Raw genomic sequence first — 57,671 nt, 5'->3', positions numbered from 1 at the left:
TTGTTACAGTTGGATACGGTTTTGTAACAAAAAGAAAAATGCGCAAATCACAATAACGCTAAAAAGTAAGAAGCTTATACACAGCCTCTTACTTTTTTTGTTGCTCTCATATAAACGATAACACTTCTTCATACACTCCTGGTTTTGCAACTAACACACTGCTCTTCTCTATGATAGAAAGTGGCGCTCCAGAGAATGTCGTCACCTTACCTCCAACTTCTTCTACAATTATCTGCCCTCCGCCAAAATCCCATGGTGATAATCTCGGCGTTACATATGCATCTATTCTTCCTGTTGCAACGTATACCATCTCTAATGCTGCACAGCCATATGACCTTGTGCCCCTTGCTTTCTTAACAAGTGCCATCATACTTTCCATATTAAGCAATGGATTATCTGTAAGCCATATCGCATTTAAAGCTACAATACCTTGCTCTACAGTTCCTTTTTCCAATGGAGGAATTGATATATCATTACAAAAAGCTCCAGATCCCTTGACTGCATGATATAGTTCATCATGCACTGGATCATATATAAGTCCAATCTTTCCGATACCGTTCTCATAAATCCCAATTGAAATCGCAAAATTTCTTTTTTGATGAACAAAGTTCATCGTGCCGTCAATTGGATCAATTAACCAAACAACCCCGTCAGAAGACGTTATCTCGTCTCCATAACCCTCTTCTCCTAAAATATTATGATTCGGGAATGTTTCTTTAATTTTCCCAATTAAAAACTGTTCTATCTCTCGGTCCATATTTGTAACTAAGTCAGCTGCATTTGATTTTGTTTCTATAATAAGTGCTTTTTTCATTGATGCCATTAAATGCTCTCCTGCATCCCGAATCCACCGTTTGGCGTGTGCATCGATGTCTTTCCATACTTCTTGCATGTTTAAACACTCCGATCTATACTGTTCACAGAAAAAACGAACCCTTTATAAGGTTCGCACCAACTAATTTTTTATACATATACTATTATTACGCTTCTAAACGAATCATTTCAAGTCTTAACACTTCTAACTTTTGTACACACTCTTCTTTTTTCTGGTTATCATCTTCCATCATCGCATCATATAAAGTTGCTAATTCATAATCTAGCTCCAAACGTAGCACCGGTATTCTCTTTTCAGCATCTGTTCTCTTTAACGCATTAATCACCTGTCTCATATTATTTGCCTCCTCCCAATATTCGTCTGCCCTCGGACTAGAATTAATTCAATTTTCTGATTTTTTGTTTTATACTATACTATGTTGGATAAATCATCTATGCAACAAAATTATATTTTTTTATTTAAATTTTTTTGTGCTGTTTTTTTTATGAATAGTACAAGCTATGCTAAAATAAAAGCAAAATAGGAGTTGGAGGAACAATCATGACAATACAAACATTCAAATCAACTGATTTTGATGTCTTTACAGTTGATGGTCTCGAAGAACGAATGAGTGCAATTAAAACGAACATTCATCCTAAGCTAGAAGCTTTAGGGGAACAATTTGCAGAATACTTATCCAAACAAACTGATGAGAACTTTTTTTATCATGTTGCAAAACACGCACGCCGCAAAGTCAATCCACCAAACGATACTTGGGTTGCTTTTTCAACAAATAAACGAGGATATAAAATGCTACCGCATTTCCAAATCGGCTTATGGGGTACTCATGCCTTCATATACTTTGGTTTAATCTATGAGTGTCCACAAAAAGTTGAGACGGCTCATGCCTTCTTAGAACATTTAAATGATTTAAAAACAAATATTCCAAATGACTTCGTTTGGTCCATTGACCATACTAAACCAAGTGTGAAATTACATAAAACACTTGAAACCGAAGACTTACAAAAGATGATTGAACGATTAGCTACTGTAAAAAAAGCAGAATTATTAGTTGGTATTCATATATCACCAGAGGAGTTTTCAGCAATGACCAACGAACAATTCCTTGCTAAGATTGAATCTACGATGCAATCACTCCTTCCTTTATATGCACTTTGTAATCGATAGTAGAAAACGGACAATTTATATTGTCCGTTTTTAGTTGTTATCACATTATATCACTTCAGTTTTTATTTTTCAAAATATTTTTTACATTTTTACAAGCTTTTGTTCTTCGACTTCTTTTGCCCTTTGAATAGCACGATATATAGAGTATCCACTTACCTCTTGAAATTCTTTATCAATTTTCTTTTCTTCTGCTTTCGATGGAACAATCTCTTTAAAACGACGATATAAACCCATTAACTCTTCTCTTATAATTCCTTTTTCATAAGCTTTCTCAATCGCTTCATAAAACTTCACCATTGTAACCATTTCCTCATTTGACCAATCATAATCTAACGGATATTGATATTCCATTTTGCACCTCATTTATCATTTCTTCTTGTTTCATTATGCTATCTTAAAGAGAATATTTTATTCTTCATTATAGCCACTCTGCATTATACACTATTTATTCATTTTAATGGAATTGTCTTCCTCTATTCATTAGTTGAGGCTAACTATTAAACATACTCACCTTAAAAAGATTTTTTTCTATACATCTATAATTATTGGTGATATAATGCTTTTGTTTTATAGAAAATAAAGTGAAGCTACCATCTCAAAAACGATTTTTTGAATGGCAGAAAAACAAGCCTTATTCTAAAAAGGGCTACACTTTTTTAGAGCAGGATTATATAAAACAAATTACACTAAATATTATGAAGAAGAAGGGGTGTATAGATTGTCCCAATACGAAACACCATTGTTTACCGCTTTAGTTGAGCACAGTAAGCGAAATCCAATTCAATTCCATATTCCTGGTCATAAAAAAGGACAGGGCATGGATCCTACATTTCGCGAATTTATTGGGCATAATGCATTAGCAATTGATTTAATTAATATTGCGCCACTCGATGATTTACATCATCCAAAAGGTATGATTAAAGAAGCACAAGATTTAGCAGCAGCCGCATTCGGTGCAGATCATACTTTCTTTTCTATTCAAGGTACAAGTGGCGCTATTATGACAATGGTGATGAGCGTTTGCGGTCCTGGTGACAAAATCCTAGTACCACGAAACGTGCATAAATCAGTAATGTCAGCTATTATTTTCTCAGGGGCAAAACCGATTTTCATGCATCCTGAAATCGATCCGAAGCTCGGTATTTCTCATGGAATCACAATTCAATCTGTCAAAAAAGCACTTGAAGAGCACTCAGATGCAAAGGGCTTACTTGTTATTAACCCAACGTACTTTGGATTTGCTGCAGACTTAGAACAGATTGTACAATTAGCACATTCTTATGACATCCCTGTACTAGTCGACGAAGCTCATGGTGTTCATATTCATTTTCACGATGAATTACCTATGTCAGCGATGCAAGCTGGTGCGGATATGGCAGCAACAAGTGTTCACAAATTAGGAGGCTCTTTAACTCAAAGTTCTATTCTTAATGTGAAAGAAGGCTTAGTGAATGTAAAGCATGTCCAATCTATTATTAGCATGCTTACAACCACATCAACTTCTTACATCTTGTTAGCATCCCTTGATGTTGCGAGAAAACGTCTTGCTACAGAAGGAACAGCACTCATAGAACAAACAATACAATTAGCTGAGCATGTTCGTGATGCTATAAATTCTATTGAGCATCTTTACTGTCCTGGAAAAGAAATGTTAGGTACAGATGCTACCTTTAACTATGATCCTACAAAGATAATTGTATCTGTAAAAGATTTAGGTATTACCGGCCACCAAGCTGAAGTATGGCTTAGAGAGCAATATAACATTGAAGTAGAACTCTCAGATCTATACAACATACTATGTCTTATCACTTTGGGAGATACAGAAAGTGATACAAATACACTTATTGCAGCATTACAAGATTTAGCAGCAACATTTAGAAATAGGGCAGATAAAGGTGTTCAAGTACAAGTAGAGATTCCAGAAATTCCAGTGCTAGCACTTTCTCCTCGAGATGCTTTTTATTCGGAAACAGAAGTCATTCCATTTGAAAATGCAGCGGGTCGTATTATAGCTGATTTTGTTATGGTTTATCCGCCAGGGATTCCAATCTTTACTCCGGGGGAAATTATTACACAAGAAAACTTAGAGTATATTCGTAAAAACTTAGAAGCAGGTTTACCTGTACAAGGTCCTGAAGATATGACATTACAAACATTACGTGTTATTAAAGAGTACAAGCCTATCAGTTGATAGGCTTTTTTTTCACCTTTTTTCCTTTTCTTCATACGATACTTAAGAATGTAACGTATAGGTGGGGATACTATTATGATTGTAATAGGCCGTTCTATTGTACATCCTTATATTACAAATGAATACGAGCCATTTGCAGCAGAGAAACAACAAATTTTATCAATAATGGCAGGAAATCAAGAAGTTTATTCCTTCCGAACAGCTGATGAACTCAGCTTTGATCTCAATTTACGAGTTAATATTATTATCTCTGCACTAGAGCTTTTTCAAAGTGGATTTCAGTTTCGTACATTTCAGCAATCCTTTTGCAACCCCCAGTATTGGAAAAGAACGTCTCTTGGAGGATTCGAGCTTCTTCCAAACATACCACCTTCTATTGCCATACAGGATATTTTCAAAAACGGAAAACTATATGGAACTGAATGCGCAACCGCTATGATCATTATTTTTTATAAAGCTTTACTATCATTGTATGAGGAAGAAACTTTCAATCGTCTATTTGCAAACCTTTTACTTTATACATGGGACTACGACCAAGATCTAAGGCTCATAACAAAAAACGGTGGCGATCTTGTTCCAGGTGACCTCGTTTACTTTAAAAACCCACAAGTAAATCCAGCTACGATTGAATGGCAAGGAGAAAATACAATCTATTTAGGAAATTTCTTTTTTTACGGGCATGGCGTAGGTGTAAAAACAAAAGAAGAAATTATTTATTCATTAAATGAACGACGAGTCCCTTACGCTTTTATTTCAGCTTTCTTGACCGATACTATTACCCGTATCGATAGTCGTATAATGAGCCAATACGCTTCTTCTAGTACACCACAGACCTCCATAAGCTTTATTCCGATTAGGGATGATGCAATCGTTGCAACAGTTGGTCATACAACTACAATTTATTAAAAAAGCGCCTACACATGTAGGCGCTTTTTCTTATTATTAAGCTTTTGTATGTTCTTTATGGTCACATTCGCAATGAGATCCACATTTCCCGTATAGTACTGTTGATTTTTCATCTTCAAAATGTCCAATTGTTCCTTCACACACTTGGCATACGATTGTTCCCATTTTCATTTCCCCCTGAGTTTCAATAGTAATCTATTTATTTATCATTAAGCTTTCGCATTATCTTTTCTAGCACAGTCACAATTTGTTCCGCATTTTCCGTAAAGTACCGTCGTTTTCTCATCTTCAAAATGTCCGATTGTTCCTTCACATACTTGGCATACGATTGTTCCCATTTTTCATTTCCCCCTAAGTTTATGGTCCTAAAAACTTTTAGCTGTCCATTTCCTATCAATTATTGGGCTTTTGTATGCTCTGTGTGATCACATCCGCAAGATCCACATTTCCCGTAAAGTACCGTTACTTTCTCATCTTCGAAGTGTGCAATTGTACCTTCACAATCTTGACATACGATTGTTCCCATTTTTCATTTCCCCCTAAGTTTATAATCCCAAAAACTTTTTTGTAACCGCTTAACTTTCTGTCTTTATTTTAATATGTTATACTTTTTACGTCAATAGGTTTTTAGTATAACACATTAAATATTTTCAATTTAAATTAGTATGCGATATTCAAATAAAAAACAGCCATATTTATAAGTACGACTGTTTCACATTAATTATTCTTCATATTCCGCATGTAAAGAAGTTGACGGAACTAGAAATTTGAAAAACTGAGCTAACTCCTTTGCTTCCTCTTCTGATCCTAATTTAAAAATCTCCTGTATATATTGAACATTCTCTACATCATCTCGTCCGAGTAAAGTAGACCTTCCTGTTTGCATACAAACAATGAGCGGCTTTCCAAAAAACATATTTGTATAAATAACACCAAAATCATAACGTGTATCATGTGTCATAAACCCTAAAAATCGTACCTTCACACTTTCATGCTCATCATACAATTTTTCAAACATTGGTTTCCACCTTTCTACATCACGTTTCATTAATAGTATATTAAACAAAACATGTAATACTCCTTTTAATTGTCAAAAAATTCAGTAGGATGTAGAATGATAGTATTCTACTAAGTTAGGGGGAACTTATATGCAACACGCCTTTATTACGCTTGTACCGAAATCCAACCAACAATCAGTTTCAATAGATGATATAAAACAACTTTTTCATTATTATAAAGCAGTTACTTCTAAAACTGGTGCCCAAATTAATTACACGTATACAAATACCGCTTTTCCTTATGAAATTTTAGATACATCTACAACAACATTAAAACTTCAATCCAATCACGACCGGTATGACTCAATTTATATTGGTGTTGGTATAGAAAATGAACAATCTTTCATCCAAGTTTCTTTACCACCTAATGCAACATTTGGTGACAAAGGGAAAGCAAATGAATTTTGCCGTTTTTTAGCGAAGAAATTAGAGGGAGAGTTACAATTATTTAATGGAAGAACAATGTATTTTTATAAACGCTAATTTAAAAAATAGATAATATGATTAAAAATAATATACAATTCGAACATGTAAGAAATAAAGCTTGCTTTCTTACGTGCAATACAAAATATGCTATTACATAGGCTAAATATAGAAATACGAAAAAAAGAATAACTTTATAATGAAACTTATCACCATTCGATAATGTTAATACAGTGGAAAAGCCACTCCATAGTAGTAAATGATAAAATATAACATGTAATATTTTCATGGAACCTTCTCCTTTGACATGCTCTATTTTATTAATATATGGGGGTACGTTTGAATCAATTACATATTATAGGATGATATATATTACCTTTGAAGTAAGTTAAGCCGGAATCATTTGTTAAAGTATTATATATTCATTCGACAAGTACATTTAAAGACCTTGCAAGTCATTTGATGAAAATAAAAATAGCCCCTCTCTTACAATAAGAGAAGGGCTATTTACATTACTTAAATTATTTTACAATGTGAATTGGCATTCCAAGAGCAACTTCAGCTGCTTCCATTGTGATTTCACCTAATGTTGGGTGAGCATGGATTGTTTGAGCGATATCTTCAGCTGTCATTCCAGCTTCGATAGCTAAACCAATCTCAGAGATAATATCAGAAGCACCTGCACCTGCAACTTGAGCACCTACAAGAAGACCATCTTCTTTACGTGTTACAAGTTGTAAGAAACCGTCAGTGCTGTTTAATGATAATGCACGACCGTTAGCAGCGAATGGGAACTTAGATACAGTTACAGTCATTCCAGCTTCTTCAGCTTGTTTTTTAGTGTAACCAACAGATGCTAATTCTGGATCAGTGAAGCATACTGCAGGAATTCCGATGTAATCGATAGCTGATGCATGGCCACTAATTGCTTCTACAGCTACTTTACCTTCGTAAGAAGCTTTGTGAGCTAATGGTGGTCCAGGAACGATATCACCGATTGCATAGATGTTTGGTACATTTGTACGACATTGCTCATCGATTTCGATGATGCCGCGGTCAGTCATTTTAACTCCAACCTGCTCAAGACCGATTTCTTGAGTGTTTGGACGACGACCTACAGTTACTAATACGTAATCTGCTTCTACAGTTTGGATTTCACCTTTAACTTCAAAGCTAACTTTTACGCCAGTTTCTGTTTCTTCAACGCCTTTAGCCATAGCTTTTGTATGGATATTTACGTTACCTTTTTTCTGTAGAGCACGTTTAACAACAGAGCTCATAGCTTTTTCGAAACCAGCTAAGATTTCGTCGCCAGCTTCTACTACAGTAACTTCTGTACCGAAGTTAGCATATGCAGTACCTAATTCCATACCGATGTAACCGCCGCCGATTACAACAAGTTTTTTAGGAATTTCAGGTAAGCTTAAAGCACCTGTAGAGTTGATAACACGTTTAGAGTATTTGAATCCTGGAATTTCGATTGGTGTAGAACCAGTTGCAAGAACAGCATTTTTAAACGTATAAGTTTGAGCTGCATCTTCAGTCATAACGCGTAATGTATTAGCATCTACGAAGTAAGCTTCACCGCGAATGATTTCAACTTTGTTACCTTTAAGAAGGCCTTCAACACCGCCAGTTAATTTCTTAACTACGCCGTTTTTCCATTCTTGAACTTTTGTAAAGTCAACTTTTACGTTTTCTGCAGTAATACCCATGTCATCAGAATGCATTGCATTCTCATAACGATGACCTGCATTGATTAACGCTTTTGAAGGAATACATCCAACGTTTAAGCATACGCCACCAAGGTTAGCTTTTTCAATGATTGCTACCTTTTGACCTAATTGTGCTGCACGAATTGCCGCAACGTATCCACCAGGACCTGCACCAACAACGACTGTATCTAATTCAATTGGGAAATCTCCTACTACCATTGTTATTACGCCTCCATTACTAATAATTGTGGGTCATTCAATAGACGTTTAATTTGGTTTAACGCTTTTTGAGCAGTTGCACCGTCAATTAAACGATGGTCAAAGCTTAGAGATAATGCTAATACTGGAGCTGCAACGATCTCACCGTTTTTCACAACTGGTTTTTCAGCGATACGGCCGATACCAAGGATTGCTACTTCTGGGTGGTTGATAACTGGAGTGAACCATTGTCCACCTGCAGAACCAATGTTTGTAATTGTGCAAGAAGCACCTTTCATTTCAGCTGGAGCTAGACGACCTTCACGTGCTTTACCAGCAAGATCATTGATCTCGTTAGAGATTGTGAAGATAGACTTACGATCTGTATCTTTAACAACTGGTACTAATAGACCTTTGTCTGTATCAGCTGCGATACCGATATTGAAGTAATGTTTATGAACTACTTCTTGAGATGCATCGTCTAAAGAAGTGTTTAACATTGGGTATTCACGTAATGCAGATGTTAAAGCTTTAACAACGTACGGAAGGTAAGTTAATTTAATACCTTTGTCAGCTGCTACTGCTTTGAACTTCTTACGGTGAGCAACAAGTTCTGTTACATCTACTTCGTCCATTAATGTTACGTGAGGAGCTGTGTGTTTAGAGTTAACCATTGCTTTCGCAATCGCTTTACGGATACCACTCATTTTCTCACGAGTTTCTGGATATTCACCAGCTGGGATTGGTTGTGCTTTTGGTGCTTCTTCTTTCGCTGCTGCTGGAGTAGCTTCTACTGCTGCTGGAGCCTCAGTTGCTGCTACAGTTTGTCCACCATTTGCAAATGCATCGATGTCAGCTTTTACGATACGGCCATTCTTACCAGTACCAGCTACTTTATGAATGTCTACACCTTTTTCACGAGCGTATTTACGAACAGATGGCATAGCGATTACGCGCTCATTTACTACTTCTGCAGTTGCTGCTGGAGTAGCTTCCGCTGCTGGAGCTTCTACTGCTGCTTCTTCAGCTTTTGGAGCTTCATCATGATCGTCACCTTTAAATTTAAGGTTTTCGTATCCAGGAGCATCAAATTTAATTAATGTATCTCCTACGATTGCAACTGTTCCTTCTTCTACAAGTACTTCAAGTACTTTACCTTTAACAGGAGAAGGGATTTCTACTACTGCTTTATCATTTTGTACTTCAAGAAGTACATCGTCTTCGTTTACTTCATCGCCTGGTTTAATAAACCATTTTACGATTTCACCTTCGTGGATACCTTCACCGATATCTGGTAGTTTAAATTCAAATGCCACGGAATTCAGCCCCCTGATTCATTTCATTATTATGGAATATGTACAAAAGAAACCAGCATGTGCTGATTTCTTTTGCACATGAAAAGCTAAAAATTAGAAGTTCATTACTTTGTTTACAGCTTCAACAATATCTTTGTGGTTTGGTAACCATACGCTCTCTGCTTGAGAGAATGGGAATACTGTATCAGCAGCTGCAACACGTACAACTGGAGCTTCTAAGTTTAAGATTGCACGGTCGTTAATTTCCGCTACAACGTTAGCTGCAATACCAGCTTGTTTTTGAGCTTCTTGAACTACAACTACGCGACCTGTTTTTTCAACAGAAGCGATGATTGTTTCGATATCTAATGGTTGAACTGTACGTAAGTCAACAACCTCTAAAGAGATACCTTCTTTTTCAAGTTCTTCAGCAGCTTTTAATGCAGCGTGAACCATAGCACCGTAAGCGATAACAGATACATCTGTACCTTCACGTTTGATATCAGCTTTACCTAAATCAATTGTGTAATCACCTTCTGGTACCTCTTGACGGAATGAACGGTACAATTTCATATGCTCTAAGTAGATAACTGGATCGTTGTCACGAATCGCAGAGATTAAAAGACCTTTAGCATCGTATGGAGTAGATGGAATAACAACTTTTAGACCAGGTTGTTGAGCCACTAATCCTTCTAAGCTATCAGCATGAAGTTCAGGAGTATGAACACCACCACCGAATGGAGAACGAACTGTTACTGGAGCAGTCCAACGTCCACCAGAACGGTAACGCATACGAGCTAATTGACCAGAAATTGAATCCATTACTTCATAAACGAAACCGAAGAATTGGATTTCTGGAACTGGACGGAATCCTTCAAGTGCAAGACCAACTGCAAGTCCACCAATACCAGACTCTGCAAGTGGAGTATCCATTACACGATCTTCACCAAATTCAGCTTGTAAACCTTCAGTAGCACGGAATACACCGCCGTTTACACCAACGTCTTCACCAAATACAAGTACGTTAGGGTCATTTTTCATTTCAACGCGTAAAGCATCAGTGATTGCTTGAATCATTGTCATTTGAGCCATGGCTTACTTCGACTCCTTTTCTTTGTAGATTTCATATTGTTCAGCTAAGTTGTAAGGCATTTTTTCGTACATGATTTCCATTAAATCAGTTACTTTTTGTTTTGGAGCTTGGTCAGCCTTAGCAATTGCTTGTTTGATATCTTCTTTTGCTTCTTCGATTACTGTCTCTTCAACTTCTTGAGACCATAGGCCTTTAGCTTCTAAGAACTTACGGAAGCGTACGATTGGGTCTTTTTGTTCCCATTCGTTTTCGATATCTTTTGTACGGTAACGAGTTGGGTCATCACCAGCCATTGTATGTGGACCGTAACGGAATGTTAAAGTCTCGATTAAAGTAGGGCCTTCGCCATTTACTGCGCGCTCACGAGCGAAAGCAGTTGCTGCGTATACAGCTAATGGATCCATACCGTCTACTTGAATTCCGTAAATACCTGCTGCTACTGCTTTTTGTGCTACAGTTTTAGCTGCTGATTGCTTTTCTACTGGAGTAGAGATTGCATAACGGTTGTTTTGAACAACGAAGATTGCTGGAGCTTTGAATGCACCTGCAAAGTTCATACCTTCGTAGAAGTCACCTTGTGAAGCACCACCGTCACCAGTGTAAGTAATTGCAACAGATTTTTTACCACGTAGTTTCATACCTAACGCAACACCAGCAGTTTGGATGATTTGCGCACCGATAATGATTTGTGGAGCTAATGCATTTACATTCTCAGGCATTTGGTTACCCATGAAGTGTCCACGAGAGAATAAGAATGCTTGGTATAATGGTAATCCGTGCCATACTAATTGTGGTACATCACGGTATCCTGGTAAGATGAAGTCTTCTGCTTCAAGTGCGAAATGACTTGCTAATTGAGAAGCTTCTTGTCCAGCTGTAGGTGCGTAGAAACCTAAACGTCCTTGACGGTTTAAAGAAATAGAACGTTGATCTAATACGCGAGTATACACCATACGACGCATTAATTCTTTTAATTGATCATCAGATAATTCAGGCATAGCTGCTTCATTCACAACTTCACCGTTTTCATTTAAAATTTGTAATGTTTCAAATTGAGCTGCGATAGCTTTCATTTGCTCATCAACATTAAATAGGGTCTTTTTTGTTTTAGTACCCATTCCGTTCACCTCTTCCTCTCTTGAACCATATTCTGAAACGCTTTCACTGGCTATTTTCCAGTTTAAAAAGCGCAACGATGTAAACCAACATGTTTGTATGTCGGTTGAGAATAATTTTGTGTACCTAACAATCTGTACTAATGTTTTTTCAGAAACATATTAATACAATCTTGATCACGTTTTTTAGTTTACAACTATTCTAATTACGATGTCAATTACTTTGAATACGTTTTTTTATAAATAATATGCAGGTTTCTACTACACAAACGTGTTTTTATTTTTTACATCTGTATTAGTAAGCATTGACCTACTGTTATATTATTCCCTTTTTCACTTATTTTTTCTCTTAGAATAATATGTAAACGATTTAATTCTCTTTAGTTTTTCTCTCTTCGTAACAAAAATATACAAACTACTCTTCCTTTTTTAGGTAAATACCTATACATTTCTACCCTCTCTTCCATACATTATAGTAACCGCAGTATTAGCGGGAAATGATAAAGGAGGTCATCTCATGTACGGATACTCATATTGCTATCCAACTTGTTCATATCCTTCCTACGGTTATGGCGGTTCTTGTGGCGGGTCTGGACGCGGCTTCGCCTTAATCGTTGTGTTGTTTATTCTTTTAATTATCGTTGGTGCTGCTTGCATTCGCTAATTGTAAAACGAAACAACTATGGAAAGAAAAAGACGGCTTTGCCGTCTTTTTCTGTTTACCACATACATAACTACTCTATAATAGAACGATTTCCAAAATGCCTTCCCTTTCTTGCCGATGACTTTTTCCATCTCCTTTGGTAGACTAAAGAGGAAAGGAGAGATTACATATGCTTACAATGAAAGATGTTATTCGCGAAGGAGATCCTATTTTGCGCAACGTTGCAGAAGAGGTGTCCTTACCAGCAAGCGAAGAAGATACAACTACCTTAAAAGAAATGATTGAATTCGTAATAAATAGCCAAGATCCTGAAATGGCTGAAAAATATAGTTTACGCCCTGGAATCGGATTAGCGGCTCCGCAAATCGGTGTTTCAAAAAAAATGATTGCAGTTCATGTAACCGATGCGGATGGTACATTATATAGCCATGCATTATTCAATCCAAAAATCATTAGCCATTCTGTTGAACGTACATATTTACAGGGTGGTGAAGGCTGTCTATCTGTAGACCGCGAAGTACCTGGTTATGTTCCTCGTTATACAAGAATTACAGTAAAAGCAACTTCTATTAACGGAGAAGAAGTAAAATTACGTTTAAAAGGTTTACCAGCAATCGTATTTCAGCACGAGATTGACCATTTAAATGGCGTTATGTTCTATGACCATATCAATAAAGAAAATCCTTTTGCCGCTCCTGATGATTCCAAACCTCTAGAGCGATAATAATAAAAAGGCGGAAGTTAATCTTCCGCCTTTTTATTATGAAATGGGTTCCATATTCACTTATAGCAATCCAGCCCACTTTAGTCCATGATATATACCGTCTTCATTAACATCCTTTGTCACATGATTTGCAAGTTTTTTCAAGTCTTCATGGCCATTTCCCATCACAATACCTGTGCCAACGGCTTCGATCATTTCTAAATCATTTAAGCCATCTCCAAATGCATACACTTGATCACGATTAAAACCTAACTTTTCAATGTATTTCTCAATTCCTTTTGCCTTAGAACCACCATTCGGAATGATATCCATTGAATATGCATGCCAACGAATAAAATGAAAATCTGGATAATGATTAATAAACTTTTCCTCTTCATTTACTTCACAAAAAAGTAGTGTTTGATAAATATTACGTTCCTCATAAAAATTAGGCTCATATGCTGGATGCTCAAAGTTTAAGCTTCCAAAGCCTTCTTTCACATAATCATGATATTCCACTGATGCTCTCATATCTTGATGGTCAAGATATACAAGTGGATATCCTTCTTGTTTTGCAAACTGAGTAAACTTATGTAAAGCATCTGGATGTAACGGATTATTAAATATTACCTCATCTTCAAAGACAACATATTGTCCATTAAAACTAACATAATTATGTATATCAAGTTCCTTACGAATATCTTCGAACATAAATGGCGCGCGCCCTGTCGCAATTGCTACATGTACACCTTTTTCTTGTAACTGTTTTACTGCATCTCGTGTAGATTGCGGAATTTTTTTATCATGATCTAATAATGTTCCATCAATATCAAAAAAGACAATTTTATCATTCATTTGTCAAAATCCTTTCTGGCACTCTATATTCCTATTTTGAATATCACTTTTCAAATTCTAAAAAAAAGTATAACATATTAAACATCTGTGAAGAAAGCGTTCCCTTTCTGACCTTATTTGTAAACTTTGCATATATATATATTAGTAAAACATGTGGATACTTGTTCGTATGAATTTTCTTTTCCATTCTTCCTCATACTATACCTATAACTAACGGCTACTAATCGTTACTATAGAATAACTTTCACTGTATGGGAAAGGACAAGATTCACCATTCACTTTTGTCCTATCTCTTATATCAGAGATAGAGTTTTCACTAGTAATAGGCATGTTTAAAATAAGGAAAGGAAGGAGTAATCATGCTGAAGAAGCTGAAGAAAAAGCTCAAGCGTTATTTAAATGGTCTAGTCCGTAAAAAGACAGTCGCTTAAATTGTGCCCATTTCGGGCTTTTTCTTCATTCTCATTCGAAAAAACATGAAAATCGTGACTGTTTGCTTTATAATAAGTAACAGATAATGCAAAACATAGACAAGGAGAGGTTTTCCAAATGATTTTTAAAGTATTTTATCAAGAAAAATTAACTGAGGTTCCAGTACGTGAAAATACAAAAGTTTTATATTTAGAGGCTACGTCTGAAAAGGATGTTCGTACAAAATTAAATAAGTTCGCATATAATATCGAGTTTGTTCAGTCTGTTACTGGCGCTCATCTTGAATATGAAAAAGAAAACGCTGATTTAACATTAGCGGAAATCGTATAGCGATATGAAATTTCTAAAAAACGACCAAGTTGCTGTATTTGCTCTCGGTGGGCTTGGTGAAATCGGTAAAAATACATACGCTGTTCAATTTCAAGATGAAATTATTATAATTGATGCTGGAATTAAATTTCCAGAGGACGAACTTCTCGGAATCGATTATGTAATACCAGACTACACTTATTTTGTGCGAAACGAAGATAAAATTAAAGGGTTATTCATTACACATGGTCACGAAGATCATATCGGCGGAATCCCTTACCTATTACGTCAAGTGAACATTCCAATTTACGGCGGAAAATTAGCAATTGCACTCATCAAAAACAAACTAGAAGAACACGGCTTACTTCGTAAAGCAAAACTTTACGAGATTCAAGAAGATGACGTTATTAAATTCAAAAAAACGTCTGTATCCTTCTTCCGTACAACTCACAGTATTCCAGATTCGTACGGCGTTGTTGTGAAAACACCTCAAGGTCAAGTCGTTCATACAGGTGACTTCAAATTTGACTTCACACCAGTTGGTGAACCAGCTGATTTAACAAAAATGGCTGAAATCGGTAAAGATGGCGTACTATGTCTATTATCTGATAGTACGAACAGTGAAGTTCCAAACTTTACTATGTCTGAGCGTCGCGTTGGTGATAGCATTCAAGACATTTTCCGTAAAGTAGAAGGACGGATTATATTCGCAACCTTTGCATCAAATATTCACCGCTTACAACAAGTTGTTGAAGCTGCTGTTGAAAACAACCGTAAAGTAGCTGTGTTTGGTCGAAGTATGGAAGCAGCGATTGAAATTGGACAAAACCTTGGTTATATTCGTTGCCCGAAAGATACATTCATAGATGCATCTCAACTAAACCGCTTACCAGCTAATAAAGTTGTTATTTTATGTACAGGTAGTCAAGGTGAACCGATGGCAGCACTTTCACGTATTGCAAACGGTACACACCGCCAAATTCAAATTATTCCTGGAGATACAGTTGTTTTCTCTTCTTCACCAATTCCAGGAAATACAATTAGCGTAAGTCGTACAATTAACATGTTGTACCGCGCTGGCGCTGATGTAATTCATGGGAAACTTTCAAATATCCATACAAGTGGACACGGTGGACAAGAAGAACAAAAGTTAATGTTACGTCTAATTAAACCGAAGTACTTCATGCCAATTCATGGTGAATATCGTATGCAGCGTATGCACATGAACATAGCAAATGATTGTGGCATCCCTGAAGAAAATTGCTTCATTATGGATAATGGCGATGTTCTTGCTTTACGTTCGGATGAAGCTAGCGTAGCTGGAAAAATCCCATCTGGTTCGGTCTACATTGATGGAAACGGTATTGGAGATATTGGCAATATCGTATTACGCGATCGTCGTATCCTTTCTGAAGAAGGACTTGTAATTGTAGTTGTAAGCATTGATATGAAAGAATTTAAAGTTGCAGCAGGACCTGATATCATCTCACGCGGTTTCGTTTACATGCGTGAAAGTAGCGATTTAATCAATGATGCACAAACATTAATTACAACTCATTTAGAAAAAGTAATGGAGCGTAAAACAACACAATGGTCTGAAATTAAAAATGAAATTACAGACACATTAGCTCCATTCCTATATGAGAAAACGAAACGCCGTCCAATGATTTTACCAATCATTATGGAAATATAAGAAAAGGACAATGCCATGAAGGCATTGTCCTTTTCTTTTCTCTTATCTTAAAAAGTGTTTAAATCGATCCACTTCATCGTCATGACCAATGACAATTAATATATCTCCTGCTTGAATATTCTCCGTAGCTCGAGGGGATACGATAACTTCTTTGCCTCGTTTAATTGCTACAATATTCAATCCAAACTTCGCACGAATATCTAATTCAATTAAAGAGTGCCCATCAATTTTTTTATTCGCAATAATCTCTACAATACTATGCTCATCTGAAAGCTCAAGGTAGTCTAGCACATTGCTTGATGCAATATTATTAGCAATCCTTTTCCCCATATCACGTTCTGGATGCACAATATGATCTGCACCTATTTTACTTAACACTTTTTCATGATAATCATTTTGAGCTTTTACAGTAATATTTTTTACACCCAACTCTTTCAAAATCAAAGTCGTTAAAATACTTGAATTTAAATTATCTCCAATAGCAACGACTACGTGATCAAAATTTCGAATACCAAGGCTTTTTAATACCATCTCATCTGTTGAATCTGCAATTACAGCATGCGAAGCTATATTTGCAAATTCATTAATTTTATCCTCATCTGAATCGATTGCCATTACTTCCATTCCTAATTGAGCTAGTTCTCGGCAAATACTTCCACCAAAGCGACCAAGTCCAATGACAGCAAATTCTTTTTCTTTCTCACCCACGGGAATTCCTCCAATAACTTCAAGTACTATTTATTTTCAGTGTAACACACTTTATATGCGTCACAAAAACTGTAATTAGCTCTTATTTTTGTTTTTGTATATAAAAATATTGTTGCAAGTAAAAAGCGATACCAACAAGTAGCATAGCAAATACAAATATATTTCCAAAAGAACTAAATGTTTCAAAAACGAATAATAATGTTTCTTGACCAAAAAAGGCAAATAGAAGCTGTGTGAATGCAAATAACAACGCCCATATGTAATGATGTTGATGGAATAAATAATGCGTTGCACCTAAAAAAGCAATAAACGAAAAGATAAAGATCCACCAATTTTCTAAAAATAGTTGCCAATTAGAAAATTGATATCCATTTACTAATATCGCAATAAGCGCGATAACTACCATCGTCGGCACACTCCAAAATAATGCCCGTCCTCTAAAGAAACGAGTGCCTTTAACATCTCCTTTTTCATGTGCAATATATGTTAGTACTACTGTGCTTATATACAAAACAGAAAGAATTGTTAAAACGATAATAAGCCAAAAATGTAATTGATAATATTCATGCTCTATATTTGTCACGATTGCAGCTAACATGCACGGAATTAACATTCCCGTCCAACCATCTACTTTTCTTTCATTCCAAAAGACCGTATTACCAATCCTTATTCCTAACAACATAAAAATAATGATACCCAATACAAATAACGTAGTTTTATTCCCTACTAAACTCGTTGAAAAAGCAATTAATCCAATAAATAAAAAGAGCACAAACCCATTCATAATTTCTAGTACAGGTGATAAATATCTCTTCACCCATTTGTATGTTTCGTCATATTCATTATTATCTACTAGACGATAGGCATAAAAACTTATCCCAAAATAAACCGCCGCAATAATAACGTACGCATATAAGACGAAACATAAAATCGCACTGCTAATTTGCACGTAATTCCCCACCCTTTTTTCTATGTTTCACATTGATTTTACACACTTTTCATACTAAAAGTAAACATATATAAGTTAGTCAAATAATTAATAATGAGCAGTGGCTAACCCCCCTGCTCATTATTAAAACAGTACAATTAACTTTAATTCTTCCATTTGTATGTCAATGTCTAAAATCAATCTATACGAGCGTTACTTACACCTCAGAACAAAAAGTTTTTTGGAACCTTCAAGAAAGTGGAAGTTTTATTTTCTATTCCCTTTCCACTTTACATATTGGCTTAAAAATGTAATTGCCTTTTCAATCACTTCTTCGTCTGGTTTTAATTTTGCATGATGTAAACCATATTCTGAATTTACTCCAAGCCAAAACATAAATCCAGGGATTTCTCGAAGCATATAACCAAAATCTTCACCCGTCATTGCCTCAGTACATGTAATAACATTCATATCAGTTTGTTTATGTACAAATTCCATAAACTCTCTCGTTAACTCTTCATGGTTATATACTTGATGATACATTGCTCCGTAATCTATAATCGCCTCACACTGGAAAGAAGCTTCGATACCTGCAACAATTGACTCAATTCTGCTTTTCACACGCTTCATTGATTCCACTGATAATGTTCGAATCGTTCCTTCTAAACGAGATTTTTCTGCAATAATATTTTGAACCGTACCACCAGTAATTTTCCCGATTGTAATTACTGCACTATCAAGAGGATTTACATTGCGACTAATAACGGATTGAAGCTGTGTAACAAGATGACTCGCTGCAACAATCATGTCATTTGCAGTATGTGGATAGGCAGCATGGCCACCTTTCCCTTTTAAATCAATATATAATTCTGAAGTATTGGCAAATAACAGTCCTTCTTTCGTTGCAATTGTCCCCACAGCGTATTCTGGTGCAATATGAAGACCAAGAATTATATTTGGTTTCCATTCTTTTAACTCTTCACTTTCTAACATAGGAAGAGCACCGCCTGGTCCTTCTTCTGCTGGCTGGAATAGAAATACAAGGTCATCATCTATTCTTTCGCTCACAGCTTTCGTTAGAAGGCCTAAACCGATTGTTGTATGTACATCATGGCCACATGCATGCATCATTCCTTCATGAATAGAAGCAAACTCGTATCCAGTTTCCTCTGTAATTGGTAAACCGTCTATATCTGCACGATAACCTATTATTTTTTCGGGATTTTTTCCATTTACTTTAACGATTACACCCGTTTTCCATGTCTTCACTTCCACAAATTCATGAGAAAGTGTTCCTATATAATCTAAAATATACTGTTGTGTTTTCCATTCCTTAAATCCGATTTCTGGAATTCTATGTAGATCTCTACGAATTTGGACAAATTTGCTTACTGTCATTTTTGCACCTCTATCTATAAAAAGCGTAAGAGCCCATTTACGCTCTTACGCTTTTTTTACTTTTTATTTCTCTGGGTTTAATTGACGAAGCTCTTGTTTAATTTCTGTTTTTGCTTTTGTCTTCTCATCAATTTCTTTAATTACACGTGCTGGAGTACCTGCAACAACTGTGTATGGAGGCACATCTTCTGTTACAACAGCTCCCGCTGCTACAACTGCACCTTTACCTACTGTAACACCCTCTAAAACAACTACATTTGCACCGATTACTACATCATCTTCAACGATAACTGGTTTTGCAGAAGGTGGCTCAATAACACCTGCAAGTACAGCACCTGCACCTACGTGACAGTTTTTACCGACTGTTGCACGTCCACCAAGTACTGCGTTCATGTCGATCATAGAACCTTCACCAATTACAGCACCAATGTTAATTGTTGCATTCATCATAATTACAGCGTTGTCACCAATTTCAACATGGTCACGAATAATAGCACCTGGCTCGATGCGAGCTTTAATACCTTTTAAATCAAGCATTGGGATTGCAGAATTACGACGATCGTTTTCTACAACGTAGTCAACGATGTGCTTATTATTCTCATCAAGAATTGTCTTAATTTCAGACCATTCTCCGAATAATACACCTGATTTTTTATTCACAAATGCTTGTACTGTTTCAGGGAATGTTACTTCTTTTAAATCCCCTTTTATGTATACCTTTACAGGAGTTTTCTTTTCACTTTTTTGAATAAACGAAATAATTTCGTTAGCGTCCATCATTTTCATTCTTGTTGCCTCCTAAATCCATTTATAATGTTACTCTACCAAACGAAAGAGCGAGTAGCAAGATAATAATCTTATTTTCCCCTTTGAATTTCTTCTATAATTTCTAAAAATGCTTGTACTTGCTTCAACTGCCTTGCCGAGTCACTTGTTAACAACCATGTTTCTCTCGTCAGTTGAACAGGTGTTTTATACATATTTTCCTGTACTTCCTTTAAAACAGTAGAAGGTAAAAGGGCATAACCTATACCATTTAAAACAAGTTGTTTACATGTTTCAATTTGGTCAACTACAATCGTTCGCTTAGGCGGATTAGAAAATAAACCATACCACCAATTTTGTATTTGTCCATAATAAGTCGAGTCACTTTTAAATTGAATGAACGGCCTATTTGTTTCTTTTAACATCGAAATATCTTTTATTTCTTTATCAACTAAATACAGTTCATCTTCAAATAATTGTTGCTTCTGACCTTTATATTCTTGTGTTCCCCTCAGTATAGCAACATGCACGTCTCCTTCATAAAACTGCTTTTGCACTTCACTACTCCATCCAGTAAACAGCGATATCTTTACAGAAGGATATTTATGCACAAACTTTTTCAAAACAGGAGGGAGCCAATATTGACCAATAACTGATGCAACAGCTATTTTTAACGTTCCATGAGTTTCCGTTCTGAAAACAGCCAGCTCACTTTTTATATCTTCTTCCCTTTGCAACATTTCTTTGGCATAATTTGCAACTTTTTCCCCTTCAGGTGTAATTGTCAATCCTTTTTGTGAGCGAATAAAAAATTTCATTCCCCATTGTTTCTCCATAGATTGTAATCGTTGACTCAGCGCAGGTTGGGAAACAAATAAACGTTCCGCCGCTTTTCTCATATTTGATTCCTGAGCTAACACAACCATCATTTGAAAATCATCAATTTGCAACTTTCTCCCTCTTTCCTTAGCTTCCATACACCTTATTTCAATAAGCTTTTCATCCTTAATTTACCCGAATGCTTTCATTCAGAAAATACAATTGTCCAGCACAAACTTTCCTTATGTTTTATGTCTTTTTAAATATAATACATACACAAGTGATATGCACGAAAAAAAAGTGACTTCTTCGTTTCTATGAAGTCACTTTTTTCACTTTATCGATTATGTTGCCTTACTTTCTTATTCAACAATTTTAAAATAGCCCGACGTGTTAAAATCCCCTCAAAATAGCCTTCTTCATTAACAGCGCAAATAAAAGGATGATCAATTGTCATTTCTAAAGCTTTTGCAAATGAATCGTCTAATTTAAGAACAGGTATATCTTCTTTCATCACCTGCTCTACTTTCATATCATCGAGCCTTTCAAACTCAATACGTTCTAATCCTAACATACCATCTAATATCATGGCAGTACTAATCAAACCATGTAGTTTATACATTGGATCTAAGACAGGTATCGCTGAATATCCAGATTTTACAAGAACGAGTAAAGCATGTTCTAAACTATTTCCAATTTGGACATGAGCTACTTTTTCCGATGAAATCATTAAATCCTTCACAAGAATTTGTTGAAATTCGTCTTTCGGAATACTAATCATATTACATCCCCCATTTTCCCTTTTTCCTGCTTATGTTCACAACTCTATTCACATTTTATGACAGCGTTTTCATATTATTATTTTGTCCTAAATTTATTTCAATAAAAATACAATCACACAGCTATTTTAGCATACCGCACAAAAAAAAGACTACCATTCCGGTAGCGCTTAATACCCTTTATTTTTTAATCTGTAAAATAACCTTGTGATTTTTTTATATTGCATCACATCTGTCTGTTTCAAACCATTCTCAATATCTGTAAGTTCCACAGCTAAAATTTCACTTGCGTAATTTTGCTGAAATAAAATATCTAGTAGTAAACTTTCTTCTTCCTTCGTTAAAACAACTTCCCTTTGCATATACCCCTCTCCTTACACTCGCATCGTTACTCTTATTATATAAAAAATTCAACCTATTTAATAGATGTAATATTCAGTTTTCATTTAAAGATATGTAACAATCGTACACATACAAAAAAATCATTTCGTATATCGATTTGCATAGCTAAACGCCGCATAAGCATCCGGCTTAATTTTTGCAGTTAATCCCATCGCTCGAATTTTTTCTGTCATATCTAAAATAAATTCTTTTGTTAAGCCATCATTCCCAATGTCTAAATGAATTTCCATTATGAATCCAGCCCCATCTTGAGCATAAGGATGCAATAACTCCCATATTGTTTGTATATGAGTAGGCGTAAATAGACATGCGATTTCTTGACTAAACTGCGTTTCTAAATATATTTTCTCACGTAAGGTCGCTGGCTTATCTTTTACTGATTTATGGTGTAAACAACCCCAGGCACCTTTTCCAACACGATGAATATGGATTGCTGTAATAAACCTCGTATCCTTTTGATGCGCTTGCGAGTCTGTCCCAATGGATAATCGATACAAATTTCGCGGATCCTTTTCAATGAAACTACAAATACGGTTAAAGACCATATCAAAATTTAAATGTCTCTCTGAAACATTGTAAAATTTATGTGCACCGTCCACAGAGTCACGTCCTTTCAATTAGACAGACTTTTCGTATTCTCATTGTATGGGACAAAAACTAAAATTATAACTTCCTATCCTTTATTCGTTTCAATATTTCGAATTACAAAGTGACAAACTTGGCACGTATAAATTACATTTTGATTAGATTGAGCCGTTAATACATGAATAATCTCAGCAGAACTTTGACAATTAGGACAAATCACAACTGGTAAACGTTCCATACGATAACCTCCTAGTTATATTTCTCCCGCTATTTGCAAAACCCAGCGATAGTGAGAAGTTTAGCTTCACATATTCATCCGGTTGACGGGACTAATTATCCACATGGATAAGCAAACTTGCACGGATTAAATTTTCATTTTAATACCATTGTAGGAAAAATAAAAAACTTCTATACATTACGCTGGAAAGTAATAGAACTAAAAAAGGTACTGCCATGTGGCAGTACCTTTTTTATATGTATCAAGAAATGATATCGTAAATCTCAATTGCAACCATGTCGATATTATCGAATTGATATACTTGAGGTTTTTCACCTTGTTGATACACTTCTAACTCATACATTTCACTTTTATCGAAAAATTTCACGCTACATTTGCGCTCACCGTTCACTTCAAAATAGCGTTGTGCTACTTCACCGCTTTCAGCTTGTTCTTGTAGACTAACAAGTCGAGTTAAAATTCCTTGGAGTAGAGACATGAAATCTCTCCTTTCTCTGATCTTCCTACCAATAGGTTTTACAGCTATACTCATTCTATCCGTCATAACAGAAAAAATGTTCCACACTCTAGGATAAAGGTTATTGGCCAGAAACTCAACTAAAAATTTGTCGAAATGCGAAGGAAAAAACAGAAAGAACATATTTCTCCTTCATTATTGCGGTTTTTATACTAGAAGAATATAATAAAAAACAGAAAAAAGGAGGAATTACAATGAAAAAAATTGAGGTTTATACACAACCCGATTGTCCGCCATGTGTTATTGTAAAAGAATTTTTGAAGCATAATAACGTTGCATATGAAGAATTTGACGTAAAAAAAGACGCTGCTGCTCGCAATCGTCTTTTAAACGACTATGATTCCTATTCAACTCCAACAGTCGTAATTGATGGCGAAGTAGTTGCAGGTTTTCAAATTGAAAAGTTACAACAACTACTCAATATAGAATAGGAATAGGTAAATACCTATTCCTATTCTTATCCCGCTGTTTGTAGGTAGTAAAACTCCCACTAATTAAAAGTTTCACTTTATAATTGTTGCAACCTTTTTATTTCAGTTAAAAGTTCCTGACTTTCATGATATCCTGCTAACTTCCATTTATCTTGATCCCTTTTCAATGTTACAATTTGATATTGTCCACTTTTTGTCCGCTCGTATACATATAAATTTTTATGTTCTTCATCATACGACATTTTCGTTTCTGAATTAAAAGAAAACGGTGCTTCTTTTGCCGGAAGTAAATATTCACCACTTTGTTTATCACTTCTGCTATTTTCATCTGTAAATACTTGAAGGAAATTATCTGTAAAATACGGTGATAACGTCTCTATCATCTTATTCATCGGCAAATGCTTCCCACGAATTGAAAACTGGGTTTCATAGCCTTTTTGTATCGTTGTAAATACTTCTTTCCGATCGACTTCCACTTCCTCTTTTCCTAAAACAGTCGTAACACTATAACCAACTAGAAAGGCAACACATACAAATAGAACAAGCCATATTCCATATTTCCTCATTTTTTCACCTTCCTTTTAAAAGAACTTGTCTTTGTAGTATTCATTGTAACAATGATTATGCAAAGAAAGGACAGATTTCGTTCGTAAAATCTTTACAACGATAGACAGCATTTTCATCACCATTTTCACTATTACCAATTTATGATAAAAACAAACAAAAAATGCACGAATCTCTTCGTGCATTAAAATAAAACATCTTCTTCATATAAATATTCATAAGATAAATCTATAAATAAAAAGTTGTCATCATCAATCGGGAAAGAAAATGTTCGTACCATTTCTCCCGTTTCAATATCTGCATATAAATCTGAAAGCCTCGCCTTATTCTCAAAACGCATTTTCATTATATTCTCGAGAAAATACGGGCGCCAGCTCCAGTTCTTCATATAATAATCCGGCATCACAATCCATTCTCCATCTTTTTTCATAACATTTCCTGATTGTTGGAAACCATCTTCATTACAAATAAATATACGAAAACTACACTGTGATACACTTTGACTAAATTGTAATAACCAATCATTTATATCTTCATTCTTTTTTTGTTTTGATAAAACATCGCCAATGCGATCGCGTAACATCTCTGTTAAATTATAAATTTTTTGTAACTTCTTCTTTTCATGCTGAATAAACTGATGACATTCATTACCTAGTCGCTCTTTCAAAACATTCGTTTCAATAAAATCAGGTAAACATTCTTTTAAATAATTACCTTGATAATATCTTCCGCCGTTCTTCCAAGCATATTGCAGTTGATAAAAAGCATCTATTTCTTCATATAATAAAGTTGCACCAATTCTTCTAGCAAGTAATGATAAAGAATATAAAATATCTTGATAAGATTGTAAAAGTGCTGTTTGCCTTAAGTTCGTTAAATCTACTTTTAAAATATCAGGTGCTAACACGCTAATACGCTCTAAATTACTTGTACCCGTTCCGACTTTATTAATCGAAATTTGAATACCATATGTACGATAATACATAAGCAAATGATTAAATTGCTCTATATCTTCTTTACATTCATGCTCTGTAATCTCTAAAACAATTTGTTTTAAATTTAAACCTTGTTCTTCATACCTCAATAAAAGTTGAAGCAAGCTTTCATCATCATCATTCATTAATACATTAGCATTCCGATGTATAAATAATAATAATTTTTGATCGCTTTCTAAATAACGATTTAAAGCTTTTTCTACTATAATATTATCCGCTTCCAGTTGAAATTCACTTGGAATCGAATCATCGTGAAAGAAAGAAGCTAAACTTTGTATGCCCTCTTCTGTTTGAATACGTCCTACTACTTCATATCCAATTACAGTATGCTCATCAGCACTAAAAATAGCTTGATAATAAGGAAGGACTTTATCCAAGTTACTCATTACATCTAATGCATCTATCAACGTGCTTCCCTCCCTTTACTTTTCAAAAATTATAACATGATATTTACGGAAAAATAATAAAAAATCCCTTCAGTTTTCCTGAAGGGATTAGAGGGGTAAAATGCTAAGGGGAATTAGCAATTCTACTATGAAGAAAAAAGAGGTCTTAAATATAACGTATATATGACCTCTTGTAAACACTTTTCTTTCATATGTCACAATTCCGTCACATTTAACCGTAAAAAAATGAATCAAACATTCATTTTTTTATCCCTTTTAAAATGGATATTGATGTAAATGTTGTCCTCCATCCATTGTCATGCAAGTTCCATTTATGTACGCAGCTTCATCTGAGCATAAATAATAAGCTAGACCAGCGATTTCTTCTGGCGTACCCAGCCTTCCAAGCGGAACACTTTGTATCGTACGCTTAGCCATTTCTTCTGAAATCCATAATTTATCAGCACCGCCCGTACGTTCAATTGGTCCTGGAGCGATAGCGTTAACTCGTATTCCATATTTACGTCCCCACTCAACAGCGAGCGTCTTCGTCATCGCTAATACTCCTGCCTTCGCTGCAGCCGAATGAATAACTCCTGGACCTGCATCCCATGCATATGTTGCTACCATATTAATGATATTCCCTTTTATACCTTTTTCAATCCAATATTTTCCGACAGCATGGCTACAGTAAAATGTACCGTTTAATACAATATTAATGACCGAATTCCAGCCATTCACGGATAAATCTTCTGCTGGACAAATAAAGTTTCCAGCTGCATTATTTATTAAAACATCAATTCGACCAAACTTCTCATCAATCTGTTCAATCATTTTCTGAATGTCATCCGTATTTCTTACATCCATTTGTACAGGTAATACTTGCCCTGGAAATTGTTCAATTTCCAACTTTGTTTCCTCTAGTTTTTCTTTTGTACGTCCTGTAATAACAACTCGTGCCCCTTCTTTTGCAAAGCGAGTCGCCATTCCTTTTCCCATTCCACTCGATCCACCTGTTATAATAACTACCTTTTCTTTCACATACATCCCCTCCAAAAAAATGAATACACATTCATTTTATCACTTTATTTAATAGAAATCTTTATATTTTTAAACTTTTCTGATATTTTAATGTAAAGAACTTTCTTTTTATTCATTTTTTTCGTAATCTATACTAATTTTTTATTATGTAAAGTATATTTTTAAATAAACTGAAAGGAGATTTGAGTAGCCTGTAAATGGAATAAAAACATTGAGGTATACTCATATTTTTATGACGCACATTACAAGAAGAAATTTTTTAAAATTTGGTATGCGTACTTGTCTCTATTCATTTATAACCAGTGGCATCGGATACTACTATGCTAAATATATAGAACCCCATTTCATTTCTTTTACACAGCACACATTAAAATCACAACTCATCCCAAAAAGTTTTCATGGTATGAAAATTCTTCAATTCAGCGATTTACATCTCGGATACTATTTCTCGCTTCAACATTTATCTCAAGTTGTTTCTAAAATTAATGCTGTAAATCCAGATATTGTCCTTTTTACCGGAGATCTCATTGATAATTATCAAACGTATACTGACACTCCTTTTGTCGCGTCCATTTTAAAAAATATACAAGCCCCCTTCGGTAAATTCGCTATTTATGGTAACCATGATCACGGTGGATATGGAACTGAATACTATGAGCACATCATGCGTGAATCAGGATTTGAACTATTGCTAAATAGTAAAAAAAGAATTCGTCTAATGGATAATAGTGAAATTTCTATTTTCGGTCTCGATGATATACTACTAGGCAAACCAAAAATAGAGAAAACATTACAACATGCACGGCAAAATACTTATAACATCGTTCTTGTTCACGAGCCAGATATCGCGCCGCAAATTTCCAAATATCCAATCAACTTGCAACTTTCTGGTCATAGCCATGGCGGACAAGTACAAATTCCTTTTTTAGGGGCTATTATTACACCATCACTCGCCAAAGACTATATTGAAGGCTTCTATACGATGCAGGATTTAACTCTCTATGTCAATCGAGGCCTCGGAAGAACACGTGTCCCATTTCGTTTCATGTCAAAACCTGAAATCACAATTTTCACACTCCAACATTCGTAATAATTCGCCTATTTTCTTACATATCCTTTCTTGTACGCGCTCATCCATGTTTCGTTTACCATATGATAAAAGTGAGTCCAATAAAGGAGGTATGTTCATGTATCCATATTATCAACCAATTCCAGTCCGTTCAGCACCTATTGGTCCAGTAGGCGACTCACGCTTCTTCCCGTTTTTTGGCGTTCCCTTTCTAGCTGGAATTGCTGGTGGATTGCTCGGCGGAGCATTAGCTTTCGGCCCTCGACCATTTTATCCACCTTATCCACCACCTTTCCCGCCGCCAGCACCTTATCCTTGTTACGGTGGACCATGTCAGCAACCCTACTATTACTAGGTTAAAGTAACGATTCTTTCAAATATTATTCTCTCAACGAGCCATCTCATTACACGCTTATAATAAAACTATTGTTTCTACTCATCCTTCCATTTTTGGAGCATATGAGTAGAAAAAAGTAAAAACCTCTTATGGACATAAGAGGTTTTTACTTTTTTTCATTATTCAGCGTCTGTATTTTGATACGCCATCTTAAACAACTTCACTTGGCTATCAATTTCTTCTGTACTACCATTAATAACATAATAGTAATCACCATCTTTATTTTGTTCACGTGTTTTCACATTATCAGCTAATGTAAGCTGTAAAATCGCCTTAATTCGTGCCTTCATTTCAATATCTAATATCGGGAAAGATATTTCCACTCGCTTCTCCATATTTCGCGTCATCAAATCAGCTGAAGATAAATATATTTTCTCCTCCCCATTATGATGGAAATAATAAATACGGCTATGTTCTAAATATCTTCCAACAACACTAACTACACGAATATTTTCACTTACATTTGGAATACCAGGTCGTAGGCAACATGTTCCTCGAACAATGAGCTCTACCTTTACTCCAGCTTGTGATGCTTCGTACATTTTTTTTATTAATGGTTTATCTGTTAATGAATTCATCTTAGCGATAATATATCCATTTCCATATTGCCTATGATAACGGATTTCTTCATCTATTAAATCCATAAATTGCTCTCTTATATCAAATGGAGCAACCGATAAATGATGAAAATGTGGCTTTGTTGTATAACCACTTAAATAATTAAAGAAATTGGTTGCATCGACCCCAAAATCTTTTCTTGATGTAATATATCCAAAATCAGTATATAACTTCGCTGTTGCATCATTATAGTTCCCAGTTCCGAGATGTACGAACCTTTCGATTTTTCCGTTTTTTCTCCTTACAACTAGCGTAATTTTACTATGTGTTTTCAAGTGACTGACACCGTAAATAACATGACAGCCTGCCTGTTCCAATTCTTTAGCCCAGTGAACATTGTTTTCTTCATCAAACCTTGCCTTTAATTCAACTAATACCGTCACTTGTTTTCCCTTTTCAGCCGCTATCTTTAACGCCTGAATAATCGGTGAATCACCACTTACACGATATAACGTTTGTTTAATCGCAAGTACATTCGGATCGTCTGCCGCATCACGGACAAAATCAACTACCGGCTGAAATGATTCAAAAGGATGATGTAATAAAATATCATGCTCAATTGCTTTTTCAAATACATCTTCTTCATCACCTAAATCTTGAGGCGGTTGCGGAATAAGAGCTGGATATACAAGATGTTCATATAAAGGAGCTAGTTTTTTATATAAAGAAAACAAACATGTTAAATCTAATGGGCCATCCATTATATATACATCTTCATCTTTTACTTCCAGAACCTCATATAATAACGCTAATACTCTTTCATCAATGTGTTCTTTCCCAACTTCTAAACGTACAGCAGCCCCCCACTTACGCTTTTTTAATTCTTTTTCAATTACCTTTAATAAATCTCTCGCACCTTCTTCATGAATCGTTAAATCTGCATTGCGTGTAATACGGAAACGAGTAACAGATGATACTGTATATCCCGTAAATAATTTATGAGTAAAGCTACTAATTACGTCTTCTAATAAAATAAATTTATGCTTTTGCCCTTCACTCGGTAAAATTATGAAGCGCTCAAGTAATGAAGGAACTTGCACAATCCCTAACTTCGTCCTGTTTTCTTCTTCTGCTTGCTTCTCATCATATAAAAGAGTAGCCAAATTCAAACTTTTGTTTAATAACATTGGAAATGGGCGATATGCATCAATAGCTACAGGAGTTAACACCGGAAAAATTTGCTCGTCAAAATACTCTTCTATAAATTCTCGCTGCTCTTTCGTCAAATCATTGAATGTTAAACGTTCAATTCCCTCTAACTCAAGCGCTGGTAATACATAATTTTTAAATGTATCATATTGTACTGTCATTAGTGCATGGGCTTTTATCGCAATTTTATTTAATTGCTTTTTCGGTGTTAAGCCAGCTTTATTTTCTGGTTGATTAAATCCAGCACTCACTTGATCCTTTAATCCCGCTACACGTACCATAAAAAATTCATCTAAATTCGAACTAAAAATACTAATAAATTTCAATCTTTCCAAAAGTGGATTATTTGCATCTTGCGCTTCTTGTAAGACACGTTCATTAAATGCTAACCAACTTAACTCTCGATTATTGTAATAAGCTGTATCATTTAAATTTACTGCATTCCCCTTCAATAATTCCATTCTCTTCACACTTCCCCTTGAAACTTTTTTACTATAATTTAGTTAATTTCATTTTATCAAATTACAATATTACAAAGTGTAAATTTTTCGTAAAGACATCCGTACAACCCTAATGTTTTAGTTCAAATAATAAATTAATATTCGTTTTTAATACTCTTTCTAACTGTTTTTTTTGTTTTTCAGCTTGTACTTTTTCTGCTAATGCCGATTGTTCACATAAAACTTTAAACGTTAATCCCTCTTCGCTTTCTGTTATAGATATGGTATCAATAAGCGATCGTTGCCTTACATTTAAAGTAGCTGAAAATTGTAAAACAGCTCCTAACAGGCGGATTTTTTTTTGTTCGCTTTTATCAAACCAACCTTCAAATGGAGATAAATGTTGTTTAAATAACATTTTTGATTTATACGATGCAATAAGCGCTAGCCTTACTCGATCTTTATGCATCATGCCATCAATTGTCTTATTCGCTAATAAATAAAACGTATGTAAACGGCTTGCTTCTTCGTCTATATATTTGCCTATATTAAATACTTTCGCAGCTTGATGGAACACTTCCCAGTCTTTTACTGACATAGAAATAAGCCCTATTTCCTCAAGTTGTTTGCAAATTAGTCTTCCATGTTTAATAAGTTGAATAACAAATTCCATGTCCATTTCGTATTCATGTGATAGTAAATGCAAACTTTCTTCAACTACGTTCGGATAATATGAAATCCCCAAATCTTTTGTCAACTCTTCATAGAAAACACCTTCTCTTAACCCTTTTCTACTTAATAAAAATGCCGGTGCCTCTATAACATGAACAAGTGTATGAAATACTTCAACCGCTGGAATAATCGTATCTGCTCGATCTTTTGCTAATCCTTCCAATTTCTGAAGTTCTATGAACGACAATTTTTCCAATTCCTCTTTTACACTTTCAACATCTTCTTCTTTCATCTTGTATAAATGTAATCCTGCTATAGGATAACATATTAAATTTTGATGGATTTTTACTAAGTTCCTAGCACTACCACCAATTGCAATAAGAGGCAATTTCTTATTGATTAACCATGGTAACGTTCGAAATTGAAACTCTAAATACTGTTGCATTCCCTCTAACTCATCTTTAGTAGGAATATCACCTTTAATAAATTGTTGCTTTAAAGAAAGTGCCCCAAAAGGAAAACTATGGTACTCTAAAATCTCTCTATTTCTAAAGTATGTAACTTCCGTACTTCCCCCACCAATATCTACCGTTATTCCTTCTGAAAACGATGTAGAATTCATAACCGCCAGGTATCCGTAACGCGCTTCCTCATACTCTGATAATACTCTAAGAGTAAAGTCCGTTTGTCCTTCAACAAGCTTTTTAATTTCCTCTTGATTCTCCGACTGTCTAATTGTTGCTGTTGCAACACAAAGTACATGATGCAACTGATGGAATCTTGTACTTTCTTGAAATTGAAATAATGTCTGTAATAATACTTCTATTCCCTCTTCATTCAATACACCATCAATTAAGTAATTCCTTAACCTAGCAACAACTTTCGTATTTTCAATCTCTTTATAAAAACCTCCATTTTGCTTTTCATAAATAACTAAACGCATTGTATTAGATCCAATATCTATAATGGCATACTGTTGTTTTAATATTTCTTTCAAACTTCTCACTCTTTCATTATCAAATTTCAAAAACATATTCTATTACTATTATACAAAATAGTTGTTTTTTGTAACAATATTGCTTTAATATTGAAAATATATACAATCACTTTTTGCGTATAATAAATACCTATTTTATTTATGGTATAATAATGAAAAATTGAAAGGAGATTCAATATGAAACCTTCACAACCACAATCTCAATTACAAAACCAACATTCTATTAATCGACTAGCTCAATCTATTTTCGTTGTGAATCGTCATGCTAAAGCAGCTACTAATCCTAAATATTTATACTGGTTAAAAAAGACAGCTTTAGAACGTTTGATTGCTGAAAAAAAAGCAATTAAAGAAGGATTGCATTTTTCTAGAAACCCACGTTTTAGCCAACAACAATCTGATGTCCTTATACGTTTAGGCGATTATTTTTTCCACATCCCTCCTACGAAAGAAGATTTTCGAATTCTACCGCATCTTGGTCATCTTGAATCCTCCTATCGAAATCCGAAAACAACCTTATCTTTAACAGTAGCAAAAAAAACACTTCAAGATTATATTGGTCCTGAAGCATTAAAACAAGAAAAAAAATTAAGTGAGCCTGTTCCATGGTATAGTCGTACTTATACAAAAAAATAAAACAGTTTGGCCAAGTGTAGGCCAAACTGTTTTATTTTTTCTCTTCTTTAATTTTAATATTTGCTTGTTTATAAAAAGCTACTTTTTCTGTATTATAAGACTTTGTAAATTCATTAAATTTATCTTTTTCTGACTCAATATCCTTATAAGATTGATTTACTACTTTTACTTTTTCACTAATATCTTTTAATTTAGTACCTTTATCTTGTAACATTGTATATAACTCTTTTTCTTGTTTTAAAGATTTGTTATAGCTGTCATACATTTTATTAAATGAATCGTGGCGTTTCTCATACGTGCTTTTCACTTTATCAGCTTGATCTTTCAATTTCTTATCTTCAATTTTCTTCACATACTTATCAGCTGACTTCACTTCTTCTTGCGCTTTATTTAAAACTTCTTTTTCTTTTGTAAGCACTTTTTCTCGTTCAGTTGTATTTTTCACTGCTTGATTCAGTTTTTCTTTAACAGTTTGATTATTATCTTTTCCTTCTTGAACAATCTGGTTATATAATTCTTGTCCTTCTTTCTCTAAAGTCTCAAGTTTTTTTGCATCTTCAAACATTGTTTTTTCTTGTTTAGCAGCGTTTTCAAACGCTACATATAATTCTTCTTCTGGTTTCGGACCGAAACAACCGGCTAATAAAATCATTGATAATGTAGTTACAATTGCTAATTTACTATATTTCAACATCTCTTCCTCCTACTTATAAACGACCATCGTGTAATATAAAAAAGTTATAAAATATGTAATTGTTCTATACACTCGCATCTTTTTTACGAAGATCATTAATATTGTTTGTACAAATTATTACTTGATATTACATTATTCTTTTTGAATTATTTAGCAATTCCATATCCATTTTTAAGTATACTACTTCGTGTTTTTTAAGGCCTGTTCACACTATGTATTACTTTAATATCCACGGAATTTCACCTCAGTCTTAATAAGACTATAATAGTTCACCTGATAAAAGGTGATCGCTCCGCTCTCACGTCTATCATTCCCTTTCCAGCTTTCTATCAATTAATCTCTTTGTTCATTTTACACAGTACAATCGATATCTCGCAACAACTTACAAATATTCTTTTCATTTCCTAAAAAGGAAAAGTGTAGAGCTTGCTTTCCTCTACACTTTTAAAATAAAACACACTGTGCAAATTGCATTGGCACTACCATCATAATTATATGCTTATTTCATATATTTTTAAAGACTTTTATTACAAACGTGGCGTTTTTTTGTAATAAAAGTCAAAAAAATGTTACAAATAAAACATCTTCCTATCATATATCTTCAAATCAAAGCTTCACTCATTTTCTTGCAAATTTCTATACTGGTACAATTGATTTTGCGACTTTCTCAACAGTTCTTCAAACGTTTTTCCTTCTACTGGATAGCTAGCTGCTCCAAATAAAAGAGTGACACTGAGTAAATCACCTTCTATTTCACTTTCAATATTTTTCATTAATCGTTTTGTTATTGTTGATGTTTCATGACCATTATCAATTGCTACAATAACGTACTTATTTTCATCCCACTTTGTAACAACATCGCCCTTCCGAATTGTCTTTACAATGGTACTCTCTAATTTTTGTACTAACACTTCCAACTTTTTTTCTTGCAACGTGTCTTTTAACCCTTCCCATTCTTTTACAGAAAGAATGTACACTGTAATATTACGAGAATCTCTTTCAGATAAAGCAGCTACTTTCCCAAAAAAATCAACAACAAAATCATTGCTTGCCATTCCTCCTACTTCCATACCCATACGCTCGTTTGTTCTTTTATCGTACCAATGTCCAAAATAATAACTTAGTATCATTTGCAATATATAAATAATAAAGACGGTATAAAATGATCGTGAATCCAGTTTTGCAATTACATCCTGAAGTGCAATCCATTCTGTAACTGCCACAGTATTGCCAAGCAATAATCCACTAATTTTTCCTTTATGTTTCATACTTTTCCCCCTTTTATACCAATATATGTTTCTATATCAATAATGTTTTTCTACAAAATAAAAAATGTACATATGCAATGTACATTTCTGCTTAAGCTTGTATACCTTTTCTACTCTATTTCATATATATAATATATAACTTTTATAGAAAGGAGTAATCTATATGCTACAAAAAGAGAATCTATCAGATGCTATGCGTTTACTAGCTGGTTTTCTATTATCATTAAAATTATTATTTACCTCTTTCGGGATACACTTTATTACAAACGATCAAATCGACGCTATTGTTAATGTTGTTTCATTTTTATTTATTCTATACTTTGGCTACAAAAATAACTATGTAGGAAAAAAAGGAATGGAGCAAAAGAAAATACTCAAAAAACACAACCTTCACTAAAAAAGGAACCTTTTGTACAGGTTCCTTTTTATCATTGACGCACAACAACTTCATTTGTTTGCAGTGGGCCATATGATATCTCTTTATCTTGAAATGTATATGTAGCCTGAAAGAATGTTTGTTTAAGAGCTTTATCTTTATTAGCTTTTATTTTACAACGTAGTTCCACCTTCTCATTCGGTAACAAATCATCAATTCGCCATCTAACAAGCTGGAATAAAAACTCACTTATCCCCTTATCAACTTTTAAAGAATTAGGAATATAAGCAAAGTAATCTCGAATCATATGACTTACAACAACTCTCGAAATCATTTCTACCCCTTTATTTTCCACTTCAATTCTCATAATAAGTATGTCGTTTACATCGTAGGTCAATTCATACGAAAATTGTTCTGTATACATACTACCAATTTGTAATGTAACGGCTACTTGAGGAAATTCGTTTTCCTTTTTCGATCCGTCAATCCACAATACTGGTTGTAGCGGTATTGAATACTTTCCTGTATCCGAAATTCGTCCCCATATTTTCATAATATATATTCACCTCATTTCAGATGTAACATACACACAATGAATTCCCCAAATTCCTAAAGCTTGCTACAAGCAATGTTTAATATTTCTCTTCCTTTTATCCTATTCGACAATATGAAGAAAAAACCATTTTTCATCTATTAACAGAAGGTGTTCTTTATGAAATTTTTTTACAATTTACTTCATTCCCTTCATAGCAATATTCGTATGGCTCACTCGTTCTCTACTCATACGAAAGAATATTTTGACGGAAGAAAAAATTTGCCTTATAGTCAAATTTGACTATAATATTCTTTATGGCATATAAGTGCACTTATTTCTAAAGGAGGGTTATATTTGGAAACTCAACCATTAAAAAAAGAAGCCAACAAGACAAAATTTGTTGTTGCTGGTTTACTGCTTGGTATATTAATGGCCGCAATGGATAATACAATCGTTGCAACCGCAATGGCAACAATCGTTGGAGACCTGGGAGGATTTGATAAGTTTGTTTGGGTCACATCAGCTTATATGGTAGCAACAATGGCAGGGATGCCTATCTTCGGGAAACTTTCTGATATGTACGGGCGGAAACGTTTTTATATTGGTGGCCTCATTCTTTTCTTATTCGGTTCTGCGCTCTGCGGAACAGCTTCAAGCATTGAGCAATTAAGTATTTATAGAGCTATTCAAGGGATCGGTGGTGGTGCCCTTATGCCTATCGCCTTCACAATTATGTACGATATCTTCCCACCAGAAAAACGCGGGAAGATGACAGGACTATTCGGTGCTGTTTTCGGGACATCTAGTGTATTCGGTCCTTTATTAGGTGCTTATATTACAGACTATATAAGTTGGCATTGGGTCTTCTATATCAATATTCCATTAGGACTTATCTCCTTTTTCTTCATTACTAAATACTACAGTGAGTCTCTAGAATTTAGAAAACAAAAAATTGATTGGGCTGGTGCTATTACACTTGTCATAAGTATCGTTTGCTTAATGTTCGCATTAGAACTTGGTGGTAAGGAATATGCCTGGAATTCTACTGTAATTATTGGCTTATTTACAACAGTAGTTATTACGCTTATTATTTTCTTCTTTGTAGAACGAAAAGCAACCGAGCCTATTATTTCATTCCATCTATTTAAAAAACCTTTATTCGCAGCTAGTCAAGGAGTTGCCTTTTTCTATGGTGCCGCTTTCATTATCTGTACAGTTTATATTCCAATCTTCATTCAAGGCGTCCTTGGAGGTTCCGCCTCTAATGCTGGATTAATTTTAACACCAATGATGGTTGGTTCTGTAATTGGAAGTCAAACGGGAGGACAATTAGCTTCTCGAACAAGCTATCGTAACATTATGATGGTATCTGGTGTCTTCTTCGTTCTTGGTATTTATTTATTAAGTACTTTAACAATGGACACACCTCGTTTACTCGTAACACTATTTATGATTCTCGCTGGGCTTGGTGTTGGTTTCTCATTCTCAGTATTAAGTATGTCTTCTATTCACAAGTTGGAAATGCGGGACCGTGGTTCGGCGACATCAACAAACTCATTCTTCCGATCACTCGGTATGACTCTTGGTGTAACGATTTTTGGTACAATTCAAAATCATATTTTTACAGATAAACTAAACTCTGTATTCCCCCCTGAACTAGCAAAATTAGCTCCAAAAGGCGGAGACACAAGTTTCTTATTATCACCAGGCGCTACCGCAAAAATTCCTGCTGAAATATTAGCGGGTATTAAGGAAGCTCTCGCTACATCTATTGCGAACACATTCTTCTGGGCACTCATCCCGGCTGTACTAAGTATTATTTGTATTTTACTTATGGGAAATGAACGCCTCTTTACAGGCCCTAAAAAGAAAGAAAAACAAAAGCAAGTTAGTTAATATAAAAAAGAAGCGGCATATCCCTTTATGAAAAAGGATATGCCGTTTATAATATGTATAAAGTTTTTATATACAGGAGTTGAGACAGCATGAGCATGAAATTAGTCATTCTCGGCTTACTACTCGAAGGAGATAAACATCCATATGAAGTGCAGCATATTATGAAAGAACGACAAATGGATTGTTACATTAAATATGCTAAAGGATCACTTTATTACGCCTTCGAGCAATTAGAAAAGCAAGGGGCAATTCATATTACAAATGTAATTAGAGACACAAATCGACCTGACAAAACGATTTTTCATATAACAGAAGAAGGCAAAAAACTATTCCACACTTTACTATTAAAACAATTCGAAGCCAAAAACCAAATATATAAACCTATTTATTCAGCCTTATCTTTCGCTCACTTTAGCAATGATCACGAATTAGTTCCTATTTTAGAAAAAAAGAAAAACGATACTCTTCAATATTTACATACTATGCAAACGATATATGATTGTAATAAAGGAAAGGTTCCACGTGCACAACTATATATTTTGCAAAGTGTAATTGAGCATATTACAGTTGAATTACAATGGCTAAACACCCTCCTTAAAGATGCTATAGCAGGCCAACTTTCAGAAGTTGCTATAGATGAAGATTGAGCTATGAAAGAAGACATCCCTACTTCTTTCATAGCTCAATTTCTCTTTTCATACTGTAATATTATTAGTTACTCCAGAATATAAAAAGTCAGAATACTAAGAAATAAAAACTTTAGAATTTTCTTATTTTAAAACAGTAGACAAAATTCCAAAAATTATGTTAAAATTTGTTTCAATATCATATCGCTTGTTAAATTCCTTTCAAAAGGAAAATAGGTACACGAAAGTTTCGTTTCGTGTTTAAAAGGGAAGCTTGGTGAAACTCCAACACGGTCCCGCCACTGTAAATGCTGAGATTTCTTTTTGGTGCCACTGTGAAAACGGGAAGGTGAAAGAAATTATATGAAGCATAAGTCAGGAGACCTGCCTGTTTTAACAACACTGATAGATTCACGGATGATGATGAGGTGTTAAAACAAAAAGGAAGGCTTATTTTCTATGTCTTTGTACTTTTTGTTATAGGTATTTCCTAGTAAACGGAAATGCTTACTTTCAATTAGGGAGGAATTTAAAATGGCAATTCAAACAAGTAACTTAGGTTATCCACGTATCGGACTACAACGAGAGTGGAAAAAAACATTGGAAGCTTTTTGGTCCAATAAAATCGATGAAGAACAATTTTTAACAACAATGAAAGAAATTCGCCTTCAACACGTAAAAGTACAGCAAGAAAAAGGGATTGAACTCATTCCAATTGGCGACTTTACATATTATGATCACGTTTTGGATACTGCCTATATGCTAGGATTTATTCCATCACGTTTTTCTGAGTTTACATCTTACCTTGATGTATATTTCGCAATGGCGCGTGGCTCTAAAGATCACGTAGCTTCCGAAATGACAAAATGGTTTAACACAAACTATCACTATATCGTTCCTGAATATGAAGAGGGATTACAAATCTCTTTAAAAGATAATCGTCCACTTCGCTTATACGAAGAGGCAAAACAAGAATTAGGAGTAGATGGAAAGCCTGTTATTTTAGGACCATATACTTTCTTAAAATTGGCTAAAGGTTATACACAAGAACAATTTCCTACCATTTTAAAACAGTTAGTTGCACCTTACGTACAACTGCTTTCAGAACTACATGCAGCTGGTGCACCAGCCATTCAAGTTGATGAACCGATTTTCGCTTCTTTAACTAAAAAAGAAGTTCAACAAGCAAAAGAAATTTATGAAGCTATTCGTAAAGAAGTTCCAAATGCGACTCTTCTTTTACAAACATATTTTGATAGCGTAGAAGAAAACTATGAAGAAATTATTACATTCCCGGTATCCGGTATTGGATTAGATTTCATTCATGGTAAAGAAGGTAATCTAAATGCTATTTCAAAATATGGATTCCCAGCTGATAAAACTTTAGCTGTCGGTTGTATAGATGGCCGTAACATTTGGAGAGCTGACCTTGATGAAGTTCTTGAGTTATTTACAACGTTACAAAAACAAGTCCAAACGAAAGATATCATCGTTCAGCCTTCTTGTAGCTTATTGCATACACCAATCGATAAAACAGAAGAAACTCACTTATCGACTGAGCTGTTTGATGCGTTAGCATTTGCAAATCAAAAATTAGAAGAGTTAGTTCTTATTCATTCCGCTCTCACTCAAGGTACAGAAAGCATTAGTAATGAGCTGGAAACATATCGAAACGTACATCATACAATTCGTTCATCTGCTGCACGTAACCGAGAAGATGTCAAAGCAGCACGAACAGCACTAAAAGAAGAAGATTTTTCACGTCCTCTTCCATTTGAAAAACGATACGAATTACAACAAGTTGCTCTAGAGTTACCGCTATTACCAACAACGACTATTGGTAGCTTCCCGCAAACAACTGAAGTTCGTCAAACGCGAAAAGAATGGCGTAACGGTGTTATTTCAAATGAACAATATGAACAATTTATTGAAAAAGAGACAGAAAAATGGATTCGTTACCAAGAAGAAATTGGGCTTGATGTCCTTGTACATGGTGAATTTGAAAGAACTGACATGGTCGAATATTTTGGTGAGCGCCTTGCTGGTTTCTCATTCACTAAAAACGGTTGGGTACAATCATACGGTTCCCGCTGCGTAAAACCACCTGTTATTTATGGTGATGTAGCCTTTATTAACGGCATGACTATTAAGGAAACAGTTTATGCGCAAAGCTTAACAGAGAAAGTTGTAAAAGGAATGTTAACCGGACCTGTTACAATTTTAAATTGGTCCTTCGTTCGAAATGATATTCCAAGAAAAGAAGTTTCGTATCAAATTGCACTAGCTCTTCGTCACGAAATTGAACTACTTGAATCTTCCGGGATTAGAGTAATCCAAGTCGATGAGCCCGCACTTCGTGAAGGAATGCCACTAAAAGAAAAAGATTGGGATGCTTATATTACATGGGCAGTACAATCCTTCCTTTTAGCAACTTCTTCTGTAGCAAATGAAACACAAATTCATACTCATATGTGTTACAGTAACTTCGAAGATATTGTTGACGCGATTCGCGCATTAGATGCAGATGTAATTTCTATCGAAACATCAAGAAGTCACGGAGAATTTATTGATACATTAAAACATACAACATATGAAAAAGGCATCGGCCTAGGTGTATATGATATTCATAGCCCACGTGTACCGAGTAAAGATGAAATGTATAAAATCGTAGAACAATCTTTAGAAGTATGTGATCCTAAATATTTCTGGATTAATCCTGATTGTGGTTTAAAAACGAGAAGAACAGAAGAAGTTATTCCAGCTTTAGAACATATGGTGCAAGCAGCGAAAGATGCTCGTTCCCTTTTAAAAACAAACGCATAACAAAAATGGGTTATCCTTTTCTCAGGATAACCCATTTTTTATTCTTTACTTTCAAAAAAGAATTCATATTGTATTTTATATAATTCATCATCCGTTGGCTCTTCAAGAGGAATTGCTTGTAATACAACTGTATACTCACCATTTGGAATAGGTATTTGAAATTTATCAGAAAGAATACTCGTTATAACGATACTTTCATTTTCAACTGTAAAAGGAACCGTAATCGTTCTAACTACTTCTTCTTTTTCAATATGTTTCCCTGGGGTCACTTTCACTTCACAAGTATAATCAGAAAGTGCTTCAAAAATAACAGTTCCATCTGCCTTAGCATAACCTCTTTCAAAATCTTCATCAGTCCAATCTACATAAGGCTGCTCACCGTCATAGTTCATCAACATTAATTGCGAATAAGAAATCGTTAACTCCATAGTTCCCCTTCTCCTTCATTATGAAATATACAACTACTACTTCACTTCAAATTTTACTCGCGTACCATCTGGGTATTTATCTAACTTATTCCCTACCCAAGAACCTGCTCCGCGGTTATCCGCCGGACTTATATATTCAATATGTGCTCCTTTTCCGCCTTCCTTGCACATCGCCATTGGCCATTCATCACGATCATACCCTTTTTTTGATGGATATGGTGCTAACGACAATTTCCTTCTATCTGCAGCACCACCACGATCGATTGTACAAACTTCTGAATGCCCTTCTTTTATAGCATCCGTAATATGTTTTCCTGTCTCTGGATAACGTTCTTTCGGAAATTCTAACACTTGATCATACGTATTCGTTTTCTTTACACTTGTTTCCTCTGGCACAAGTACTTCATAAACTGCTACTAAAATAGACAGAATTGCGATAATTGAAATGATAATACCTTTTAATTGCTTCATGTATACCTCCATGTTTCTACCAGTTTCTTTTCCTCCGTTATTATAACAAACTTCTCCTGTATATGTTTTCAGACATTATTTTAGTTATTCCTTGCCATTCCGCCAAAAATTTTCATTTTTTCACTAATGCTGTAGAAAACTAATAGCCTTCCGACATTCTTTTTCAAAGGAAGTCCTCATAAAAGATTGAAATGATATATACGATACTTTTTGGGGAGGAAATATGATGGAAGCTACCTATAAAACGAAAGATGTCACGAATAAAACAGGCATCCCAAAACATATAGTTCGCAAATATAGTCAACTGTTAGAAGAACATGGTTATATGATTTCCAAAACAGCTGATGCTCGTATTTATAAACTTGATGATTTAAAATTATTGAAATCTATACACGAAAGAGCTGCTACATTACAAGAAGATATTTCAGAAACGATACCGATTATTTTAAAAGAAAAAGAGGCCCCACCTGTACCAGTTATACAAGATAAGCAAGAGATACAAACGAAAGAAAAAGAAGATGGGCGTAACTTTGAGGAGTTCATGTTAAAACTTGAAATGCTAGCTCAATTAAATGAGGCAATTATTCATCAAAATTCTACTTTAATTACACAAAATCGTTTAAAGGATGAGAAACTAGACGAATTGATGCAACAAGTTTATGTAAAAGAAGGCTCTCAAGAAAAAATGCTTCAAGAGTTAGTCGATCACGCCGCTCAAACAGATGCACTGCAAAAAGAAAAGATGGACTTATTAATGAATCATATGTATAAACGAGAATCGAAACAGGAAGAAAAAATGAATAAACTTGTTAGTCAAATTTATAATAAAGACAGTAACCGTGATGCACAGCTTATGCAAGTTATTCGAGAAATTCAAGAAACAAAAAGAATGGTTGCTGCCTCAAAAGAGCAAAGCTTCTTTCAATCATTTAAAAGTTTATTTAGCCGAGCAAAACAAGAAAAAACAAATGAATAAACAATATAAAATAAAAAGTTACCTTTCATCGGTAACTTTTATTCCTTATTTTGTACAGCTGGTAATATAATAATTGCTTCAGTGCCTTTTCCACTTTCACTCTTATATTCCAATGTACCATTATGCGCTTGTAAAATACTAAATGTTACCATAAGTCCTAATCCTGTCCCTTTTTCTTTTAAAGAATAATATGGTTGCCCAAGCCTTGCTAACTGTTCATTCGTCATACCAACACCACTATCTTTAACTCTTATTATGATTGTTTCCTCTTTTTGAATAGCTGTTACTTTTAAATATCCTTTATTTCCTTGAATTGCTTCAATACCATTTTTAACAACATTCATAATAGCTTGCTTCAATTTTGTCTTATCACCAATCGTATAAAGACTTTCTGAAATTTCAACTTGTAAATATACACCTTGCATCGCTGCAAATGACGACATGAGAGTGGTCATTTCTATTAATTGGGCTGATAAACAAATGTGTTCTTTTTTCTCAATTTGCGGCCTTGCTAAATTTAAGTAATCTGAAATAATTTGTTCCGCCCGATCCAATTCAGCTAATACGAGACGCATATAATCCTTATTCTTCACATCTTCCGTACTTTCTAGCAATTGGATAAATCCACGAACAACAGTTAGTGGATTTCGAACTTCATGTGCCACACTTGCTGCTAACTCACTTACAATATTAAGCTTTTCTGATTTTTGCATCTCTGTACGTAGCAATGCATTTTCATTTAAATATTCAGTTAAATACACCTGAAATACCATTGTCATGACCATGATAAGCGAGGCAAATATAAATCCGCTATATATTTGCGAAATATACGGTGTAAATCCTGTTTCCAAAAGAACATTAATCATGCCTAATACTAAAGAAACAAGCACATAAAATGATGAAATCATAAATGCTAAAATTAATTTCTTATCCCTTGAAAAAAGAGACCATTTCTTTGATAAAAATAGCGGAACTATCAATAAAAATATTACTTCTAAAACTGGAAGAAAGCTCATTCCCTTTAGTAACCATTCGTATGCAACAAAAATAACTGCTGGGATTAAACCAACAATCCCACCATATAAAAAACCACTGACAATTGGAATGGGGTGAAAGTTATACCCACACACATTGCCAAAACAAATAGAGTATGTCATGGAGAGAACGAGCGTAACGCTAGATAAAAACATAATAAAGTAACGATTTGGCTTCGGAGGCATTTCTTGATAGCGATTTAAACGAATCGCTTCATATAAAAATAGTGGCAAAATTATGATGGCAATTTGAATCAATAAATCACGGATAAGCTCCATAACCTCTCATCCCCTATATGTATTTTGATATGATTATATCATTTTATAGGTGTATTTGTTTTAAAATTTTGATTTTTCTTAACATATTTGTTAATTCTTTGTTAACAACTCATAATAATTGTTACAGATTTTCGAAATGATTGTAAACCCTGTACCAAATTTCCTTCGTGCAGTATACAATGAATACGGATTACAAAGAAAATATAAAAATACTTTTTTAGACGGACAACTATAGCAAAATACAGCATATAATCCATACTATCTATGTTTACAAATAAGTGATCATTACTTTAGTAGGAGGAAGATAAATATGGCGGGTACTACGCTTGTTTTAAAAGAAGAAAATTTGGTTGTTCTAGAAAATGTTGAAAAATCAGTATATGAAGAGTTACAGCATAAAGCGGGAGAAGAAAACTGCACATGTGCTGTGAACGAATCAGTTGTTCACCTTGGCAAGGTATCCTCTGTACTCTGGAATGAAGATGAAATAGATTGGGAATACGGATATTAAAAAGTCGCTTATAGCGGCTTTTTTTCTCTTTTCTCTCTCTTTCTAAATAACATATACAAAGCGTAATCATAGAAAATATGATAAAATGAACTTAATTTTCAAACGGAAGAAAGGGAGATACAATGGAACAATTCATTAACCCTAGAGTGAAGGATATCCAAATTTCTGGAATCCGTCAATTCTCTAACATGATTCAAAACTATGATAATTTGATTTCTTTAACAATTGGACAACCCGATTTCCCTACACCTTCTCTCGTGAAAGAAGCGGCAAAACGGGCTATTACAGAAAACTATACAAGCTATACACATAACGCTGGTTTACTAGAATTACGTAAGGCAGCTTGTAACTTCGTAAAAGATAACTACGATTTACATTACTCACCTGAAAACGAAACCATCGTTACAATCGGTGCTAGCGAAGCAATTGATGTTGCATTCCGAACGATTTTAGAGCCAGGAACAGAAGTAATTTTACCTGCTCCTATTTATCCAGGTTACGAACCCATTATTCGATTATGCGGTGCAACGCCTATTTTTGTAGATGTTCGTGAAACTGGATTTCGTTTAACAGCTGAAGCGCTTAAAAATGCTATTACAGAAAAAACAAGATGTATCGTACTACCGTATCCTTCTAATCCAACTGGTGTAACTTTATCAACAGAAGAGCTAAAAGATATTGTAGATGTTTTAAAAGATAAAAATATTTTCGTCCTTTCAGATGAAATTTATAGCGAGCTTGTATATGAACAAAAGCATACATCTATCGCTCATTTCCCAGAAATGCGTGAAAAGACAATTGTCATTAACGGTTTATCTAAATCACATTCTATGACTGGCTGGCGTGTTGGACTTTTATTTGCACCAAGCTATTTAGCAGGACACATATTAAAAGTTCATCAATACAATGTAACGTGTGCTACTTCAATCGCTCAATACGCTGCAATTGAAGCATTAACAGCAGCTAAAGACGCACCAAAAATGATGCGCCACCAATATAAAAAACGCCGTGATTACGTATATAATAGACTCACTCAAATGGGATTAACAGTTGAAAAGCCAACAGGTGCATTTTACTTATTCCCATATGTTGGTCATTTGACATCTTCATCATTTGATTTTGCACTTGATCTTGTCAAAGAAGCGGGACTAGCTGTAGTTCCTGGAACAGCATTCTCTGAATACGGTGAAGGCTACCTTCGCTTGTCCTATGCGTATAGTATCGAAACTTTAAAAGAAGGCTGCGACCGATTAGAAGCCTTTCTAATGAAAAAAGCTAAGAGTTAAACTCTTAGCTTTTTTATGCATAATGATCACAAGTTTGACGTTTTAGTAATTTATGAGGAATAATGATACACTTTGCAGTGGATTCTGCATTCTCTACTTTATCAACTAAAGCTTTTGCCGCCTCATATCCTAGCTGATAAATATTCACATCAACTGTCGAAAGTGGAGGGCTCGCAATTTCCGATAATAAAGCATTATTAAAGCTTACAATAGAAACATCTTTCGGTACAACAAATCCTTTTTTAGAAAGAGCACTTAACACACCAAGTCCAATTAAGTCATCCGTTGCCATAATTGCCGTTGGCGGTTGCTGCAGTCCCATTAATTCCTCAACAGCTTGTTGACCACTTTCCCTCGAAAAATCAAAATGTAAAATATATTCTTTTGGTAATACAATGTCTGCTAATTTCAAGGCATCACTCATACCAGCTAAACGATCTCTCGTTACAAGTAAATCTGATCCACCACCAATGAACGCGATTTGCTTATGCCCTAATGAAATTAAATATTCTGCCACTTCTCTTGCAGCTGTATAATTGTCATTATCTACATATGTAATTTCATCTTTTCGATCATATGGTTTTCCTATTAAAACAAACGGGAAATTTTGTTCATGTAAATATTGAATAATCCGATCATTCTCCCTTGAATATAAAAGAATAATGCCACCAATTTGGCGTCCCTGTACCATCTTTACGACACCATTAAAAATTTCTTCTTCCGTTTCACCTGTCGACATGTAAAGCGCATAACCTTCTACGTGTGCAAATGAACTAATCCCTCTTATAACTTCTGGGAAAAATGGATTTTGAAAAGCTTTACTTGCAGAACTTGGCATAACAAGACCAAGTGTTTTCGTCGTTTGGTTCGCAAGATTTCTCGCATTTAAATTGGGATGATACCCTAATTCACTCATCACTTTCCTAACACGGCGCTTTGTCTTTTCACTTATACTTGGATTATCAGCAATTACACGAGAAACTGTTGATGGTGCCACATTCGCTTGCTTCGCCACATCTTTAATTGTAACTGTCATAAAAATCCCCCTCCTCTCATTTCTCTGCCATTTTTCATATATTTTATCTCGCACTCATTGCAAGTCATAAACTTTCATTTCTTATATCTTGCAAAACTAATCCTATTCTCCCTCTTCATGTATTGTAAGGGATATAGCTATTTTTTCCTATACTATAATATACTATTTATTTCACTTCTTTTCACATGTGATGTCAAATCTCTTTTCATCTCCCTATAAACTTATTTATAGGGAGATGAAAAGAAAAATGGGACGTAATGTCCCATTTTTCATCCTTTTGTACCTCCAGCTGTTAAACCGGAAACAAAATATTTTTGTAGTGATAGGAATAAAATTGAAATCGGGATCGCAATTAACACTGAACCCGCTGCAAACGTTGTAAATTCATTACCGAATTTTTTCGCAACCATTTCATATAATCCAACTGCTAAAGTATAATTTTCTGGTGTTCGCAAAATAATACTCGCTAAAATGAAATCTGTAAATGGACCAATGAAAGTAAATAATGCTACAACCGCTACGATTGGCTTTGCAAGTGGCATAATGATTTGCCAGAAAATACGGAAATGCCCTGCTCCATCCATTCGAGCTGATTCATCCAGTTCTTTCGGAATCGTATCAAAATACCCTTTCATAAGCCATGTATTCATCGGAATTGCTCCGCCCACATAAATTAAAATTAATGCAAGGTGTGTATCAAGTAATCCTGTTAACTGAGCTAATATATATAGTGCGATTAACGCTGCAAAATTCGGGATCATTTGCAGAATTAAAAATGTTAATAAACCATTCTTTCTTCCAACAAAACGATATCTCGAAAATGCATAAGCAGTAAAACTAATGGCTAGTACAGAGAAAATCATCGTCATTACGCTAACTTTCAAAGTATTTTTATACCAAAGTAAGTAATTACTTGAATCGAGATCAAGTAGCTTGCGATAATGATCTAATGTGGCGTTTTTTGGAATAATACTTGACCCAGATAAACTATCACCTGGATTAAACGATGAGCCAATTATCCATAGTAATGGATAGAAAACAATCGCACACATTATGAAGATAACTAAATAACTTAATGAAAGACGTAGCATCTTTTGTCGTTTAATATTCATTTACATCATATCCTCTTCTTGGAATGATTTTGTTCTCTTAAATTGCCATAACGCAACTGTAATAACGATTAACGATAAAATCATTGTAAGAGCTGCTGCTTTGCCGTATTGAGCCGAAGTCATCGTTAACTTATAGATCCATGAAATTAAAATATCCGTTCCACCTGCATTTTGTCCAGACACAGCAGGTCCCCCGTTATTAAATAGATAAATAATACTAAAATTATTAAAGTTAAACGTATATTGCGTAATTAATATTGGCGCTGTTGCATATAACACAAGTGGCAATGTAATTTTGCGGAACTGTTGCCAAGCAGTTGCTCCGTCTACTGTAGCCGCTTCATATAATTCTCCTGGAATCGATTGCAGTATACCTGTTGTCATCGCAAAGACGAACGGGAAACCAAGCCACGTTTGAATCATAATTAAAGCAATCTTTGACCAAAACGGGTCTGTCATCCAAGCAATCTTTTCAATCCCGAATAAAGCTAATACTTGGTTATTAATTGCTCCAAATGTTTCATTAAACATACCAGCAAATACAAGAATAGATACGAATGCTGGAACAGCCCACGGTAAAATAAAGATTGTTCGAATAATTGCCTTACCTTTAATACCAGGCTGATTTACGATAATCGCTAAAAAAATACCAAGTGCAACTTGTAATGTTGTTGCAACGAATGTCCAAATGACAGTCCAAGAAAATACACTTAAAAATGTATCTCTCCACATCGGTAATGTGAAAATATCAATAAAGTTTTTAAAGCCCACCCAATCTACTAATTTAGCTGGAGGAGAATGATATAAATCATAGTTTGTAAATCCAATTAAAATTACGAAGATGATTGGAAATACGACAACAAAGATAAGTAGTAGAAAACCTGGTGAAACCATTAAATAAGGAAAGCCTTGATCTAACAAATTACGGTATTGCTCTTTTACAGAATTTAACGGTGTTCCAATATCACGTTTCTTCCCATTTTGATATGCATCATATAAGTTAAATGCATATATGCCAAGCCCAAAAGCGATAACGATAAGTGCCAAGATCCCTTCTACTAATAGAAAGACGGAATGGTCACGTGGAACTTCTGTACCGAGCGTTACAATGCCCCATAATCCCATATTTAATAAATCAGCAAAGGCTACAATAAATGAACCTGTTAATACTAGAAAAATAAGACCTTTTACAAATTGTTTATTATACATTTGGCCCACGCCTGGAATGATTGATAACATGGTTGCCACTTTCCTATGCTTTGAATCATTTAACCCCTTTGCAGGTTCCATAGATGTTTGCATGTTCCTTCCCCCTTTTTTCTTCCTACATGGAAGGGAGAGAATTCGTGCCCCTCATATTAGAGGCACGAATTTCACCTTATTTTTTCTTACTATGATTTGCCTCAATATTACCTTTAATTTGTTTCACTGCACTATCAAGTGCGGATTTTGGTGCTTCTTTATCTGATACAACTAATTGAAGCGCATCTCCAGCTGGTTTCCAAACTTCTTGCATTTCTGGAATATTTGGCATTGGAATTCCATTTTCAGATTGTGTCGCAACCGCTTTTGCAGCCTCATTTTCTTTAATGATTGGATCTTCCATTACTGATTTTACTGGTGGAATTTCTTTCGTTTTCTCAAAGCGAATTTTAGCATTTTCTTCATTTGTAACCCACTCAGTAAATTTTGTAGCTAAATCATTTTGTTTAGAGAAGCTTGTTACATGCCATCCTTTTACACCAACGAACGTTTTCATCGGTTGACCATTTGGTAATTTCGGCATTGGAGCAACACCATAGTCAATTCCAGCCTTTTCCATCGCTTGGAATGCCCATGGACCATTCATAATAGATGCTGCTTTTCCTTCATTAAATAATCCATCTGCAGCTGAACCACCAGATTCACCGATAATACCTTTCGGGAATAACTTTTCTTTATACCATTTTTGAATATATTCAGCACCTTGTACCGCACCGCTATTATTTAATCCAATATCATTTGCATTTGGCTTTCCATCTTTTTCACCAAATACATAACCACCCATACCTGCCATAAATGCATTAGCAAAGTAGAAGTTATCTCCTAGTGCTAAAAATCCGTATTTTCCATCTTTCGTAAAGTCTTTTGAGAAGTTAAACAGTTCATCCATCGTTTCCGGCGCTTTTTGCATCATTTTTTTATTATAAATAAAGATTGGTGTTTCAATCGCTTTTGGTAAACCATATATTTTTCCGTTATATGTTTGTGCTTCTATTGATAAATCTGTAAATTTACTTTTTACTGTATCATCTACTTTCACTTCTGAAAGTAGCCCTTCTGTTACCGCATTACCAATATGATCATGTGGCAATGTTACAACATCTGGCCCTGTGCCAGCTGGACCGTCGAGACGAAGTTTTTCTATTTGTTTCGTCATCTGAACCTCTTCAACTTTTACTTTCACATTATATTTCTTTTCAAAACTTTTCACCGCTGGCTCTAGACCCACACCTTTTTTCTCATCTTCCCAAACAAGAAGATCATAGTCTTTTTTCGCTTTACTTTCCTCTTTTTTCCCTGAATCTTTCGGTCCACATGCAGATAACATACCAATAGATAATGCTGAAACCGTTAATAATGATAATGCTTTCTTCATCCCAAAAACCTCCCTAAATTGTCTATGTACCTCAGTAACTGAAAACGTTTGCATTTAATAGTTTAATTGAAGCGCAAACAATATCTCAAGTCTATGAAAACGTTTGCGCTATTTGTCTATCATTATACATTCTTTTATTCATTTTGCAAATATTAATTTAAAAATTATGTCATTATACTCTTTATACATTGACTTTATATGAAATGAATACTACTCTTATAAGCAATATTAAAGCTATAAGAAAGGCAATCGTTTGCAATACAGGCTTTATTATTACACTTAAGGGAATACTATGTATAGAGATATTGAAGGGGGATTTTCTATATGTTTAAAGAAGCCATTTATCATAGGCCGAAAGATAATTATGCATACGCTTACGATGAACAAACAATTCACATCCGAATACGTACTAAGAGAGATGATGTTCAAAGCGCCGATCTTATTTACGGTGATCCTTACGAATGGAAAGACGGGAAATGGATATCAGCAAGTACACCAATGAAAAAAACGGGTTCTACTGCATTATTTGATTATTGGTCCATTGCAATCGAACCAAAATTTAAGCGCTTACGTTATGGGTTTGAATTAAAATCTGAAACAGACACTCTTATTTATACAGAGCGAGGATTCTTTTCTAACATTCCAAATGATGATGTTGGTAACTTTTTTTGTTTTCCATTTATTCATGCAGATGATGTATTCAAAGCACCATCGTGGATTAAAGACACCATTTGGTATCAGATTTTCCCTGAACGATTCGCTAATGGCGATAGTACGCTGAATCCAGAAAACACCCTTCCTTGGGGAAGTACGAATCCAACTCCAACTAATTTTTTCGGCGGGGATTTTGCTGGTGTTATTCAAAACCTTGATTACCTTGTTAAGCTTGGCATTTCCGGAATATATTTCACACCTATTTTCAAAGCTCATTCAAACCATAAATATGACACAATTGACTATATGGAAATTGATCCACAATTTGGGACGAAAGAAACTTTTAAAGAGCTCATTGAAGAATGTCATAAACACGGTATAAAAGTAATGCTCGATGCTGTGTTTAATCATAGTGGATACTTTTTCGAGAAATTTCAAGACGTTCTAGAGAACGGTGAGAAGTCTGCATATAAAGAGTGGTTCCACATTCATGAATTTCCAATTATAACCGAGCCACTTCCCAATTATGATACTTTCGCCTTTACACCGTATATGCCTAAATTAAATACAGCTCATCCAGATGTAAAAGAATACTTACTTGAAGTAGGACGTTATTGGGTACGAGAATTCAATATAGATGGCTGGCGCCTTGATGTCGCCAATGAAGTCGATCACAACTTTTGGAGAGAATTCCGAACTGAAATAAAGACATTAAATCCTGAAGTATATATTTTGGGAGAAATTTGGCACGATGCCCTTCCGTGGCTACAAGGCGATCAATTTGATGCTGTCATGAGCTACCCTGTTACAAACGCTCTACTTTCTTACTTTGCTAACGATTCCATTAAAGCAAGTGAATTTATGAAGCAAATTACAGAATCTCTACATTCCTACTCTATGAATGTAAATGAAGCAGCCTTTCATTTATTAGATAGCCATGATACTCCAAGAATTTTAACAACATGCAATGGAGATAAAAATAAGTTGAAATTGCTCTATGTATTCCATCTTTCTTTCATCGGCTCTCCATGTATTTATTACGGAGATGAAATCGGCATGGATGGTGGTATGGACCCCGATTGCCGTAAATGTATGATTTGGGATACTAAAGAACAAGATCATGCATTATTTACACATATACAAACATTGATTTCATTACGAAAACAACATGCAGCTTTTGGAGGACATGGTACTTTTCAATTCATCGAAGCAAATGATGAACATAATTATATTTCTTATACGAAAACATATGAGGATGAAACTATCTTTTTCGTTTTAAACCCTACTAATAGTGAAGTTACAGTTTCACTCCCTCTTCATGTTACTGGTAAGAAAATAATTAACATTTATACAAATGAAGAATTTTCAGCAGAAGCAAGTGTATTACAAGTTACACTTCCTCCATATGGATTCTCCATATTAAAATGGTAACCCAAAAAATCCTTATGCCAAGGTGGCATAAGGATTTTTCTTATTTCAATTTGAATACCATCGCTTCATACGGACGTAATGGAATGTTATCTATTGATCCGATTTCTACATCGTAATTGTGTATAAATAACTCTGATTCACTATAACTAATATCCTTAGGCATTTCAAATACACTTTCATCCGCAGTAAAGTTTGCAATGACAAGTAGTTTTTCATCTCCATATGTTCTTACATAAGCAAAAATAGAAGGGTCATTATTTAATATTAAATCATATGATCCATACACAACTATTTCATTATTTTTGCGTAGTTCAATTAATTTCTTATAGTAATAAAAAATTGAACCTTCATCTTGGATTGCTTGTTTCACATTAATCTCTTTATAGTTAGGATTTACAGTAATCCAAGGTTCACCTTTTGTAAATCCAGCGTGATTCTGATCATTCCACTGCATCGGAGTTCTAGCATTATCACGACCCTTTATATAAATAGATTCCATTACTTTTTCTATATCTTCACCATGGTCTATCACTTTTTCTTTATACATATTTAACGTTTCAATATCTCGATATTCATCAATTGACTCAAATCGGACGTTCGTCATTCCGATTTCCTCTCCTTGATAAATATATGGCGTTCCTTTCATCATATGAAGAACTGTCGCTAACATTTTTGCTGATTCAATGCGATACATTCCATCATTACCAAAACGAGATACAACGCGAGGCTGATCATGATTATTCCAATAAAGGCTATTCCATCCGGTATGCTCTAATGCTTTTTGCCACTTTGTTAAATTCTCTTTTAAAGTAAGAAGTGAGCATGGTTTTACATCCCACTTTCCACCTTCTCCTGAATCTAAATCCATATGTTCAAATTGGAATACCATTTGCAATTCTTTTCGTTCTTCTCCAGTATACAATTTCGCTTCTTCTGTCGTTACACCAGGCATTTCACCAACCGTCATAATATCATAATGCGATAATACTTCCTCATTCATTTCATGTAAATATTTATGAATGTTTGGACCGTTCATAAAATGCTTATGACCTGAAACATACCCCTCTTCTTCTGTTTCAACAGCTGGTAATCCCTCTTCTTTAGAAATAAAATTAATAACATCCATACGGAAACCATCAATTCCTTTTTCTAACCAAAACTTCATCATTTCATAAACATCTTGTCTTACCTTTTCATTATCCCAATTTAAATCTGGCTGTTTTTTAGAAAACAGATGTAAATAATATTCATCTGTCATTTCATCATACTGCCATGCTGATCCACTAAACGCTGCTCCCCAGTTGTTCGGTTCTTTTCCTTCTTTTCCAGGGCGCCATATATAGTAATCTCTATATTTATTATCTTTTGATTTACGTGATTCAATAAACCAATTATGTTCATCAGATGTATGATTAACAACTAAATCCATCATCAATTTCATATTACGTTCATGCATTTCATGTAATAGCTCATCCCAATCTTCCATTGTTCCGAACTCGTTCATAATTTTACAATAATCGCTTATATCATAACCATTATCATCATTTGGAGATTCATAGACTGGTGATAACCAAATCACATCAATCCCTAACTCTTTTAAGTAATCTAGCTTTGAAATAATCCCTTGAAGATCTCCTATACCATCACCATTACTATCCATAAAGCTACGAGGATAAATTTGATATACTACACTTTCTTTCCACCATTGTTTTTCCATTATGCTACCCCATTTCATTCATCATTCATTTTTCTCTTTTTTAAGGCGCAAACGTTTTCATTAATGAATGATAACAGATTCTATCTCAATTTAAAATAGCGCTTACAATTTTTATTGTCTTTTTCTAAGAAAACATATGAAAACCACTAATAAATCTCCAATAAATGAAAACGTTTTATTTTTTTATTTATTTTTTGAATCTATTCGTTTATAATGAACTCAAAGAAAACGTTTGCATAATTATTTCTAGGGGGAAATACCATGGCAGAACTTAAATTAGAAAACATTTATAAAATATATGATAATAACGTAACAGCTGTAACTGATTTTAATTTACACATTCAAGATAAAGAATTTATTGTATTTGTCGGTCCTTCTGGATGCGGAAAATCTACAACATTACGAATGGTAGCTGGACTTGAAGATATTTCAAAAGGCGAGTTTTCAATTGATGGTAAACTAATGAATGATGTTCCTCCAAAAGATCGAGATATCGCTATGGTATTCCAAAACTACGCTCTTTATCCACATATGAGTGTATATGATAATATGGCATTTGGATTAAAACTTCGAAAAATACCAAAAGATGAAATCGATCGTCGTGTGAAAGATGCAGCAAAAATTTTAGGACTTGAACAATATTTAGATAGAAAACCGAAAGCATTATCAGGTGGACAGCGCCAACGTGTTGCGTTAGGTAGAGCAATCGTTCGAGATGCAAAAGTTTTCTTAATGGATGAACCATTATCAAACTTAGATGCTAAACTCCGTGTTGCAATGCGCTCAGAAATTTCTAAGCTACATCATCGTCTTGGAACAACAACAATTTATGTAACACATGATCAAACAGAAGCAATGACTATGGCTTCGCGTCTTGTCGTTATGAAGGATGGAAAAATCCAACAAATTGGAACTCCAAAAGAAGTATATGAAACACCAGAAAACATCTTCGTGGGTGGATTTATCGGCTCACCAGCTATGAACTTCTTCCGTGGTAAATTGACTGAAACCGATTTCGTTATAGACAATACTATAAAAATTAAAGTATCTGAAGGAAAAATGAAGATGCTACGTGAACAAGGCTATGTAAATAAGGAAATTGTTTTAGGTATTCGTCCAGAGGACATTCATGATGAACTACTATTTTTAGAAGCTTCACAATCTACTGCCTTCACAACAAAAATTGAAGTCGCTGAGTTATTAGGTGCTGAATCCATTTTATATATGAAACTTGGGAATCAAGATTTTGCGGCACGTGTAGATGCAAGACATACGTTTTCACCTGGTGACCAAATTAAATTAGCATTTGATATGAATAAAGCGCATTTCTTTGATAACCAAACTGAACAACGTATTCGCTAAAAAATTTATCTTTACTATACACATATAAAAAACCGTCCACATATATTGAGGGCGGTTTTCATTATTATACTAGGGCTTCTACTGTATGAAATGATTGTCCTTTCGTGCCAATAATACCGAAAATCGGTAAATCACTAAGCACCACTTCTTCTTGCTGTTTCATAAAAGATGACGTTAATTGTTTTATCTCTATCCAAACGTCATTAATACAAAGTACATTGGAATCGTTCTCTTGTTGGCGAGAAAAAATAGAATCTATTTTATATAAACCAGCATTTTGAAAAAGCATGTCAATGCGACTGAATGCATTCAAAGTAATGCTAATAACGCGTTGCCAATCTCCTTGCTTTTCCATATCATAGAATACAAAAAGTGCTTCTCCGCCTAGATTCATAATTTCCTCCACTGTTGCTTGTCCACTCTCTTGATCAATGTCCGTCACAATAACTTTTGCGCCTTGTTTAGCCAACAAAAGAGCTGTATTACGTCCAATACCGATGCCACCGCCAGTTACGATAGCAACTTTTCCTGCAAGCTTCATTTTCATTACCCCTTCTATAAGTCTTACCGTCATTCAGTATACTCCTTTATGAGATTATTCTGCAAGCAAGAAAAATTGCCATTCGATTTGTAAACGTTTACTTTTTATCCTTCTTTTTTCTTACTCTTACGCTGATCAAGAACTAGACCGATAAAAATGAGAATGCCCCAAAAAATTATGCTACCTCCTGTCATCTCAACTTCCCCCTTATTATATAAAGTAAAACTTTAATCAGCCCCAAATGGTGAGATAAAGATATTATTTTTAATCATTATACCATTATCTTAATTTTCAATCTATTATAAATAGAAATGACACATTTTAGTTTTTCCTTACTGTAAATATTCACAATATACTTATAAAATAAAAAAAGACCCTTTTATATATAAAAGGGTCTTTTTTTATTTTATTATACAAGACTTATTATTTTCGTCTTTGTAATTAAGTCCTGAAAACCGCAATTGTCTTTGCGGAACAACATCATATATACGTTACATATTAATGGAATTCCTAATAGCAATACGTTCGGTAATAACACTACAAAAAATCTTATAATTAATGTTTGCAACGTTAGCTTTTCACTCTTCAATGAAATTAATTTTATTCTCGTTACCTTTTTGCCAAGTGTAACACCGTTCCAAATAAAGGGTAATACAATAAAATATATCGCCATTAATATGAAAACTACTGCGAAATCATATCTAAAATCACCTAAGCTTATATTAAAGCGCTTAAACATAGCACTATAGTTTCCGGTCATAATAGCTACTACTGCACCATACATAACCGAG

At 34.6% G+C, this 57,671-nt stretch carries 64 protein-coding genes and 1 riboswitch (2 of these 65 cut by a window edge); of the genes, 22 read left to right on the top strand and 42 right to left on the bottom strand.

Annotated elements, in window-relative coordinates; all coding sequences use genetic code 11:
• Positions 1 to 56, top strand: partial view of a DUF5325 family protein gene (locus MR112_RS07975; protein WP_000400127.1) — the 3' portion only. The gene continues 124 nt to the left of window position 1, outside the view; 56 of the gene's 180 nt are visible here — the last part of the coding sequence; its start codon lies off the left edge, out of view; its stop codon occupies positions 54 to 56.
• Positions 57 to 106: 50 nt separating this feature from the next.
• Here MR112_RS07975 and MR112_RS07970 read toward each other — a convergent pair whose 3' ends face one another.
• Together MR112_RS07970 and MR112_RS07965 are read right to left on the bottom strand one after the other, a co-directional pair.
• Positions 107 to 892, bottom strand: coding sequence for an inositol monophosphatase family protein (locus MR112_RS07970; protein WP_001158701.1), 786 nt, complete (start codon positions 890 to 892; stop codon positions 107 to 109).
• Positions 893 to 980: 88 nt separating this feature from the next.
• Positions 981 to 1,169, bottom strand: a complete 189-nt coding sequence (locus tag MR112_RS07965; protein WP_001250165.1) for a hypothetical protein — start codon at positions 1,167 to 1,169, stop codon at positions 981 to 983.
• A gap of 206 nt (positions 1,170 to 1,375) precedes the next feature.
• Here MR112_RS07965 and MR112_RS07960 point away from each other — a divergent pair, with 206 nt between their 5' ends.
• Entirely contained in the window at positions 1,376 to 2,002 is a 627-nt protein-coding gene (locus tag MR112_RS07960; RefSeq protein WP_000155317.1) for a YktB family protein, read from the top strand.
• An 81-nt stretch (positions 2,003 to 2,083) separates the two neighbouring features.
• On the opposite strand, the gene MR112_RS07955 is transcribed toward MR112_RS07960, so the two are convergent.
• Positions 2,084 to 2,353, bottom strand: coding sequence for a UPF0223 family protein (locus MR112_RS07955; RefSeq protein ID WP_000456562.1), 270 nt, complete (start codon positions 2,351 to 2,353; stop codon positions 2,084 to 2,086).
• Between the two features lie 367 nt (positions 2,354 to 2,720).
• On the opposite strand from MR112_RS07955, the gene speA reads away from it, so the two are divergent.
• Positions 2,721 to 4,193: an arginine decarboxylase gene (gene speA, locus MR112_RS07950; RefSeq protein ID WP_000084899.1), complete on the top strand. Its 1,473-nt coding sequence runs from the start codon at positions 2,721 to 2,723 to the stop codon at positions 4,191 to 4,193.
• Between the two features lie 75 nt (positions 4,194 to 4,268).
• On the top strand, positions 4,269 to 5,099 hold the full coding sequence (locus MR112_RS07945; protein WP_000635337.1) for a protein-glutamine gamma-glutamyltransferase: 831 nt from the start codon (positions 4,269 to 4,271) through the stop codon (positions 5,097 to 5,099).
• A 36-nt stretch (positions 5,100 to 5,135) separates the two neighbouring features.
• Here MR112_RS07945 and MR112_RS07940 read toward each other — a convergent pair whose 3' ends face one another.
• From MR112_RS07940 to MR112_RS07925, 4 genes are all read right to left on the bottom strand, one after another.
• The gene (locus tag MR112_RS07940) at positions 5,136 to 5,264 is read right to left on the bottom strand and encodes a GapA-binding peptide SR1P (protein ID WP_000536796.1); all 129 of its coding nucleotides are present in this window, start codon (positions 5,262 to 5,264) and stop codon (positions 5,136 to 5,138) included.
• A 44-nt stretch (positions 5,265 to 5,308) separates the two neighbouring features.
• Positions 5,309 to 5,437: a GapA-binding peptide SR1P gene (locus MR112_RS07935; protein WP_000536803.1), complete on the bottom strand. Its 129-nt coding sequence runs from the start codon at positions 5,435 to 5,437 to the stop codon at positions 5,309 to 5,311.
• Positions 5,438 to 5,496: 59 nt separating this feature from the next.
• Positions 5,497 to 5,625, bottom strand: a complete 129-nt coding sequence (locus MR112_RS07930) for a GapA-binding peptide SR1P (protein ID WP_000536778.1) — start codon at positions 5,623 to 5,625, stop codon at positions 5,497 to 5,499.
• 195 nt (positions 5,626 to 5,820) lie between these two features.
• Positions 5,821 to 6,117: a DUF3055 domain-containing protein gene (locus MR112_RS07925; RefSeq protein WP_000462038.1), complete on the bottom strand. Its 297-nt coding sequence runs from the start codon at positions 6,115 to 6,117 to the stop codon at positions 5,821 to 5,823.
• Between the two features lie 130 nt (positions 6,118 to 6,247).
• Between MR112_RS07925 and MR112_RS07920 the strand changes: the two genes are divergently transcribed.
• On the top strand, positions 6,248 to 6,640 hold the full coding sequence (locus MR112_RS07920; RefSeq protein ID WP_001163291.1) for a DUF1885 family protein: 393 nt from the start codon (positions 6,248 to 6,250) through the stop codon (positions 6,638 to 6,640).
• Position 6,641: 1 nt separating this feature from the next.
• Here the strand turns inward: MR112_RS07920 and MR112_RS07915 are convergent, their stop codons facing one another.
• From MR112_RS07915 to pdhA, 5 genes are all read right to left on the bottom strand, one after another.
• Positions 6,642 to 6,869: a hypothetical protein gene (locus tag MR112_RS07915; RefSeq protein ID WP_000697469.1), complete on the bottom strand. Its 228-nt coding sequence runs from the start codon at positions 6,867 to 6,869 to the stop codon at positions 6,642 to 6,644.
• A gap of 232 nt (positions 6,870 to 7,101) precedes the next feature.
• Entirely contained in the window at positions 7,102 to 8,514 is a 1,413-nt protein-coding gene (lpdA, locus tag MR112_RS07910) for a dihydrolipoyl dehydrogenase (protein WP_000260104.1), read from the bottom strand.
• Positions 8,515 to 8,519: 5 nt separating this feature from the next.
• Positions 8,520 to 9,809: a pyruvate dehydrogenase complex dihydrolipoyllysine-residue acetyltransferase gene (gene pdhC, locus MR112_RS07905; protein ID WP_000863419.1), complete on the bottom strand. Its 1,290-nt coding sequence runs from the start codon at positions 9,807 to 9,809 to the stop codon at positions 8,520 to 8,522.
• A gap of 93 nt (positions 9,810 to 9,902) precedes the next feature.
• The gene (gene pdhB / locus MR112_RS07900; protein WP_000068168.1) at positions 9,903 to 10,880 is read right to left on the bottom strand and encodes a pyruvate dehydrogenase complex E1 component subunit beta; all 978 of its coding nucleotides are present in this window, start codon (positions 10,878 to 10,880) and stop codon (positions 9,903 to 9,905) included.
• 3 nt (positions 10,881 to 10,883) lie between these two features.
• On the bottom strand, positions 10,884 to 11,999 hold the full coding sequence (gene pdhA, locus MR112_RS07895) for a pyruvate dehydrogenase E1 component subunit alpha (protein WP_000536895.1): 1,116 nt from the start codon (positions 11,997 to 11,999) through the stop codon (positions 10,884 to 10,886).
• A 514-nt stretch (positions 12,000 to 12,513) separates the two neighbouring features.
• On the opposite strand from pdhA, the gene MR112_RS07890 reads away from it, so the two are divergent.
• Together MR112_RS07890 and def are read left to right on the top strand one after the other, a co-directional pair.
• A complete protein-coding gene (locus tag MR112_RS07890; RefSeq protein WP_000274562.1) occupies positions 12,514 to 12,660 on the top strand; it encodes a YjcZ family sporulation protein in 147 nt (48 codons plus the stop codon).
• Positions 12,661 to 12,829: 169 nt separating this feature from the next.
• Positions 12,830 to 13,384 carry a peptide deformylase gene (def, locus tag MR112_RS07885; RefSeq protein ID WP_000957048.1) on the top strand — a complete coding sequence of 185 codons (555 nt, stop codon included), beginning with the start codon at positions 12,830 to 12,832 and terminating at the stop codon, positions 13,382 to 13,384.
• Positions 13,385 to 13,444: 60 nt separating this feature from the next.
• On the opposite strand, the gene MR112_RS07880 is transcribed toward def, so the two are convergent.
• The gene (locus MR112_RS07880; protein ID WP_000998268.1) at positions 13,445 to 14,218 is read right to left on the bottom strand and encodes a Cof-type HAD-IIB family hydrolase; all 774 of its coding nucleotides are present in this window, start codon (positions 14,216 to 14,218) and stop codon (positions 13,445 to 13,447) included.
• A 549-nt stretch (positions 14,219 to 14,767) separates the two neighbouring features.
• Here MR112_RS07880 and MR112_RS07875 point away from each other — a divergent pair.
• Positions 14,768 to 14,980, top strand: a complete 213-nt coding sequence (locus MR112_RS07875; RefSeq protein WP_000576435.1) for a DNA-dependent RNA polymerase subunit epsilon — start codon at positions 14,768 to 14,770, stop codon at positions 14,978 to 14,980.
• A 4-nt stretch (positions 14,981 to 14,984) separates the two neighbouring features.
• A complete protein-coding gene (gene rnjA, locus MR112_RS07870) occupies positions 14,985 to 16,652 on the top strand; it encodes a ribonuclease J1 (protein ID WP_000670377.1) in 1,668 nt (555 codons plus the stop codon).
• Positions 16,653 to 16,694: 42 nt separating this feature from the next.
• Here rnjA and MR112_RS07865 read toward each other — a convergent pair whose 3' ends face one another.
• From MR112_RS07865 to MR112_RS07820, 10 genes are all read right to left on the bottom strand, one after another.
• Positions 16,695 to 17,360: a potassium channel family protein gene (locus MR112_RS07865; protein WP_000504032.1), complete on the bottom strand. Its 666-nt coding sequence runs from the start codon at positions 17,358 to 17,360 to the stop codon at positions 16,695 to 16,697.
• 82 nt (positions 17,361 to 17,442) lie between these two features.
• Positions 17,443 to 18,309: a cytochrome c oxidase assembly protein gene (locus tag MR112_RS07860; RefSeq protein WP_001167324.1), complete on the bottom strand. Its 867-nt coding sequence runs from the start codon at positions 18,307 to 18,309 to the stop codon at positions 17,443 to 17,445.
• 246 nt (positions 18,310 to 18,555) lie between these two features.
• A complete protein-coding gene (locus tag MR112_RS07855) occupies positions 18,556 to 19,686 on the bottom strand; it encodes an N-acetyldiaminopimelate deacetylase (RefSeq protein WP_000218672.1) in 1,131 nt (376 codons plus the stop codon).
• Between the two features lie 63 nt (positions 19,687 to 19,749).
• Complete coding sequence (gene dapD / locus MR112_RS07850; RefSeq protein ID WP_000783241.1) at positions 19,750 to 20,472, bottom strand: 2,3,4,5-tetrahydropyridine-2,6-dicarboxylate N-acetyltransferase; 723 nt, start codon at positions 20,470 to 20,472, stop codon at positions 19,750 to 19,752.
• Between the two features lie 71 nt (positions 20,473 to 20,543).
• The gene (locus MR112_RS07845; RefSeq protein ID WP_002026259.1) at positions 20,544 to 21,428 is read right to left on the bottom strand and encodes a LysR family transcriptional regulator; all 885 of its coding nucleotides are present in this window, start codon (positions 21,426 to 21,428) and stop codon (positions 20,544 to 20,546) included.
• A 179-nt stretch (positions 21,429 to 21,607) separates the two neighbouring features.
• Positions 21,608 to 22,051: a cyclic-di-AMP-binding protein CbpB gene (gene cbpB / locus MR112_RS07840; protein ID WP_000623579.1), complete on the bottom strand. Its 444-nt coding sequence runs from the start codon at positions 22,049 to 22,051 to the stop codon at positions 21,608 to 21,610.
• Positions 22,052 to 22,219: 168 nt separating this feature from the next.
• Positions 22,220 to 22,411, bottom strand: a complete 192-nt coding sequence (gene abbA / locus MR112_RS07835) for an antirepressor AbbA (RefSeq protein WP_001188692.1) — start codon at positions 22,409 to 22,411, stop codon at positions 22,220 to 22,222.
• Between the two features lie 120 nt (positions 22,412 to 22,531).
• Entirely contained in the window at positions 22,532 to 23,050 is a 519-nt protein-coding gene (locus tag MR112_RS07830) for a ribonuclease H-like YkuK family protein (protein ID WP_000348488.1), read from the bottom strand.
• A 74-nt stretch (positions 23,051 to 23,124) separates the two neighbouring features.
• Positions 23,125 to 23,274 (bottom strand): hypothetical protein, encoded by a 150-nt coding sequence (locus tag MR112_RS07825; protein WP_000440540.1) that lies wholly within the window; start codon positions 23,272 to 23,274, stop codon positions 23,125 to 23,127.
• A 241-nt stretch (positions 23,275 to 23,515) separates the two neighbouring features.
• The gene (locus MR112_RS07820; RefSeq protein WP_000055151.1) at positions 23,516 to 23,752 is read right to left on the bottom strand and encodes a YkuJ family protein; all 237 of its coding nucleotides are present in this window, start codon (positions 23,750 to 23,752) and stop codon (positions 23,516 to 23,518) included.
• Positions 23,753 to 23,985: 233 nt separating this feature from the next.
• Between MR112_RS07820 and MR112_RS07815 the strand changes: the two genes are divergently transcribed.
• On the top strand, positions 23,986 to 24,222 hold the full coding sequence (locus MR112_RS07815) for a glutaredoxin family protein (RefSeq protein ID WP_000717873.1): 237 nt from the start codon (positions 23,986 to 23,988) through the stop codon (positions 24,220 to 24,222).
• Positions 24,223 to 24,299: 77 nt separating this feature from the next.
• Here MR112_RS07815 and MR112_RS07810 read toward each other — a convergent pair whose 3' ends face one another.
• The 3 genes from MR112_RS07810 to fadH all read right to left on the bottom strand — a co-directional run bounded on the left by MR112_RS07810 (position 24,300) and on the right by fadH (position 27,208).
• Positions 24,300 to 24,788, bottom strand: a complete 489-nt coding sequence (locus MR112_RS07810) for a DUF3993 domain-containing protein (RefSeq protein WP_001233804.1) — start codon at positions 24,786 to 24,788, stop codon at positions 24,300 to 24,302.
• A gap of 182 nt (positions 24,789 to 24,970) precedes the next feature.
• Positions 24,971 to 26,188: an EAL domain-containing protein gene (locus tag MR112_RS07805; RefSeq protein WP_000564306.1), complete on the bottom strand. Its 1,218-nt coding sequence runs from the start codon at positions 26,186 to 26,188 to the stop codon at positions 24,971 to 24,973.
• 255 nt (positions 26,189 to 26,443) lie between these two features.
• Complete coding sequence (fadH, locus tag MR112_RS07800) at positions 26,444 to 27,208, bottom strand: 2,4-dienoyl-CoA reductase (RefSeq protein WP_000660913.1); 765 nt, start codon at positions 27,206 to 27,208, stop codon at positions 26,444 to 26,446.
• A 232-nt stretch (positions 27,209 to 27,440) separates the two neighbouring features.
• Here fadH and MR112_RS07795 point away from each other — a divergent pair, with 232 nt between their 5' ends.
• Positions 27,441 to 28,298 carry a metallophosphoesterase gene (locus MR112_RS07795; RefSeq protein WP_242244897.1) on the top strand — a complete coding sequence of 286 codons (858 nt, stop codon included), beginning with the start codon at positions 27,441 to 27,443 and terminating at the stop codon, positions 28,296 to 28,298.
• Between the two features lie 97 nt (positions 28,299 to 28,395).
• A complete protein-coding gene (locus tag MR112_RS07790; protein WP_000283738.1) occupies positions 28,396 to 28,632 on the top strand; it encodes a hypothetical protein in 237 nt (78 codons plus the stop codon).
• Between the two features lie 161 nt (positions 28,633 to 28,793).
• On the opposite strand, the gene MR112_RS07785 is transcribed toward MR112_RS07790, so the two are convergent.
• Together MR112_RS07785 and MR112_RS07780 are read right to left on the bottom strand one after the other, a co-directional pair.
• Positions 28,794 to 30,902: a polyphosphate kinase gene (locus MR112_RS07785; protein ID WP_000421680.1), complete on the bottom strand. Its 2,109-nt coding sequence runs from the start codon at positions 30,900 to 30,902 to the stop codon at positions 28,794 to 28,796.
• 109 nt (positions 30,903 to 31,011) lie between these two features.
• Positions 31,012 to 32,586, bottom strand: a complete 1,575-nt coding sequence (locus MR112_RS07780; RefSeq protein WP_242244878.1) for a Ppx/GppA family phosphatase — start codon at positions 32,584 to 32,586, stop codon at positions 31,012 to 31,014.
• Positions 32,587 to 32,727: 141 nt separating this feature from the next.
• Here MR112_RS07780 and MR112_RS07775 point away from each other — a divergent pair, with 141 nt between their 5' ends.
• Complete coding sequence (locus MR112_RS07775) at positions 32,728 to 33,186, top strand: YkyB family protein (RefSeq protein ID WP_000804864.1); 459 nt, start codon at positions 32,728 to 32,730, stop codon at positions 33,184 to 33,186.
• A gap of 31 nt (positions 33,187 to 33,217) precedes the next feature.
• Here MR112_RS07775 and MR112_RS07770 read toward each other — a convergent pair whose 3' ends face one another.
• Positions 33,218 to 33,880 carry a YkyA family protein gene (locus tag MR112_RS07770; protein WP_000922498.1) on the bottom strand — a complete coding sequence of 221 codons (663 nt, stop codon included), beginning with the start codon at positions 33,878 to 33,880 and terminating at the stop codon, positions 33,218 to 33,220.
• A 614-nt stretch (positions 33,881 to 34,494) separates the two neighbouring features.
• Positions 34,495 to 35,148, bottom strand: coding sequence for a diguanylate cyclase domain-containing protein (locus tag MR112_RS07765; protein WP_242244877.1), 654 nt, complete (start codon positions 35,146 to 35,148; stop codon positions 34,495 to 34,497).
• A gap of 163 nt (positions 35,149 to 35,311) precedes the next feature.
• Between MR112_RS07765 and MR112_RS07760 the strand changes: the two genes are divergently transcribed.
• On the top strand, positions 35,312 to 35,545 hold the full coding sequence (locus MR112_RS07760; RefSeq protein WP_000939448.1) for an SPP1 phage holin family protein: 234 nt from the start codon (positions 35,312 to 35,314) through the stop codon (positions 35,543 to 35,545).
• Between the two features lie 31 nt (positions 35,546 to 35,576).
• Here MR112_RS07760 and MR112_RS07755 read toward each other — a convergent pair whose 3' ends face one another.
• Positions 35,577 to 36,077: a hypothetical protein gene (locus MR112_RS07755; RefSeq protein WP_000708120.1), complete on the bottom strand. Its 501-nt coding sequence runs from the start codon at positions 36,075 to 36,077 to the stop codon at positions 35,577 to 35,579.
• A gap of 336 nt (positions 36,078 to 36,413) precedes the next feature.
• On the opposite strand from MR112_RS07755, the gene MR112_RS07750 reads away from it, so the two are divergent.
• The 3 genes from MR112_RS07750 (at position 36,414) to metE (ending at position 41,404) form a co-directional block, all read left to right on the top strand.
• Positions 36,414 to 37,955: an MDR family MFS transporter gene (locus MR112_RS07750; protein ID WP_000449912.1), complete on the top strand. Its 1,542-nt coding sequence runs from the start codon at positions 36,414 to 36,416 to the stop codon at positions 37,953 to 37,955.
• A gap of 89 nt (positions 37,956 to 38,044) precedes the next feature.
• Positions 38,045 to 38,602 carry a PadR family transcriptional regulator gene (locus tag MR112_RS07745; protein ID WP_000062061.1) on the top strand — a complete coding sequence of 186 codons (558 nt, stop codon included), beginning with the start codon at positions 38,045 to 38,047 and terminating at the stop codon, positions 38,600 to 38,602.
• Positions 38,603 to 38,799: 197 nt separating this feature from the next.
• Positions 38,800 to 38,987, top strand: a riboswitch (cobalamin riboswitch).
• Positions 38,988 to 39,115: 128 nt separating this feature from the next.
• Positions 39,116 to 41,404, top strand: coding sequence for a 5-methyltetrahydropteroyltriglutamate--homocysteine S-methyltransferase (gene metE / locus MR112_RS07740; protein ID WP_001007608.1), 2,289 nt, complete (start codon positions 39,116 to 39,118; stop codon positions 41,402 to 41,404).
• Between the two features lie 38 nt (positions 41,405 to 41,442).
• On the opposite strand, the gene comJ is transcribed toward metE, so the two are convergent.
• Entirely contained in the window at positions 41,443 to 41,832 is a 390-nt protein-coding gene (gene comJ, locus MR112_RS07735; protein ID WP_048655569.1) for a competence protein ComJ, read from the bottom strand.
• 36 nt (positions 41,833 to 41,868) lie between these two features.
• A complete protein-coding gene (nucA, locus tag MR112_RS07730; RefSeq protein ID WP_000811494.1) occupies positions 41,869 to 42,303 on the bottom strand; it encodes a DNA-entry nuclease in 435 nt (144 codons plus the stop codon).
• A gap of 226 nt (positions 42,304 to 42,529) precedes the next feature.
• Here nucA and MR112_RS07725 point away from each other — a divergent pair, with 226 nt between their 5' ends.
• The gene (locus MR112_RS07725) at positions 42,530 to 43,279 is read left to right on the top strand and encodes a DUF3967 domain-containing protein (RefSeq protein ID WP_000388471.1); all 750 of its coding nucleotides are present in this window, start codon (positions 42,530 to 42,532) and stop codon (positions 43,277 to 43,279) included.
• Between the two features lie 38 nt (positions 43,280 to 43,317).
• On the opposite strand, the gene kinB is transcribed toward MR112_RS07725, so the two are convergent.
• Positions 43,318 to 44,592, bottom strand: coding sequence for a sporulation sensor histidine kinase KinB (gene kinB / locus MR112_RS07720; RefSeq protein WP_227899626.1), 1,275 nt, complete (start codon positions 44,590 to 44,592; stop codon positions 43,318 to 43,320).
• 310 nt (positions 44,593 to 44,902) lie between these two features.
• Here kinB and MR112_RS07715 point away from each other — a divergent pair, with 310 nt between their 5' ends.
• Complete coding sequence (locus MR112_RS07715; protein WP_000929280.1) at positions 44,903 to 45,103, top strand: hypothetical protein; 201 nt, start codon at positions 44,903 to 44,905, stop codon at positions 45,101 to 45,103.
• A gap of 122 nt (positions 45,104 to 45,225) precedes the next feature.
• Positions 45,226 to 46,389 (top strand): aminotransferase A, encoded by a 1,164-nt coding sequence (locus MR112_RS07710; protein WP_000434578.1) that lies wholly within the window; start codon positions 45,226 to 45,228, stop codon positions 46,387 to 46,389.
• A gap of 13 nt (positions 46,390 to 46,402) precedes the next feature.
• Here the strand turns inward: MR112_RS07710 and malR are convergent, their stop codons facing one another.
• The 4 genes from malR to MR112_RS07690 all read right to left on the bottom strand — a co-directional run bounded on the left by malR (position 46,403) and on the right by MR112_RS07690 (position 51,175).
• Positions 46,403 to 47,425, bottom strand: coding sequence for a maltose operon transcriptional repressor MalR (gene malR / locus MR112_RS07705; protein ID WP_000219053.1), 1,023 nt, complete (start codon positions 47,423 to 47,425; stop codon positions 46,403 to 46,405).
• Between the two features lie 269 nt (positions 47,426 to 47,694).
• Complete coding sequence (malD, locus tag MR112_RS07700; RefSeq protein ID WP_001022603.1) at positions 47,695 to 48,537, bottom strand: maltosaccharide ABC transporter permease MalD; 843 nt, start codon at positions 48,535 to 48,537, stop codon at positions 47,695 to 47,697.
• Positions 48,538 to 49,839 (bottom strand): maltosaccharide ABC transporter permease MalC, encoded by a 1,302-nt coding sequence (gene malC / locus MR112_RS07695; RefSeq protein WP_001194982.1) that lies wholly within the window; start codon positions 49,837 to 49,839, stop codon positions 48,538 to 48,540.
• 76 nt (positions 49,840 to 49,915) lie between these two features.
• Positions 49,916 to 51,175, bottom strand: coding sequence for an extracellular solute-binding protein (locus tag MR112_RS07690; RefSeq protein ID WP_000709931.1), 1,260 nt, complete (start codon positions 51,173 to 51,175; stop codon positions 49,916 to 49,918).
• Positions 51,176 to 51,499: 324 nt separating this feature from the next.
• On the opposite strand from MR112_RS07690, the gene MR112_RS07685 reads away from it, so the two are divergent.
• On the top strand, positions 51,500 to 53,260 hold the full coding sequence (locus tag MR112_RS07685; RefSeq protein ID WP_048655573.1) for an alpha-glycosidase: 1,761 nt from the start codon (positions 51,500 to 51,502) through the stop codon (positions 53,258 to 53,260).
• A gap of 40 nt (positions 53,261 to 53,300) precedes the next feature.
• On the opposite strand, the gene malL is transcribed toward MR112_RS07685, so the two are convergent.
• Positions 53,301 to 54,977: an oligo-1,6-glucosidase gene (malL, locus tag MR112_RS07680; RefSeq protein ID WP_059303475.1), complete on the bottom strand. Its 1,677-nt coding sequence runs from the start codon at positions 54,975 to 54,977 to the stop codon at positions 53,301 to 53,303.
• A gap of 261 nt (positions 54,978 to 55,238) precedes the next feature.
• Between malL and MR112_RS07675 the strand changes: the two genes are divergently transcribed.
• Positions 55,239 to 56,339, top strand: coding sequence for an ABC transporter ATP-binding protein (locus MR112_RS07675; RefSeq protein ID WP_000818931.1), 1,101 nt, complete (start codon positions 55,239 to 55,241; stop codon positions 56,337 to 56,339).
• A 64-nt stretch (positions 56,340 to 56,403) separates the two neighbouring features.
• On the opposite strand, the gene MR112_RS07670 is transcribed toward MR112_RS07675, so the two are convergent.
• The 3 genes from MR112_RS07670 to MR112_RS07660 all read right to left on the bottom strand — a co-directional run.
• Positions 56,404 to 56,913: an SDR family NAD(P)-dependent oxidoreductase gene (locus MR112_RS07670; protein WP_227899625.1), complete on the bottom strand. Its 510-nt coding sequence runs from the start codon at positions 56,911 to 56,913 to the stop codon at positions 56,404 to 56,406.
• Between the two features lie 71 nt (positions 56,914 to 56,984).
• Positions 56,985 to 57,074 carry a hypothetical protein gene (locus tag MR112_RS07665; RefSeq protein ID WP_000145638.1) on the bottom strand — a complete coding sequence of 30 codons (90 nt, stop codon included), beginning with the start codon at positions 57,072 to 57,074 and terminating at the stop codon, positions 56,985 to 56,987.
• Positions 57,075 to 57,289: 215 nt separating this feature from the next.
• On the bottom strand, positions 57,290 to 57,671 hold the 3' portion of the coding sequence (locus MR112_RS07660) for an RDD family protein (protein WP_000769080.1). It continues 74 nt past the right edge of the window; the window shows 382 of its 456 coding nt (coding positions 75-456); the start codon falls outside the window, past its right edge; the stop codon is at positions 57,290 to 57,292.

Origin of the sequence: Bacillus cereus group sp. BfR-BA-01330 (genome assembly GCF_022663885.1) — a bacterium.
Classification (GTDB): domain Bacteria; phylum Bacillota; class Bacilli; order Bacillales; family Bacillaceae_G; genus Bacillus_A; species Bacillus_A cereus.
Note: the sequence above shows the minus strand (reverse complement) of the source record. Positions and strands in the feature narration are given on the sequence as shown.

Bases quoted from the DNA above. Each gene is read 5' to 3' on its own strand.
- MR112_RS07935 (WP_000536803.1), bottom strand. From the start codon at position 5,437: ATGGGAACAATCGTATGCCAAGTATGTGAAGGAACAATCGGACATTTT.
- MR112_RS07665 (WP_000145638.1), bottom strand. From the start codon at position 57,074: ATGACAGGAGGTAGCATAATTTTTTGGGGCATTCTCATTTTTATCGGT.
- MR112_RS07675 (WP_000818931.1), top strand. From the start codon at position 55,239: ATGGCAGAACTTAAATTAGAAAACATTTATAAAATATATGATAATAAC.
- abbA (WP_001188692.1), bottom strand. From the start codon at position 22,411: ATGCAAAGGGAAGTTGTTTTAACGAAGGAAGAAGAAAGTTTACTACTA.
- malL (WP_059303475.1), bottom strand. From the start codon at position 54,977: ATGGAAAAACAATGGTGGAAAGAAAGTGTAGTATATCAAATTTATCCT.
- MR112_RS07775 (WP_000804864.1), top strand. From the start codon at position 32,728: ATGAAACCTTCACAACCACAATCTCAATTACAAAACCAACATTCTATT.
- kinB (WP_227899626.1), bottom strand. From the start codon at position 44,592: ATGGAGCTTATCCGTGATTTATTGATTCAAATTGCCATCATAATTTTG.
- comJ (WP_048655569.1), bottom strand. From the start codon at position 41,832: ATGGAGTTAACGATTTCTTATTCGCAATTAATGTTGATGAACTATGAC.
- MR112_RS07755 (WP_000708120.1), bottom strand. From the start codon at position 36,077: ATGAAAATATGGGGACGAATTTCGGATACAGGAAAGTATTCAATACCG.
- pdhB (WP_000068168.1), bottom strand. From the start codon at position 10,880: ATGGCTCAAATGACAATGATTCAAGCAATCACTGATGCTTTACGCGTT.
- malC (WP_001194982.1), bottom strand. From the start codon at position 49,839: ATGCAAACATCTATGGAACCTGCAAAGGGGTTAAATGATTCAAAGCAT.
- MR112_RS07715 (WP_000929280.1), top strand. From the start codon at position 44,903: ATGGCGGGTACTACGCTTGTTTTAAAAGAAGAAAATTTGGTTGTTCTA.
- MR112_RS07925 (WP_000462038.1), bottom strand. From the start codon at position 6,117: ATGTTTGAAAAATTGTATGATGAGCATGAAAGTGTGAAGGTACGATTT.
- lpdA (WP_000260104.1), bottom strand. From the start codon at position 8,514: ATGGTAGTAGGAGATTTCCCAATTGAATTAGATACAGTCGTTGTTGGT.
- MR112_RS07845 (WP_002026259.1), bottom strand. From the start codon at position 21,428: ATGGAAGCTAAGGAAAGAGGGAGAAAGTTGCAAATTGATGATTTTCAA.
- MR112_RS07965 (WP_001250165.1), bottom strand. From the start codon at position 1,169: ATGAGACAGGTGATTAATGCGTTAAAGAGAACAGATGCTGAAAAGAGA.
- MR112_RS07790 (WP_000283738.1), top strand. From the start codon at position 28,396: ATGTATCCATATTATCAACCAATTCCAGTCCGTTCAGCACCTATTGGT.
- MR112_RS07825 (WP_000440540.1), bottom strand. From the start codon at position 23,274: ATGGAACGTTTACCAGTTGTGATTTGTCCTAATTGTCAAAGTTCTGCT.
- MR112_RS07810 (WP_001233804.1), bottom strand. From the start codon at position 24,788: ATGAGGAAATATGGAATATGGCTTGTTCTATTTGTATGTGTTGCCTTT.
- MR112_RS07945 (WP_000635337.1), top strand. From the start codon at position 4,269: ATGATTGTAATAGGCCGTTCTATTGTACATCCTTATATTACAAATGAA.
- MR112_RS07745 (WP_000062061.1), top strand. From the start codon at position 38,045: ATGAGCATGAAATTAGTCATTCTCGGCTTACTACTCGAAGGAGATAAA.
- MR112_RS07875 (WP_000576435.1), top strand. From the start codon at position 14,768: ATGATTTTTAAAGTATTTTATCAAGAAAAATTAACTGAGGTTCCAGTA.
- metE (WP_001007608.1), top strand. From the start codon at position 39,116: ATGGCAATTCAAACAAGTAACTTAGGTTATCCACGTATCGGACTACAA.
- MR112_RS07970 (WP_001158701.1), bottom strand. From the start codon at position 892: ATGCAAGAAGTATGGAAAGACATCGATGCACACGCCAAACGGTGGATT.
- MR112_RS07960 (WP_000155317.1), top strand. From the start codon at position 1,376: ATGACAATACAAACATTCAAATCAACTGATTTTGATGTCTTTACAGTT.
- def (WP_000957048.1), top strand. From the start codon at position 12,830: ATGCTTACAATGAAAGATGTTATTCGCGAAGGAGATCCTATTTTGCGC.
- dapD (WP_000783241.1), bottom strand. From the start codon at position 20,472: ATGAAAATGATGGACGCTAACGAAATTATTTCGTTTATTCAAAAAAGT.
- MR112_RS07855 (WP_000218672.1), bottom strand. From the start codon at position 19,686: ATGACAGTAAGCAAATTTGTCCAAATTCGTAGAGATCTACATAGAATT.
- MR112_RS07930 (WP_000536778.1), bottom strand. From the start codon at position 5,625: ATGGGAACAATCGTATGTCAAGATTGTGAAGGTACAATTGCACACTTC.
- MR112_RS07765 (WP_242244877.1), bottom strand. From the start codon at position 35,148: ATGAAACATAAAGGAAAAATTAGTGGATTATTGCTTGGCAATACTGTG.
- MR112_RS07940 (WP_000536796.1), bottom strand. From the start codon at position 5,264: ATGGGAACAATCGTATGCCAAGTGTGTGAAGGAACAATTGGACATTTT.
- MR112_RS07690 (WP_000709931.1), bottom strand. From the start codon at position 51,175: ATGAAGAAAGCATTATCATTATTAACGGTTTCAGCATTATCTATTGGT.
- cbpB (WP_000623579.1), bottom strand. From the start codon at position 22,051: ATGATTAGTATTCCGAAAGACGAATTTCAACAAATTCTTGTGAAGGAT.
- pdhA (WP_000536895.1), bottom strand. From the start codon at position 11,999: ATGGGTACTAAAACAAAAAAGACCCTATTTAATGTTGATGAGCAAATG.
- MR112_RS07880 (WP_000998268.1), bottom strand. From the start codon at position 14,218: ATGAATGATAAAATTGTCTTTTTTGATATTGATGGAACATTATTAGAT.
- rnjA (WP_000670377.1), top strand. From the start codon at position 14,985: ATGAAATTTCTAAAAAACGACCAAGTTGCTGTATTTGCTCTCGGTGGG.
- MR112_RS07890 (WP_000274562.1), top strand. From the start codon at position 12,514: ATGTACGGATACTCATATTGCTATCCAACTTGTTCATATCCTTCCTAC.
- MR112_RS07725 (WP_000388471.1), top strand. From the start codon at position 42,530: ATGGAAGCTACCTATAAAACGAAAGATGTCACGAATAAAACAGGCATC.
- MR112_RS07685 (WP_048655573.1), top strand. From the start codon at position 51,500: ATGTTTAAAGAAGCCATTTATCATAGGCCGAAAGATAATTATGCATAC.
- malD (WP_001022603.1), bottom strand. From the start codon at position 48,537: ATGAATATTAAACGACAAAAGATGCTACGTCTTTCATTAAGTTATTTA.
- MR112_RS07760 (WP_000939448.1), top strand. From the start codon at position 35,312: ATGCTACAAAAAGAGAATCTATCAGATGCTATGCGTTTACTAGCTGGT.
- MR112_RS07920 (WP_001163291.1), top strand. From the start codon at position 6,248: ATGCAACACGCCTTTATTACGCTTGTACCGAAATCCAACCAACAATCA.
- MR112_RS07670 (WP_227899625.1), bottom strand. From the start codon at position 56,913: ATGACGGTAAGACTTATAGAAGGGGTAATGAAAATGAAGCTTGCAGGA.
- nucA (WP_000811494.1), bottom strand. From the start codon at position 42,303: ATGAAGCAATTAAAAGGTATTATCATTTCAATTATCGCAATTCTGTCT.
- MR112_RS07710 (WP_000434578.1), top strand. From the start codon at position 45,226: ATGGAACAATTCATTAACCCTAGAGTGAAGGATATCCAAATTTCTGGA.
- MR112_RS07770 (WP_000922498.1), bottom strand. From the start codon at position 33,880: ATGTTGAAATATAGTAAATTAGCAATTGTAACTACATTATCAATGATT.
- malR (WP_000219053.1), bottom strand. From the start codon at position 47,425: ATGACAGTTACAATTAAAGATGTGGCGAAGCAAGCGAATGTGGCACCA.
- MR112_RS07820 (WP_000055151.1), bottom strand. From the start codon at position 23,752: ATGTCTCTACTCCAAGGAATTTTAACTCGACTTGTTAGTCTACAAGAA.
- MR112_RS07780 (WP_242244878.1), bottom strand. From the start codon at position 32,586: ATGTTTTTGAAATTTGATAATGAAAGAGTGAGAAGTTTGAAAGAAATA.
- MR112_RS07915 (WP_000697469.1), bottom strand. From the start codon at position 6,869: ATGAAAATATTACATGTTATATTTTATCATTTACTACTATGGAGTGGC.
- MR112_RS07815 (WP_000717873.1), top strand. From the start codon at position 23,986: ATGAAAAAAATTGAGGTTTATACACAACCCGATTGTCCGCCATGTGTT.
- MR112_RS07795 (WP_242244897.1), top strand. From the start codon at position 27,441: ATGACGCACATTACAAGAAGAAATTTTTTAAAATTTGGTATGCGTACT.
- MR112_RS07955 (WP_000456562.1), bottom strand. From the start codon at position 2,353: ATGGAATATCAATATCCGTTAGATTATGATTGGTCAAATGAGGAAATG.
- MR112_RS07785 (WP_000421680.1), bottom strand. From the start codon at position 30,902: ATGGAATTATTGAAGGGGAATGCAGTAAATTTAAATGATACAGCTTAT.